This window comes from Sphingomonas sp. A2-49, assembly GCF_025548555.1.
Lineage (GTDB): Bacteria > Pseudomonadota > Alphaproteobacteria > Sphingomonadales > Sphingomonadaceae > Sphingomonas.
On record NZ_JAJLPA010000004.1, the window covers coordinates 1 to 55,489 of the forward strand.

General features: G+C 69.5%; 58 protein-coding genes and 1 pseudogene (1 of these 59 cut by a window edge). 15 read left to right on the top strand and 44 right to left on the bottom strand.

Translation table 11 applies throughout. From position 1 onward, the window contains the following. The 7 genes and pseudogenes from LPN01_RS06070 to parE all read right to left on the bottom strand — a co-directional run. Positions 1-173 (bottom strand): annotated as a pseudogene (locus LPN01_RS06070) (7-carboxy-7-deazaguanine synthase); the annotation flags it as partial. A 4-nt stretch (positions 174-177) separates the two neighbouring features. Further along, positions 178-888 (bottom strand): 7-cyano-7-deazaguanine synthase QueC, encoded by a 711-nt coding sequence (gene queC / locus LPN01_RS06075; protein WP_262827473.1) that lies wholly within the window; start codon positions 886-888, stop codon positions 178-180. Between the two features lie 195 nt (positions 889-1,083). Continuing rightward, on the bottom strand, positions 1,084-1,992 hold the full coding sequence (locus LPN01_RS06080; RefSeq protein ID WP_262827474.1) for an Hsp33 family molecular chaperone HslO: 909 nt from the start codon (positions 1,990-1,992) through the stop codon (positions 1,084-1,086). Positions 1,993-2,059: 67 nt separating this feature from the next. After that, the gene (gene argF, locus LPN01_RS06085; protein WP_262827475.1) at positions 2,060-2,977 is read right to left on the bottom strand and encodes an ornithine carbamoyltransferase; all 918 of its coding nucleotides are present in this window, start codon (positions 2,975-2,977) and stop codon (positions 2,060-2,062) included. A 143-nt stretch (positions 2,978-3,120) separates the two neighbouring features. Continuing rightward, positions 3,121-4,317, bottom strand: a complete 1,197-nt coding sequence (locus LPN01_RS06090) for an aspartate aminotransferase family protein (protein ID WP_262827476.1) — start codon at positions 4,315-4,317, stop codon at positions 3,121-3,123. Positions 4,318-4,422: 105 nt separating this feature from the next. Then, entirely contained in the window at positions 4,423-5,592 is a 1,170-nt protein-coding gene (locus LPN01_RS06095) for a hypothetical protein (RefSeq protein WP_262827477.1), read from the bottom strand. A gap of 48 nt (positions 5,593-5,640) precedes the next feature. Next, entirely contained in the window at positions 5,641-7,623 is a 1,983-nt protein-coding gene (gene parE / locus LPN01_RS06100; protein WP_262827478.1) for a DNA topoisomerase IV subunit B, read from the bottom strand. A 178-nt stretch (positions 7,624-7,801) separates the two neighbouring features. Between parE and LPN01_RS06105 the strand changes: the two genes are divergently transcribed. Beyond that, complete coding sequence (locus LPN01_RS06105) at positions 7,802-8,641, top strand: outer membrane protein (RefSeq protein ID WP_262827479.1); 840 nt, start codon at positions 7,802-7,804, stop codon at positions 8,639-8,641. A gap of 109 nt (positions 8,642-8,750) precedes the next feature. Here LPN01_RS06105 and LPN01_RS06110 read toward each other — a convergent pair whose 3' ends face one another. Beyond that, positions 8,751-9,461, bottom strand: coding sequence for a GcrA family cell cycle regulator (locus LPN01_RS06110; RefSeq protein WP_262827480.1), 711 nt, complete (start codon positions 9,459-9,461; stop codon positions 8,751-8,753). Positions 9,462-9,525: 64 nt separating this feature from the next. On the opposite strand from LPN01_RS06110, the gene LPN01_RS06115 reads away from it, so the two are divergent. Continuing rightward, positions 9,526-10,380 (top strand): ABC transporter permease, encoded by an 855-nt coding sequence (locus LPN01_RS06115; protein ID WP_262827481.1) that lies wholly within the window; start codon positions 9,526-9,528, stop codon positions 10,378-10,380. A 6-nt stretch (positions 10,381-10,386) separates the two neighbouring features. On the opposite strand, the gene LPN01_RS06120 is transcribed toward LPN01_RS06115, so the two are convergent. Genes LPN01_RS06120 through LPN01_RS06135 form a run of 4 tightly spaced genes read right to left on the bottom strand, consistent with a single transcriptional unit; the run spans position 10,387 to position 13,284 of the window. Next, entirely contained in the window at positions 10,387-10,887 is a 501-nt protein-coding gene (locus LPN01_RS06120) for a GNAT family N-acetyltransferase (protein ID WP_262827482.1), read from the bottom strand. Next, complete coding sequence (locus LPN01_RS06125) at positions 10,884-11,687, bottom strand: LysR family transcriptional regulator (protein ID WP_262827483.1); 804 nt, start codon at positions 11,685-11,687, stop codon at positions 10,884-10,886. Before LPN01_RS06125 ends, LPN01_RS06120 begins: the two co-directional genes overlap by 4 nt. After that, positions 11,684-12,082, bottom strand: coding sequence for a Co2+/Mg2+ efflux protein ApaG (gene apaG / locus LPN01_RS06130; protein ID WP_262827484.1), 399 nt, complete (start codon positions 12,080-12,082; stop codon positions 11,684-11,686). Before apaG ends, LPN01_RS06125 begins: the two co-directional genes overlap by 4 nt. After that, positions 12,079-13,284, bottom strand: coding sequence for a trans-sulfuration enzyme family protein (locus LPN01_RS06135; RefSeq protein WP_262827485.1), 1,206 nt, complete (start codon positions 13,282-13,284; stop codon positions 12,079-12,081). The genes apaG and LPN01_RS06135 overlap by 4 nt, the downstream gene beginning before the upstream one ends. Positions 13,285-13,376: 92 nt before the next feature. Here LPN01_RS06135 and LPN01_RS06140 point away from each other — a divergent pair, with 92 nt between their 5' ends. Further along, the gene (locus LPN01_RS06140) at positions 13,377-14,609 is read left to right on the top strand and encodes a phospholipid carrier-dependent glycosyltransferase (protein WP_262827486.1); all 1,233 of its coding nucleotides are present in this window, start codon (positions 13,377-13,379) and stop codon (positions 14,607-14,609) included. A gap of 3 nt (positions 14,610-14,612) precedes the next feature. Here the strand turns inward: LPN01_RS06140 and LPN01_RS06145 are convergent, their stop codons facing one another. The 17 genes from LPN01_RS06145 to LPN01_RS06225 form a co-directional block, all read right to left on the bottom strand. Then, positions 14,613-15,710: a glycosyltransferase family 2 protein gene (locus tag LPN01_RS06145; protein WP_262827487.1), complete on the bottom strand. Its 1,098-nt coding sequence runs from the start codon at positions 15,708-15,710 to the stop codon at positions 14,613-14,615. After that, entirely contained in the window at positions 15,707-16,750 is a 1,044-nt protein-coding gene (leuB, locus tag LPN01_RS06150; protein WP_262827488.1) for a 3-isopropylmalate dehydrogenase, read from the bottom strand. The genes LPN01_RS06145 and leuB overlap by 4 nt, the downstream gene beginning before the upstream one ends. 28 nt (positions 16,751-16,778) lie before the next feature. Beyond that, entirely contained in the window at positions 16,779-17,510 is a 732-nt protein-coding gene (recO, locus tag LPN01_RS06155) for a DNA repair protein RecO (protein ID WP_262827489.1), read from the bottom strand. 49 nt (positions 17,511-17,559) lie between these two features. After that, the gene (locus LPN01_RS06160) at positions 17,560-18,441 is read right to left on the bottom strand and encodes a GNAT family N-acetyltransferase (RefSeq protein WP_262827490.1); all 882 of its coding nucleotides are present in this window, start codon (positions 18,439-18,441) and stop codon (positions 17,560-17,562) included. Continuing rightward, complete coding sequence (locus LPN01_RS06165; RefSeq protein WP_262827491.1) at positions 18,438-19,385, bottom strand: polysaccharide deacetylase; 948 nt, start codon at positions 19,383-19,385, stop codon at positions 18,438-18,440. Before LPN01_RS06165 ends, LPN01_RS06160 begins: the two co-directional genes overlap by 4 nt. A 126-nt stretch (positions 19,386-19,511) precedes the next feature. After that, the gene (locus LPN01_RS06170; protein ID WP_262827492.1) at positions 19,512-22,304 is read right to left on the bottom strand and encodes a DUF3857 domain-containing protein; all 2,793 of its coding nucleotides are present in this window, start codon (positions 22,302-22,304) and stop codon (positions 19,512-19,514) included. Between the two features lie 80 nt (positions 22,305-22,384). Beyond that, positions 22,385-24,316 carry an excinuclease ABC subunit UvrC gene (gene uvrC / locus LPN01_RS06175; protein WP_262827493.1) on the bottom strand — a complete coding sequence of 644 codons (1,932 nt, stop codon included), beginning with the start codon at positions 24,314-24,316 and terminating at the stop codon, positions 22,385-22,387. Positions 24,317-24,546: 230 nt separating this feature from the next. Continuing rightward, the gene (locus LPN01_RS06180; protein ID WP_262827494.1) at positions 24,547-24,948 is read right to left on the bottom strand and encodes a hypothetical protein; all 402 of its coding nucleotides are present in this window, start codon (positions 24,946-24,948) and stop codon (positions 24,547-24,549) included. An 88-nt stretch (positions 24,949-25,036) separates the two neighbouring features. Beyond that, positions 25,037-25,357, bottom strand: a complete 321-nt coding sequence (locus LPN01_RS06185) for a DMT family transporter (RefSeq protein WP_262827495.1) — start codon at positions 25,355-25,357, stop codon at positions 25,037-25,039. A 192-nt stretch (positions 25,358-25,549) separates the two neighbouring features. Further along, on the bottom strand, positions 25,550-26,191 hold the full coding sequence (locus tag LPN01_RS06190; RefSeq protein ID WP_262827496.1) for a hypothetical protein: 642 nt from the start codon (positions 26,189-26,191) through the stop codon (positions 25,550-25,552). Continuing rightward, positions 26,184-26,678, bottom strand: a complete 495-nt coding sequence (locus LPN01_RS06195) for an ATPase (protein WP_262827497.1) — start codon at positions 26,676-26,678, stop codon at positions 26,184-26,186. The genes LPN01_RS06190 and LPN01_RS06195 overlap by 8 nt, the downstream gene beginning before the upstream one ends. Before the next feature lie 68 nt (positions 26,679-26,746). Beyond that, positions 26,747-26,974: a F0F1 ATP synthase subunit C gene (locus LPN01_RS06200; protein ID WP_038662560.1), complete on the bottom strand. Its 228-nt coding sequence runs from the start codon at positions 26,972-26,974 to the stop codon at positions 26,747-26,749. A gap of 41 nt (positions 26,975-27,015) precedes the next feature. Continuing rightward, entirely contained in the window at positions 27,016-27,807 is a 792-nt protein-coding gene (locus LPN01_RS06205) for a F0F1 ATP synthase subunit A (protein WP_262827498.1), read from the bottom strand. Between the two features lie 36 nt (positions 27,808-27,843). After that, the gene (locus LPN01_RS06210) at positions 27,844-28,164 is read right to left on the bottom strand and encodes an AtpZ/AtpI family protein (RefSeq protein ID WP_262827602.1); all 321 of its coding nucleotides are present in this window, start codon (positions 28,162-28,164) and stop codon (positions 27,844-27,846) included. Positions 28,165-28,321: 157 nt separating this feature from the next. Continuing rightward, complete coding sequence (locus tag LPN01_RS06215; protein WP_262827499.1) at positions 28,322-28,708, bottom strand: YdbL family protein; 387 nt, start codon at positions 28,706-28,708, stop codon at positions 28,322-28,324. A 1-nt stretch (position 28,709) separates the two neighbouring features. After that, a complete protein-coding gene (locus LPN01_RS06220) occupies positions 28,710-28,916 on the bottom strand; it encodes a YnbE family lipoprotein (protein ID WP_262827500.1) in 207 nt (68 codons plus the stop codon). A gap of 17 nt (positions 28,917-28,933) precedes the next feature. Then, positions 28,934-32,080, bottom strand: a complete 3,147-nt coding sequence (locus LPN01_RS06225; RefSeq protein WP_262827501.1) for a YdbH domain-containing protein — start codon at positions 32,078-32,080, stop codon at positions 28,934-28,936. 74 nt (positions 32,081-32,154) lie between these two features. On the opposite strand from LPN01_RS06225, the gene radC reads away from it, so the two are divergent. Next, complete coding sequence (gene radC, locus LPN01_RS06230) at positions 32,155-32,871, top strand: RadC family protein (RefSeq protein ID WP_262827502.1); 717 nt, start codon at positions 32,155-32,157, stop codon at positions 32,869-32,871. Between the two features lie 84 nt (positions 32,872-32,955). Here the strand turns inward: radC and LPN01_RS06235 are convergent, their stop codons facing one another. Beyond that, a complete protein-coding gene (locus tag LPN01_RS06235; protein WP_262827503.1) occupies positions 32,956-33,438 on the bottom strand; it encodes an EF-hand domain-containing protein in 483 nt (160 codons plus the stop codon). Between the two features lie 215 nt (positions 33,439-33,653). Between LPN01_RS06235 and purB the strand changes: the two genes are divergently transcribed. After that, complete coding sequence (gene purB / locus LPN01_RS06240; protein WP_262827504.1) at positions 33,654-34,967, top strand: adenylosuccinate lyase; 1,314 nt, start codon at positions 33,654-33,656, stop codon at positions 34,965-34,967. Positions 34,968-35,114: 147 nt separating this feature from the next. Here purB and LPN01_RS06245 read toward each other — a convergent pair whose 3' ends face one another. After that, positions 35,115-35,636, bottom strand: coding sequence for a thioredoxin family protein (locus LPN01_RS06245; protein ID WP_410482802.1), 522 nt, complete (start codon positions 35,634-35,636; stop codon positions 35,115-35,117). Positions 35,637-35,766: 130 nt separating this feature from the next. On the opposite strand from LPN01_RS06245, the gene LPN01_RS06250 reads away from it, so the two are divergent. Then, on the top strand, positions 35,767-36,060 hold the full coding sequence (locus tag LPN01_RS06250; RefSeq protein WP_262827505.1) for a hypothetical protein: 294 nt from the start codon (positions 35,767-35,769) through the stop codon (positions 36,058-36,060). Positions 36,061-36,113: 53 nt separating this feature from the next. Here the strand turns inward: LPN01_RS06250 and LPN01_RS06255 are convergent, their stop codons facing one another. The 5 genes from LPN01_RS06255 to dnaK form a co-directional block, all read right to left on the bottom strand. Then, the gene (locus LPN01_RS06255) at positions 36,114-36,572 is read right to left on the bottom strand and encodes a TM2 domain-containing protein (protein WP_262827506.1); all 459 of its coding nucleotides are present in this window, start codon (positions 36,570-36,572) and stop codon (positions 36,114-36,116) included. Positions 36,573-36,633: 61 nt separating this feature from the next. Then, a complete protein-coding gene (locus tag LPN01_RS06260; RefSeq protein WP_262827507.1) occupies positions 36,634-36,936 on the bottom strand; it encodes a transcriptional regulator in 303 nt (100 codons plus the stop codon). Further along, positions 36,933-37,394 (bottom strand): hypothetical protein, encoded by a 462-nt coding sequence (locus LPN01_RS06265; protein WP_262827508.1) that lies wholly within the window; start codon positions 37,392-37,394, stop codon positions 36,933-36,935. The genes LPN01_RS06260 and LPN01_RS06265 overlap by 4 nt, the downstream gene beginning before the upstream one ends. Before the next feature lie 79 nt (positions 37,395-37,473). Then, positions 37,474-38,601, bottom strand: coding sequence for a molecular chaperone DnaJ (gene dnaJ, locus LPN01_RS06270; RefSeq protein ID WP_262827509.1), 1,128 nt, complete (start codon positions 38,599-38,601; stop codon positions 37,474-37,476). A gap of 92 nt (positions 38,602-38,693) precedes the next feature. Continuing rightward, positions 38,694-40,601: a molecular chaperone DnaK gene (gene dnaK / locus LPN01_RS06275; protein WP_262827510.1), complete on the bottom strand. Its 1,908-nt coding sequence runs from the start codon at positions 40,599-40,601 to the stop codon at positions 38,694-38,696. A gap of 179 nt (positions 40,602-40,780) precedes the next feature. On the opposite strand from dnaK, the gene LPN01_RS06280 reads away from it, so the two are divergent. From LPN01_RS06280 to LPN01_RS19125, 3 genes are all read left to right on the top strand, one after another. Continuing rightward, positions 40,781-41,224 carry a copper chaperone PCu(A)C gene (locus tag LPN01_RS06280; RefSeq protein ID WP_316747021.1) on the top strand — a complete coding sequence of 148 codons (444 nt, stop codon included), beginning with the start codon at positions 40,781-40,783 and terminating at the stop codon, positions 41,222-41,224. Positions 41,225-41,243: 19 nt separating this feature from the next. Beyond that, positions 41,244-41,723 (top strand): vgr related protein, encoded by a 480-nt coding sequence (locus LPN01_RS06285; RefSeq protein WP_262827511.1) that lies wholly within the window; start codon positions 41,244-41,246, stop codon positions 41,721-41,723. Between the two features lie 160 nt (positions 41,724-41,883). Next, positions 41,884-42,588: a methyl-accepting chemotaxis protein gene (locus LPN01_RS19125; protein WP_410482803.1), complete on the top strand. Its 705-nt coding sequence runs from the start codon at positions 41,884-41,886 to the stop codon at positions 42,586-42,588. 9 nt (positions 42,589-42,597) lie between these two features. Here LPN01_RS19125 and LPN01_RS06295 read toward each other — a convergent pair whose 3' ends face one another. Further along, positions 42,598-43,824 carry a threonine synthase gene (locus tag LPN01_RS06295; RefSeq protein WP_262827512.1) on the bottom strand — a complete coding sequence of 409 codons (1,227 nt, stop codon included), beginning with the start codon at positions 43,822-43,824 and terminating at the stop codon, positions 42,598-42,600. 73 nt (positions 43,825-43,897) lie between these two features. Between LPN01_RS06295 and LPN01_RS19130 the strand changes: the two genes are divergently transcribed. Together LPN01_RS19130 and LPN01_RS06305 are read left to right on the top strand one after the other, a co-directional pair. Further along, positions 43,898-44,155: a BrnT family toxin gene (locus LPN01_RS19130; RefSeq protein ID WP_410482804.1), complete on the top strand. Its 258-nt coding sequence runs from the start codon at positions 43,898-43,900 to the stop codon at positions 44,153-44,155. After that, positions 44,148-44,393 (top strand): BrnA antitoxin family protein, encoded by a 246-nt coding sequence (locus tag LPN01_RS06305; protein ID WP_262827514.1) that lies wholly within the window; start codon positions 44,148-44,150, stop codon positions 44,391-44,393. Before LPN01_RS19130 ends, LPN01_RS06305 begins: the two co-directional genes overlap by 8 nt. Positions 44,394-44,415: 22 nt before the next feature. On the opposite strand, the gene grpE is transcribed toward LPN01_RS06305, so the two are convergent. From grpE to LPN01_RS06320, 3 genes are read right to left on the bottom strand one after another with little or no spacing between them, the layout of a single operon-like run. Continuing rightward, positions 44,416-44,958 carry a nucleotide exchange factor GrpE gene (gene grpE / locus LPN01_RS06310; protein ID WP_262827515.1) on the bottom strand — a complete coding sequence of 181 codons (543 nt, stop codon included), beginning with the start codon at positions 44,956-44,958 and terminating at the stop codon, positions 44,416-44,418. Between the two features lie 26 nt (positions 44,959-44,984). After that, entirely contained in the window at positions 44,985-46,025 is a 1,041-nt protein-coding gene (gene hrcA, locus LPN01_RS06315) for a heat-inducible transcriptional repressor HrcA (protein WP_262827516.1), read from the bottom strand. A gap of 6 nt (positions 46,026-46,031) precedes the next feature. Next, complete coding sequence (locus LPN01_RS06320) at positions 46,032-46,532, bottom strand: DUF6438 domain-containing protein (RefSeq protein ID WP_262827517.1); 501 nt, start codon at positions 46,530-46,532, stop codon at positions 46,032-46,034. 83 nt (positions 46,533-46,615) lie between these two features. Here LPN01_RS06320 and rph point away from each other — a divergent pair, with 83 nt between their 5' ends. Both rph and rdgB read left to right on the top strand, forming a co-directional pair. Then, positions 46,616-47,329, top strand: coding sequence for a ribonuclease PH (gene rph / locus LPN01_RS06325; protein ID WP_262827518.1), 714 nt, complete (start codon positions 46,616-46,618; stop codon positions 47,327-47,329). Then, positions 47,326-47,952, top strand: coding sequence for an RdgB/HAM1 family non-canonical purine NTP pyrophosphatase (gene rdgB / locus LPN01_RS06330; RefSeq protein WP_262827519.1), 627 nt, complete (start codon positions 47,326-47,328; stop codon positions 47,950-47,952). Before rph ends, rdgB begins: the two co-directional genes overlap by 4 nt. A gap of 20 nt (positions 47,953-47,972) precedes the next feature. Here the strand turns inward: rdgB and LPN01_RS06335 are convergent, their stop codons facing one another. The 4 genes from LPN01_RS06335 to LPN01_RS06350 form a co-directional block, all read right to left on the bottom strand. Further along, positions 47,973-49,595, bottom strand: coding sequence for an NAD-dependent malic enzyme (locus tag LPN01_RS06335; protein ID WP_262827520.1), 1,623 nt, complete (start codon positions 49,593-49,595; stop codon positions 47,973-47,975). 11 nt (positions 49,596-49,606) lie between these two features. Beyond that, on the bottom strand, positions 49,607-51,106 hold the full coding sequence (locus tag LPN01_RS06340; protein ID WP_262827521.1) for an alginate export family protein: 1,500 nt from the start codon (positions 51,104-51,106) through the stop codon (positions 49,607-49,609). Positions 51,107-51,186: 80 nt separating this feature from the next. Then, the gene (locus LPN01_RS06345; protein WP_262827522.1) at positions 51,187-52,524 is read right to left on the bottom strand and encodes a dicarboxylate/amino acid:cation symporter; all 1,338 of its coding nucleotides are present in this window, start codon (positions 52,522-52,524) and stop codon (positions 51,187-51,189) included. 222 nt (positions 52,525-52,746) lie between these two features. Further along, positions 52,747-53,250 (bottom strand): methylated-DNA--[protein]-cysteine S-methyltransferase, encoded by a 504-nt coding sequence (locus LPN01_RS06350; protein ID WP_262827523.1) that lies wholly within the window; start codon positions 53,248-53,250, stop codon positions 52,747-52,749. A 168-nt stretch (positions 53,251-53,418) separates the two neighbouring features. Here LPN01_RS06350 and LPN01_RS06355 point away from each other — a divergent pair, with 168 nt between their 5' ends. Together LPN01_RS06355 and LPN01_RS06360 are read left to right on the top strand one after the other, a co-directional pair. Beyond that, positions 53,419-55,077, top strand: coding sequence for a DUF5597 domain-containing protein (locus LPN01_RS06355; RefSeq protein ID WP_262827524.1), 1,659 nt, complete (start codon positions 53,419-53,421; stop codon positions 55,075-55,077). Positions 55,078-55,103: 26 nt separating this feature from the next. Further along, on the top strand, positions 55,104-55,489 hold the 5' end (the start) of the coding sequence (locus tag LPN01_RS06360; RefSeq protein ID WP_262827525.1) for a TIM-barrel domain-containing protein. It continues 2,470 nt past the right edge of the window; 386 of the gene's 2,856 nt are visible here — the first part of the coding sequence; it begins with the start codon at positions 55,104-55,106; the stop codon falls past the right edge of the window.

Below are 55,489 nucleotides of genomic sequence, written 5' to 3' on the forward strand. Positions count from 1 at the left end.
CCGTCGGTACCGACGAAATCGGTGTCGCAGAAGCGGCAGACCGCATTCGCGCGGTCCTGCTCGCGCCCGCTCCACAGGTTGCATCCGGCGAAGCGGACGAACACCGCGCGCCGCCCCGCGTTGACGCCCTCGCCCTGCAGGGTGAGGAACATCTCCTTGACCGCATAGCTCATCGCGTCATGCCCGGACGGCGTAGACCGTCGGATCGGGCACGCCGGCGTCGTCGAACCCCTTGGCGCGCAGCCGGCAACTGTCGCACAGGCCGCAATGAACGCTGCCCGGCGCGGGATCGTAGCACGACCAGCTGATCCCCATGTCCAGCCCCAGTCGCCGCCCCTCGAGCACGATGTCCGCCTTGGTCATGTGCTGCAAAGGGGCATGGATCCGGAAGGGCGCACCCTCGACTCCCGCCTTGGTCGCGATTTCCGCCAGCCCTTCGAAGGCGCTGATGAATTCCGGGCGGCAATCGGGATAGCCCGAATAATCGAGCGCATTGACGCCGATGAACAGGTCGCGCGCGCCCGCGGCCTCCGCCCAGCCGAGCGCGAGGCTGAGAAAGATGGTGTTGCGCGCGGGCACGTAGGTGACCGGGATGCCGCCACCGTCCCCGGTCCCGACGCCGTCCTTGGGCACCGCGATATCGTCGGTCAGCGCCGATCCGCCGAACGCGGACAGGTCGAGCGGCAGGACGATGTGACGCTCCGCCCCCAGCGCCGCGGCGACGCGACGTGCGGCGGCGAGTTCGACGCGGTGACGCTGGTTGTAGTCGATCGAGAGCGCGAGCAGGCGGTAACCGGCTTCGCGCGCGCTCGCGGCGGAGATCATCGAATCGAGCCCGCCGGAGACGAGCACGACGGCCAGCGGGGCGGCCTTGGCTTCATTGGTCATGATCTGCGCGGCGCTAGCGGCCCGCCGCGCAAAAGAAAAGGGCCGCGGATGAGGCGGCCCTCTTAGGGGAAGAGCGAACCCGCTCTTTAAGGGAGAAAAGCGTGACACATCCAGGGACATGCACAACGCCGATCTAAGGGGTGCCGGTTAAATTCCCGTTAACCCCTTTCGTTCCCGAGGATATCACCTAGCGGCTCAGACGACGGGATCGGCCTCGGCGGCCACCGGGAACTTGGTCGCGCAGAACGCGCAGTCGACCTGGATAAACCCGCTTTCGTCCGCCATCTCGCGCCGCTCCTCGAGCGAGAATTTGGCGAGCACGCTGGCGATATAATCGCCGGTACAGCGGCACCCGCGCGACAGCGGGGTAGAAGCGAGGACGCGGACGTCGGGCTCTTCGTTGAACAGGCGCCATACCAGGGTTTCCAGCGGCAGCGCCGGGTCCGCCAGCTCGTCCGCGCCGGTGGTGCTGCCGAGCGCCTCGACATGCTCCCATTCGGGGTGGTCGAGGCGGGTGTGCAGCCGCTCGCGCCCGACCTCGCCCTCGGGCAGGTGCTGGAGGAACAGTCCGCCCGCGACCGTTCGCCCGTCCGCGTCGCGACGGATGCCGACGCGCACCAGGCTGGGGATCTGTTCCGACTGGATGAAATAGGATTGCGCCGCCTGCGCCAGCGTATCCCCGTCGAGCGGCACGATGCCCTGATAGCGCTCGCCCGTCGCCGCGAGGTCGAAGGTGATCGCGAGATACCCCTGGCCGAAAAGCGCGAACAGCGTCGGCTGCTCAGGCGCCGCGGCGAGCCGGTCCGCGTCGAAATCGATATAGCCGCGCACCTCGCCGCCCCGATAGTCGCAGACGAGCAACTGCACGACCCCGTTCTCGGTCCGGGTCTGCATGGTGAGCTGACCACTCGGATCCTTCAGCGTCGAACCGATGAGCGCGGCGAGCGTCAGCGCCTCGGCGAGCAGCGTCTCGATCGCGGGCGGATAGGCGTGCGCCGCAAGGACGCGGTCGAGCGCGGGGCCGAGCCGCACGATCCGCCCACGGGCCGAGCGGGCGGGGATCGCGAAGCCGAGCGCGCGATCGAGGTCGGTGGTCTGTTGCATCGGTCGGAGATGGGATGTGCGGTGGTGGGGGTCAAGTTTCGGGCAGTGAGGGTGGCGGCCGGGCGTCCTACCCCACCTGACCGAACACCCAGCGCAGGACCGCCTTCTGCGCGTGCAGCCGGTTTTCCGCCTCCGGCCAGATCAGCGACTGCGGCCCGTCGATCACGGCGTCCACCACCTCTTCCCCGCGGTGTGCGGGCAGGCAGTGAAGGAAGCGCGCATCGGGCTTCGCCTGCGCCATCAGCGCCGCGTCGACCTGATAGGGCATCATCGCGGCAAGCTTGGTCTCGGCATGCGCCTGCCCCATCGAGATCCATGTGTCGGTGACGATCACGTCGGCCCCCGCCACCGCCTCCTGCGGCGAGGCGACGACCTGCGCCCGGCCGCGGCCGAGCGCGACGTCCGCCTCGGGCGGCGCGAACCCCTGCGGACAGGCGGCAACGACGTCGAACTGCATCAGCCCCGCCGCCTCCATCAGCGAGGCGAGCACGTTGTTGCCGTCGCCCAGCCACGCGATACGAAGCCCGGGCAGCGCCTTGCCGTCCTCCAGGATCGTCTGGAGATCCGCCATGATCTGGCAAGGATGGGAATAATCGGTCAGGCCGTTGATGACCGGAACGCTCGCGTGGCGCGCCATGTCCTCGACCTTGGCGTGCTCGTCGGTACGGATCATGATCGCATCGACATAGCCGGACAGGACGCGTGCGGTGTCGGCGACGCTCTCGCCGCGGCCGAGCTGCATCGAGCCCGCTTCCATCACGATCGACGTGCCGCCCAGCTGGCGGATCGCCATGTCGAAGCTGACCCGCGTGCGGGTCGAATTCTTTTCGAAGATCATCGCCAGCACGCGGCCTGCGAGCGGGGCATCCGCGTCGGCCCGCCCCTTCGGCCAGCCCGCGCGTGCCGCCTTGCGATCGATCGCATCGGCCAGCATCGCGGCGACGCCATCGGTGCCGGCATCGGACAGGTTCAGGAAATGGCGCATCTACAATCCTCCCCGGAACGGAGAGGGGGACCAGCCGCAGGCTGGTGGAGGGGCAGCCGCAAAGACCGGCCCTCGTGGCTGCCCCTCCACCATTCGCCATGCGAACGGTCCCCCTCCCCGTGCCGGGAAGGGGAATGGTTGAATCAATCGTCGCTCGCCGGCGCGAACACCCGCGCCGCCGCGCTGAGCTTGTCGAGGCATTCGGCGACATGCGCCTCCTCGATGACCAGCGGCGGCAGGATGCGGACGACGTTCTCGCCCGCCGCGACCAGCAGCAGGCCGTGGTTGTCGCGGGCGTGCGCGACGAATTCGCGCGGCTCGACCCCGGCCTTCAGCTTGAGCCCCAACATCAGCCCCCGGCCGCGCACCGCCTCGAAGACGTGGTCGTGGTTGGGGATCAGCTGTTCCAGCCCGCCGCGCAGCCGCTCGCCGATCGTCTCGACATGCGCCAGGAAGCCGTCCGCCAGCAGCACGTCGAGCACCGCCTCCCCCGCCGCCATCGCCAGCGGATTGCCGCCATAGGTCGAACCGTGCGTACCGATCACCATGCCCGACGCCGCACGCTCGGTGGCGAGGCACGCGCCCAGCGGGAAGCCCGCGCCGATCCCCTTCGCGACCGGCATGATGTCGGGCTCGATGCCGTAATGCTCGTACGCCCACATCTTGCCGGTGCGTCCGTAGCCGCACTGCACCTCGTCGAGGATCAGCAACAGGCCGTGCTCGTCGCACGCCTTGCGCAGCCCGGTGATGAACGCGTGGCTGCCGACCGACACGCCGCCCTCGCCCTGGATCGTCTCGACCATGAAGCCCGCGGTCTCGTCGTCGATCAGCGCCAGCGCCGCGTCGAGATCGTTGAACGGCGCATAGGCGAACCCGGGCAGCAACGGCTCGAATCCGTCGCGCATCTTGGGCTGGTTGGTCGCGGAGATCGCCCCCATCGTCCGCCCGTGGAAGGCATTGTTGAAAGTGATGATCTTGGTCCGCTGCGGATTGCCCGCGGCGAAATGGAAGCGGCGCGCGGTCTTGATCGCGCATTCGACCGCCTCGGTCCCCGAATTGGTGAAGAACACCGTATCGGCGAAGCTGTTGGCGCAGATGCGCGCGGCAAGCGCCTCGCCCTGCGGCGATCCGTACAGGTTGCTGACGTGCATCAGCGTCGCCGCCTGATCCGCGATCGCCTTCACCAGATGCGGGTGGCCATGGCCGAGCGCGTTGACCGCGATCCCCGCCGCCATGTCGAGATAGCGGCTGCCGTCCTCGGAAATCAGGTGACAGCCCTCGCCTCGGACCGGACGCACCCCGCACCGTGGATAGACGGGCATCAGGGCGGTAATGGTCACGGGACGTCTCCTTCTCCGAACGAGAAAGGGCGGCCCGTCGATGGCCGCCCGTGGTTCGCATTACCGGTGTGCCCGGGGTCCGGTCAACCGTGCAACGTCGCCCGCTCAGTCTGCATCGGGTGGCGGCGGGCGGCGGGCCGTCGTGATGTCCATCATGTCGAGAGTGCCCTGCGTCGAGCGACCGGGTATACGCGATTCCGTGGACGGGATGAGCGGGTAGACCATCGAATAACGCTCGACCCGGTAAAGGCCGCGCGGGTCTGCAACGCCCTTTAGCGGGGCGTAGCGACGGTCCGCGACCGCCTTGGTCTTGGCGGCAAGCCACGATCCCGGCCTGCTCTTCGACTGTTCGAGCACGTGCAGGTCGCCGACCGATCCGTCCGGCCTGACCCAGAATCCCACGTCGGCCCATTCGGGGTCCGTATTACCCCCGCTCTGCGGACCCCGGCCGCCGCTGATCGTCCCGAAATCGACGACCGGTTCGTGGACCAGAACGGCACCGGCCATGGCCGGCAGCGGCCTGACGTCGCGACCACCGTTCGCCGGTTTGGCCTTCAGTGCCGCAATTTCGGCCTCCAGCAGTATCAGGCCATCCCGATACTCGGCGAACTCGGGCTCTGCGCGCTGTTCGATGCGGGTCATCCATCGTCGTGCGGTGGGACGATAGTCGGGATTGACGCTCCCCAGCGCCGCATAGACCGACGCCGCACGGAAGAGTGCCTGCGCCTCGACGTCGTAACGGCCGCTCTTCCGCGCCTTCGCCGCAACGTCGTTGAAGATTTCGGCCGCGGCCACGATACGGCTCTCCCTGACGAGTTGCCGCGCGGTGTCCAGCCTCTGCAAAAGGATCTGGGGATCGTCCGCAGGCAGGCCGGACTTGAGCGCATCGGTCGCGTCGAATGCCGAGAGTCGCGCCGATTCGAGCCGTCCATCGAGAACCGAGAGCCGGTTGAGGGCGCGATGAAGATCGGACACTTGGAGCGGATAGTTCTTCGCGAATTTCGCGTTGCGACCACGCGACGCCAGCAGGGTGCGGCGAGCCTCGACATAATCCCCCGCGAGGAATTCGCGTGCTGCCAGGATGATCGCGGCTTTGATTTCCTGATCGGGCGGGCACGCGCGCGCGATACAGGCCGCCAGCGACGATCTGGCCCCGTCGATGCTGCGACCGACGATCACGATATCCTTGTTCTCGACCGCCGCCGGCCCCGTGGCGGACACCGCTGCCTGCAACAATACGGCCATCACAATCATCGGATACTCCAGCTGCTGCACGACCGGACGTCTTATCGATGATCGTCGTAAAGACTTGAGTGCGAAACGCTAGGCGTCGATCGCCTCTTCATCCAGCCGCGCGGCGTTTTCCTGGATGAACGCGAAGCGGTGGGCGGGGTTGTTGCCCATCAGCCGGTCGACCAGGTCCTTCACCCCCGCCCGCTCCTCATATTCCTGCGGCAGGGTGATGCGGATCATGCCGCGGGTCTTTGGATCCATCGTCGTTTCGCGCAGCTGGCCGGGGTTCATCTCGCCCAGTCCCTTGAAGCGCGACACCTCGACCTTCTTGCCCTTGAACGCCGTCCGTTCCAGCTCGGCGCGGTGCGCGTCGTCGCGCGCGTAGAGCGATTTCGCGCCCACCGTCAGGCGATAGAGCGGCGGCTGCGCGAGATAGAGGTGCCCGCGCCGCACCAGATCGGGCATCTCCTGAAAAAAGAACGTCATCAGCAGCGTCGCGATATGCGCGCCGTCGACGTCGGCGTCGGTCATGATGACGACGCGTTCGTAGCGGAGCTGGCCGGCGTCGCAATCCTTGCGGGTGCCGCAGCCCAGCGCCTGGATCAGGTCGGCGATCTCCTGATTCGCCACGATCTTGGCGCTCGTCGCGCTGGCGACGTTGAGGATCTTGCCGCGGATCGGCAGGATCGCCTGCGTCTTGCGGTCGCGCGCCTGCTTGGCCGAACCGCCCGCCGAATCGCCCTCGACGATGAACAGTTCGGTGCCCTCGTTGCCGTCGTTGGCGCAATCGGTCAGCTTGCCGGGCAGGCGCAGCTTGCGCGCGCTCGTCGCGGTCTTGCGCTTGACCTCGCGCTCCGCCTTGCGGCGCAGCCGCTCGTCCATCCGGTCGAGGACGTAGCCGAGCAGCACCTTGCCGCGCTCCATGTTGTGGCCGAGCCAGTGGTCGAAATGGTCGCGCACCGCCTTTTCGACGAGGCCCGCCGCCTCCGGACTGGTCAGCCGGTCCTTGGTCTGGCTCTGGAACTGTGGTTCGCGGATGAAGACGCTGAGCATCAGCTCGCTGCCGATCATCACGTCGTCGGCGGTGATGTCCTTCGCCTTCTTTTGATGGACGAGGTCGCCGAAGCCGCGCAGGCCGCGCACCAGCGCCTGGCGCAGTCCCTGTTCGTGCGTGCCGCCGTCGGGGGTCGGGATGGTGTTGCAATACCAGCTGTAGCTGCCGTCGCTCCACAACGGCCAGGCGACCGCCCATTCGACGCGGCCCTGCTGGCCGGGAAAATCCTGCGACCCGGAAAAGAAGTCGGCGGTGGCGCATTCGCGGGCCCCGACCTGTTCCCTGAGGTGGTCGGCGAGGCCGCCGGGGAACTGGAACACCGCCTCGGCCGGGGTGTCGCTGCCCTCGACCAGCTCGGGGCTGCAATGCCAGCGGATCTCGACCCCGGCGAACAGATACGCCTTGGACCGCGCGAGCTGGTAGAGCCGCTTGGGCTTGAACGCGAGTTCGGGGCCGAAAATCTCCGTATCGGGGATGAACGCCACCGACGTGCCGCGGCGGTTGGGCGCCGCGCCGACATGCTCCAGCGGCCCTTGCGTCAGGCCGCGGCTGAAGCGCTGGCGGTACAATTGCCGATCGCGCGCGACCTCGACCAGCGTGTCCGACGACAGCGCGTTGACCACCGACACGCCGACGCCGTGCAGGCCGCCGCTGGTCGCATAGGCCTTGCCGGCGAACTTGCCGCCCGAATGCAGCGTCGACAGGATCACCTCCAGCGCGCTCTTGTCCGGAAACTTGGGATGCGGATCGACCGGGATGCCGCGGCCGTTGTCGACGATGGTCAGCCGGTTGCCCGGCTCCAGCGTCACCTCGATCCGGGTCGCGTGACCGGCGACGGCCTCGTCCATCGCATTGTCGAGCACTTCGGCGGCGAGGTGGTGCAGCGCGCGTTCGTCCGTGCCGCCGACGTACATGCCCGGGCGACGGCGCACCGGCTCCAGCCCTTCCAGCACCTCGATCGACGAGGCATCGTAATCATTGGCGGGCGCCGCGGTGGACGCGAACAGGTCTTTGGCCATCGCCCGGAACCATAAGGGAACATCGCGGGGGATACCAGCGTCGTGCATCGCCCCGTGTTGCTGGGATGTGTCCCGGGTGATGCATCAAAGCCACAGGTCGGGCATTTTGCCGGATGGCATGCATATTGTCGCGGCGGCGGACGTTCCTTGGGCGACTGCAACATCCTCGGGAGTTACCATGCGCACCACATTGATCCTCGGCGCCCTCGCCGCCGCGAGCGTCGCCACCGCCGCCCAGGCGCAGGAGATGACCGACGACGCGCCGTTCAGCGGCATCTATATCGGTGCGTCGGGCGGCTACGACGTCCAGCCGAACGACGTCGGTTCGTCGATCCTGTTCGATCGCGGGTCGAACGGCAGCTTCGGCGACACGGTGTCGACCGCGGCCGGCGCCAATGCCTTCTCGCCCGGCTTCTGCAACGGTCGCGCCGTCGCCGCCACGCCGCTGCCCGCCGGCTGCCGCAACGACAAGGACGGCTGGTCCTATTACGGCCGCATCGGCATGGACGCCCAGCGCGGCAATATCGTGATCGGTGCGCTCGGCGAATTCGGCAAGACCGAGATCACCGACAGCGTCAGCGGCTTTTCGACGACCCCCGCCAATTACGTGATGACCCGCGACGTGAAGTGGGAAGCCAGCGTCCGCGGTCGCATCGGCTATGCGCCGGGCACGACGCTGTTCTACGGCACGTTCGGCCCCGGCTATGCGAACATCGATCGCAGCTTCAGCTCGACCAACACCGCGAACAGCTTCGCACAGTTCGGCAAGCGCAAGCAGTTCGGCATCGTCGGCGGTGGCGGCGTCGAACAGAAGCTGGGCCGCAACTTCTCGGTGGGCATGGAATATACCTATCACCAGTATCAGGACGACGATGCGCGCGTCCGCGTGACGCAGGGCACGGCGCCGGCGACCAACCCGTTCGTGCTCGCATCGGGTGGCACCTCGACCGACTTCCGCCGTTCGGACGAGAAGTTCCGCTGGCACTCGCTGCGCGCGACCGCGGCGTTCCGCTTCTGACCCGGCTGCGGGCGCCGTGCCACCGCGCGGCGCCCGCAGGACGGAATAGAAAAAAGGGGCCGGCACTGCGAAGTGCCGGCCCCTTTTGCATGGGATCCTCGCGGCCGGATCAGCGGACGCGGGGGCCGCCGAAGGGCAACGGCGGCGGCGGGCGGCGGTCGCGACGCGGCAGCTGCGCCTGATAGGCGTGCCCGCAATGCGCGACGCAATAGGGGAAACCGGGGTTCACCTTTTCGCCGCAGAAGTGGAAGTCGGGCTCGCCCGGGTGGCCGAGCGGCCATTTGCAGATACGGTCGTTGAGGTCGAGCAAGGTCGTCTTCCCCGCGATCTCGGCCGACGGCTTCGCCGGCACCAGGCGGCGCGGCGGTGCCGGGGTGGACGGCGGCTGCTGCTCGCCGGGCGACTGGCGGACGAACCCGCCCGGGCCGACCGACCGCAGGATCGGCTGCGGCTCGCGCACCGGCGCCGGTGCGGCGACGACCTCGTCCTCGTCCTCGTCCGCATCGTCCTCCTCGACCGCGGCGACCACCGGCTCGGGAGCGGGCGCGGGCGCGGGACGCGGCGGCGCAGGCGGCGGTGGCGGCGGCGCGGCGACCACGGGCTCGACCGGTGGCGGCGCCGGCACGGGCGCCGGAGCGGCGGCCACGACGGGCTCGTTCGGCTTCACCGGCGACGGACGCGACTGGAGACCCAGGCGATGCGCCTTGCCGATCACCGCATTGCGGCTGACGCCACCCAGCGCCTCGGCGATCTGGCTGGCGGTCTGCCCCGCCTCCCACATCGTCTTGAGCGTGTCGATCCGCTCTTCGGTCCAGGACATTCTTGCATTCCTCACTCTCGCGCCGGGTTGCAGGCGGCTGCCGCTGCGGTTACCCGCTTCGCGTATGAGCAGCCAGCCCCCAATCGGCGACATCCAATCGGCGATCCGGTCCGCACCCGGCGTGCCGGTGATCCGGAACGTGAACTGGGGCGGCCTGAAGACCCTCTATGTGAAGGAGGTGCGCCGGTTCTTCAAGGTCCACCTCCAGACGGTGTGGGCGCCGGCGATCACGACCCTGCTGTTCCTGATCGTCTTCACGATCGCGACGGGGGCGAAAAGCCCGGTGCACGTCGGGGGGATCGTCGTGCCCTTCGCCGATTTCATCGCCCCCGGCCTCATCATCAGCCAGGGCATGATGGGCCCCGCCTTCGCCAACGCGAGCTTCTCGCTGCTGGTCGGCAAGATCCAGGGCACGATCGTCGACTATCTCCAGCCGCCGCTGTCGACCGGCGAGCTGCTCGCCGCGCTGGTCGGTGGCGCGATGACGCGCGCATTCATCGTCGGCTTCATCTGCTGGTGCGCGATGGCGCTGTACCCGGGTGTCCACGTCACCCCGGTCCACCCGCTCGCGATCCTGTGGTTCGGGTTCCTCGGCGCCGCGTTCCTCGCCTTTCTCGGCGTGCTGACGTCGATCTGGGCGGAAAAGTTCGATCATGCCGCCGCGGTCACCAACTTCGTGATCGCGCCGCTGTCGCTGCTGTCGGGGACCTTCTATTCGGTCGACCGCCTGGCGCCCGCCTTCCGCGCGTTCAGCCACGCCAATCCGTTCTTCTACATCATTTCGGGGTTCCGATACGGCTTCCTCGGCGCCGCCGATTCGCCCGTCATGACCGGCAGCATCGCGATCCTGGGCGCCGACGTGGTATTGGGCGTCGTCTGCTACACGCTGCTGCGCAAGGGCTGGAAGCTCAAGAACTGACCCGCCTCACCGCGGGTCGTCGCTGAGCAGGCCGTAGAGCAACGTGTCGCGTACGCCGATATGCGTCCGCCATTCGCCACGCAGTCGCCCCTCGCAGGTAAAGCCCAGCGCCTCCAGCAGGCGGATCGACGCGGTATTGTCGGGATCGGTATCGGCGAAGATGCGCCGGTATCCCGCGGCGAACCGCTCCGCGATCGCCGCCGCCACCGCCTCGCGCGCGATGCCGTGGCCCCGTGCCGCGTGGACGAACAGATAGCCGATCTCGGTCACCTCCGGGCGACGATCATGGACCGAGACGAAGCCCGCCACGCGCCCGTCGTGCACGACCGACCAGGCGCTGCCGTCCGCCAGATACGCCCGCAACGCATCGATGTCCTCGAACGGCGCGCACGACCACCAGCGCATCGCCGCGGCGTCCGCCATGGTCGCAAACAGCGCATCGGCATCGTCGGCCACGGGCGGGCGCAGGGTCAGCCGCGCCGTCGTCAGAGTCGGCAGCGCGTTCACGCGGTCAGCGCATCCACCAGCGCGCGCACCTTGGCCTGTCGCCATTGCGGCAGCGGCGCGACCAGCCAATAGCCGCATCGCGACGGCTGCGGATCGCCGATCACCGCGACGGCGCCGGTCGCGATCGCCTGCGCGGCGAGCAGTTCGGGCACCGTCGTCCGGCCCAGCCCGGCGGCGGCGGCATCGATCGCCAGCCCGGCATCGGCGACCCGCACCAGCGCGCCGCCATCCCCGCCGGGACAGCCGGGCCAGCCGATGACCGTCTCGCCGGCACCCGACGCCGCGATCGTCACCATGCCCTCCGACTCGAGCGCCTCGCCCTCGTGCTCGCCCGGCCCCTCGCCCCAGCGGATCGCGAGGTCGAGGTTCGCTTCGGTGAAATCGACCGCACCGCCCAGCCCGTTCACGTCGGACGCGAGCAGCACGAACCGCAATTCGCCGTCGCGCCGCGCGATCTCGGCAAGGCGGGGCATCAGCCATTTCTCGGTCAGGTCGCGCGGCGCGGCGATCGTCAGCGACTTGGAGGATTGCCCGGCCTGCATCGCGCGGACCGCTTCCTCGAATTGCAGGAAGCCGTCGCGCAACGGGCCGAGCCCCGCCTCCGCCTCCGGCGTCAGTTCCAGTCCGCGGGTCGTCCGGCGGAACAGGACGACGCCCAGGGTATCCTCCAGCGCGCGGATCTGCTGCCCGACCGCGGCGGGGGTCACCGCCAGCTCGTCGGCGGCGCGCGTGAAGCTGAGGTGCCGCGCCGCGGCGTCGAGCACGCGCAGCCCGTTGAGCGGCAGGTGCGTCCGCTTCACGAGTCCACCGCGGGCGCGAACAGCGCGAATTTCGGAATGGCGGCATCGAACGCGACGCCGTCCTCGCCGATCAGGCGATAACTGCCCTGCATCGCCCCGGTCGGCGTCTGGAGCGGGCAGCCCGACACATAGTCGAAGCTCGCCCCCGGCGCGATCAGCGGCTGTTCGCCGACGACGCCCTCGCCCTCGACCGAATGGCGCGCGCCGCGGCCGTCGGTGATGATCCAGTGCCGGGTCAGCAATTGCACCGCGCGGTCGGATCCGTTCTCGATCCTGATGTGATAGGCCCAGAACCAGCGCCCGCGCCGCGGCTCCGACTGTTCGGGCAGGTAGCTGACCGCAACCCGCACGGTCACCCCGTCGGTGGTCGCCGCGTGCGGGAAGAATTCCTTCACAGCCCGACCTGCCGCAGCGCCTGGTCGAGATCGTCGATGACGTCCTGCGGATCCTCCAGGCCGACGTTCAGCCGCAGCATGCCTTCCGTAATGCCCATTTCGAGGCGCTTGTCCTCGGCGACGCCGGCGTGCGTGGTCGAGGCGGGATGCGTCATCAGCGAGCGCGAATCGCCGATGTTGTTCGAGATATCGACCAGCGCGAGCGCGTCGAGCAGGCCGTGCGCCTGCGCCCGGTCGGCGACCTCGAACGCGAAGATCGGGCCGGTCGCGACCATCTGGCTCATCGCCAGATCGTGTTGCGGGTGGCTGGCGAGGCCGGGATGCAGGATCCGCGGCACGCGCGATTCGAGGAAGCGGCCGACCTTCAGCGCGTTGTCGGACTGGCGCATGATGCGCAGGTCGAGCGTCTCCAGCCCCTTCAGCACCACCCAGGCGTTGAACGGCGACAGCGTCGGCCCGGTATTGCGGGTGAAGGGCAGCAGCGTGTTGCTGATGAAATCCTCGCTGCCGCAGACCGCGCCGGCGAGCACCCGCCCCTGCCCGTCCATCATCTTGGTCGCCGAATAGGCGGTGACATCCGCGCCGAGATCGAGCGGGCGCTGCAACGCCGGCGTCGCGAAGGCATTGTCGACCACGCTGACGATGCCGCGTTCGCGCGCGATGCTGCAGACGCTGCGCAGGTCGACCACGTCCATCGTCGGATTGGCCGGCGTTTCGAAGAAGAACACCTTCGTTTCCGGCCGGACGGCGTCGAGGAACTGCTGCGGATCGCGCGCATCGACGATCGTGGTCGCGATCCCGAATTTCGGCAGCAGTGTGTCGGTCAGCCAGCGGCACGACCCGAAGGCCGCGCGCCCGCCGACGAGGTGGTCGCCCGCCTGCAACTGGCACAGCAGCACCGCGGTCATCGCCGCCATGCCGCTCGCCATCGTCCGGCATGCCTCCGCGCCCTCGAGCAGCGCGATGCGCTTTTCCAGCATCTCGACGGTCGGATTCTGGAGCCGGGAATAGGTCATCCCCTCCTGCTCGCCGGCGAACCGCGCCGCCGCGTCCGACGCCTTGTCGTAGCTGTAGCCGGAGGTGAGGAACAGCGCCTCGCTCGTCTCGCCATATTCGCTGCGCGCGGTGCCGCCGCGAACCGCGAGCGTGGCGGGGCGCCAATGCGCCGTGATCGAGGGGTCCTGGCCTGCCTTGCGCTTCATGGCGAGCGCTTTGCCGGACCCGGGCGGGGGGTGCAAGGGCGGGGACACCGCGAAGGCTTGCCAATCCGCCGCCGCGCGGAGACAAGATCCCCGTGCGCCTCCCCACCCGCCCCCTGCCCGTCGCGCTCCTGTTCGGGCTGGCCGCGCAACTGCTGTTCTGCTGGCGACTGACGACGCCGCATATCCTGGTCTTCGACGAGGTGCATTACGTCCCCGCCGCGCGGATGCTGCGCGACCTCGCCGGGCCGGTGAACATCGAACATCCCCTGTTCGGCAAGACGCTGATCGCGTTGGGGATGACGATCTTCGGCGACGACCCGCTCGGCTGGCGGGCGATGTCGACCGTCGCGGCCAGCACCGTCGTGATGGGCGTGTTCGCGATCCTGTGGCTGACGTTCGGGCGGCTGCGCACCGCCAGCGTCGGGGCGGCGGTGACGATCCTCGACTTCACCGTGCTGGTGCAGGCGCGTACCGCGATGCTCGACGGCTTCATGGCCGCCTTCGTCGTGACCGGGCTTGCCGCGCTGCTATGGGCGATGCGCGGCAGTGGCGCGGCGGTCTGGCGGCGCTGGCTGCTGGGCGCGTGCCTGCTCGGCCTCGCGGTCGGCACGAAGTGGACCGCGCTGCCCTATGTGGGTTTCGCCGGCCTCGCCTTCCTCGTCATGGGCCACCGGCGGCCGGACCTGTGGCCGAAGCTGCCGCGAATCGCCGCGCTGGCGCTGCTCGGCCTGGTCGTCGCGGCGACCTATGCCGCAACCTTCGCGCCCGCCTTCTTCTACGCCAGCGAGCCGCTGACCTGGCGCACGCTGCTGCCGTTCCAGGTCGACATGTACCTGCGCCAGACGCAAGTGCTGCCGCCGCACACCTATCAGTCGGGCTGGTGGACGTGGCCGTTCGACTGGCGGCCGGTCTGGTACCTCTACGAACCGGTCGACGGGGCGCAGCGCGGCGTGCTGATGCTGGGCAATCCGGCGGTGATGTGGGGGGGACTGCTGGCGGTCGCGGGGTGCCTCGCCGCGTGGCTGCGCGGCGGCAACCGGGCGGCGGGCGGCATCGCGCTGCTCTGGATCGCCAGCGTCGCGATGTGGGCGTTGATCCCCAAGTCGCTGGGCTTCTATTATTATTATTATCTGTCGAGCATCTGGCTCGGCCTGGCGATCGCCGCGGCGTTCGATCACTGGCGCGTCCGCCTGCGCTATTGGGACGAGGCGTTCCTGGCGCTCTCCGCCGTCCTGTTCATCCACTTCCATCCGATCCTCAGCGCCGCCGCGCTGCGCGGGCCGGGGTCGTTCCACCGCTGGATGTGGCTGTCCAGCTGGGTCTAGCCGTCAGTAGCGGCCCCAGACGAATTTCGACGACAGCGCATAATTCCACACCGCGCCGACCAGGATCCCGATCAGCGCCGATGCCGCCGCGCCGCCGTCGCGGAAATCGTGGACGAAGGCGGCGATGCCGACGTTGGCGACCAGCCCGACCGAACAGACGACGCAGAACGACACCCAGCCGTCGAGCAGCTGCCGCAGGCCCTTCAACCGCCGGTCGCGATAGGTCAGCGCGTTGTTGAGCAGGAAATTGAACGTCATCGCCGCCGTCGCACCCATGATCTGTGCCGGCAGGAAACCGCTGCCGAGCAGCATCGCCAGCCCCAGCACCGCCATGTGGACGCCGACGCCGAGCACGCCGATGCCGGAGAACATCGCGAACCGCACCGGCACGAACCGCCCGAACATGCGGTCGTACAAGGCGATCAGATATTCCATCGCGACGACGTGATCGAGCTTCGATTCGCCCTCCGTCCGGACCCGGAAGGTATAGGGCAGCTCGGCAAAGCGCAGCGCGACCGGGCTCGCCGTCATCAGGTCGAGCAGGATCTTGAACCCGATCGCCGACAGCTCGGGCGCGAGCCGCCGCGCATGCGCGGTGCGGATCGCGAAGAAGCCGCTCATCGGATCGCTGAGGTCGCCCTTCAGCACCCGGCGCGACAACTTGGTCGCAAAGGCGGATTTGGCGACGCGGTCGCGATCCCATTCGCCGGTCCCGCCGCCGTCGACGAAGCGCGATCCGACGACGAGGTCGAGCTCGGGATCGTCGCGCAACAGGTCGAGCATCGCCGGCAGCAGCGTCTCGTCATGCTGGAGGTCGCCGTCGATCACCGCGACGACCGGCGCCGCGGTGGCGCACATCCCCTCGATACACGCCGACGACAGGCCGCGCCGGCCGATGCGATGGATCACGCGCACGCGCGGATCGATCCGCCCCAGCTCGCGCGCCGCCTCCGCGGTGCCATCGGGGCTGTCGTCGTCGACGAAGATCGCTTCCCATCGGCGCCCCGCCAGTGCCTGGTCGAGCTTCGCCACCAGCGTCGGCACGTTCGCGCGTTCGTTGAACGTCGGGATGACGACCGCGATCTCGAGCAGCGTGCTCACAGGGCGGCGAGCACCGCGTCCCCCATGCGGGAGGTCGTCATGCTGCCGCCTAGGTCGGGGGTGCGCGCGCCGTCGCGGATCGCAGCCGCCACCGCCGCGTCGATCCGGTCCGCCGCCGCGGCATCGCCCAGCGAATGGCGCAGCATCATCGCCGCGGACAGGATCGCGGCGCAGGGGTTGGCCTTGCCCTGCCCGGCGATGTCGGGCGCGGAGCCGTGGATCGGCTCGTACAGGCCCTTGCCCGCGTCATCGAGGCTGGCGGAGGGGAGCATGCCGATCGATCCGGCGCACATCGACGCCTGGTCCGACAGGATGTCGCCGAACAGATTGCCGGTGACGATCACGTCGAACTGCCCGGGATTGCGCACCAGCTGCATCGCGGCATTGTCGACATACATGTGCGTCAGCGCGACGTCGGGATAGTCCGCCGCCACCTCGATCACCACGTCGCGCCACAATTGCGAGGTTTCGAGCACGTTCGCCTTGTCGACCGAGCACAATTGGCCGCGCCGCCGCCGCGCGGTCTCGAACCCGACGCGGGCGATGCGGCGCACCTCCGCCTCGTCGTAGTGCATCGCGTCATAGCCCTCGCGCAGGCCCGCGGCATTGGTCCGCCGGCCCTTTTCGCCGAAATAGACGTCGCCGTTCAGTTCGCGGACGATGACGAGGTCGATCGCGCGCGCCACGTCCGGCTTCAGCGCCGACGCATCCTCCAGCCCCGCGAACAGCGTCGCCGGGCGCAGGTTGGAAAACAGGCCGAGGTGCTTGCGCAGGCCCAGGATCGCCTGTTCGGGTCGCAGCGCGCGTTCGAGCGTATCGCAGCGCGGATCGCCGACCGCGCCGAACAGCAGTGCATCGGCACGGCGCGCCACGTCGAGCGTCGCGTTGGGCAGCGGGTGGCCGACCGCATGATAGGCGACGCCGCCGACGGGCGCTTCCTCATAGTCCAGGTCCAGATCGAGGGCGTCGAGTATGCGCCGCGCCTGCTCGATCACTTCGGGGCCGATGCCGTCGCCCGGCAGGAGTGCGATCAATGCCATGGCGCTCGCCTTGCCGCGCCGTCGCGGCTCACGCAACCGCCCTTTTCAGCATCGCCACCAGCCGCTCGCGCGCGACCAGCGGATCGGCACGGCGATCGACCAGCAGGTCGCGGGCGATGAAATGGCCGGTGATCGCGAGCCCTGCAAAGATGTCGGGCCAGTCCGCCGCGCCGCCCGCCGCGAGGAACGCCGGCAACGGCAGCAGCCGCGCCTCATAGCCGTGCGCCGCGCCGCGGCACACCGCGCCGCCGCTGCGCGGGCTGACATAGTCGAGGTCGGCGACGCCGCCGGTGACGACGCAGGCGGTCAGGTCGAGCCCGAAGCCGAGTTCCGCGAGCAGCAGCAGCTCGTAGCGCGCCAGCACGCTCGCCCAGCCGCGCGCCGATGGCGCCGCCTCGATCGCGTCGAGCACGGCGCCGAGCGCGTCGTAGACGCGCGGATAGGGCTGCGCCTCCGGCAGGGCGGTGGCGGTCAGCGCGGTGACCCAGGCAAGCGCGGCGGCGGCGAGCGGTTCGCCGTGCAGCGCGGCGCGGCTGTGGACGGGCTCGATCGTCAGCGCCGCCAGCTGTTCGCCGGTCCGCGCCCGCCATTCGCCGGCGATACCGTTGGCGGGTTGCAGGACGGGACGCATCTGGCGCGAGCGGCCGCCACGGACATAGCCCGGCTGCACCCCGTCGCCGCGGGTCAGCGCGCGCACGACCGCGCCATGTTCGCCATGCGCGCGGACGGCGAGGACGATGGCTTCGGCGCGCAGGTGCATGGCGCCGATATAGGCGCTCGCGGCCGCCGCGTCGTCCCCCGCGATGCCGCTATCGGCGCAGCCGGCGCGTCAGGGGGGCGAGGCGCGGATGGCGGGTCGCGCGCTTCGCCGCCGCCACGCCGCCGTCGAACGCGGCCAGCGCCGCCAGCAGCACGCGATTGGACATCGTCGGGCGAAGCACCAGCAGGTCGGCGCACGCCACACTGGCGGTGGCGAACAGCCGCTTGTGCTGCCCCTCCCCCTCGGTGAAGTCGAGGCATGCGAAACGGTCTTTGAACAGCGCCCGCATCGCCGCCGCCTGCAACACGACACCGGGCGACAGCGCGCCGAATGCCGGATCGTGGCCGACATGCTCGTAGCGCAGCGTCGCCCCTTCCGCGGTGCAGCACAGATAGGCGGCGGGCGCACCGCGGACCAGCAGCGCCCACGCGCGCAGCCCGTCCGCCGCGGCAAGCGCATGCAGCCCGGCGAGCGACACCGCGTCGCACGGCCATCCCGCGTCGAGCAGGCGCGCCTGATAGGTCGTCGCCGACACCGCTTGCGCGATCGGGTGAAAGGCGCCCAGCTCCTGCGGCGTACGATAGGCGCGGATCTCGACCCCCGCCGCCGCCGCCCGGCGGCACTTGCGCGCCAGCGTCGCCCGCGCCGATCGGGACAGCCCCGCATGCCAGCGATCGTGCCCGATCGTCAGGTCGGCGTGGTAGCGCATGTAGCGCTGGCGCACCGCGATCAGCCGCCCCGCCGCATCGACCTCGCCGAGGCGGGATGCTGGCAGCGAGGTGACCAGATAGCCGTCGCCCCCCGCCGGCGGCAGCGGCGGCACATGCCCTGCCAGCGCGGCATCGAGCGACAAGGCGACGCGGACGAGATCGCGGCGGACCGACAGCAGTGTCCGGGCGCCGATGCGGAACGGCACCGCCGTACCGCTCAACCCGCGCGTTCCGACACCCAGTTCGACCAGAGCTGTTCGGCCTGGCGCAACCGGCGCCGCACCGCATGCGCGCCGAGCGGCACGTCGTCGCGGTCGAGCGGCAGCGGCGGCCGGTCCGCGAAATGCACCGTCGGCAGCGTGTCGCGCCGGTCCGCGAGCAGGCGGCAGAGCGCATCGAAGCGGCGGACGTGCACCGCATTGGCCCGCGTGCCACGGCGGTTGGCGAGTTCGAAGCCGTGGCTGACGATCGTGACCGCCGCGTGGCGCCGCGCCACCGCATGGTCGAGCGCCGCGGCGGCCTCGGCGCTCGACAGCGCGCACAGCTGAAACGTCCGCAGGCAGGCGGGGGCATCCTCGACCACCGTCACCGGCACCTCGACGACGTGCCGCACGACCGGCGCGATCCGCTCCGCGGGCAGGCCGAGGCGGCTCGCCATCTCGGCGCCGTTGTGGCTGCTGTCGTAGGTGAAGCCCAGCGATGCCAGCGCGCGCAGCGTGTCGTCGTTGGCGGCATAGCATCCCGCGCGGAACGCGATCGGATGCGGCGCGCCCGCGGCGACGAGCAGCTCGGTCGCGCGAGCGATCAGCGCGGCCTGCTCGTCGCGCGTGTAGCGATACAGCTGGACGGGCGCCTGCCGCGCGCCGCGGTCGCCCGCCTGCGCGCCGGCCCATTGGGGATGGAGATGCAATTGCACCTCCTGATCCGCCGAGCGGATCGCATCGATCATCCGCCGGATCGGTTCCAGCCCGAAGACCAGCGCGGGCATGGGGTCGACGAAGAAACAGGCCTTCAGCCCATGCCGCGCCAGCCGCTCGAGCTGATAGGCGAGGCCGACACCGGCGGGCTCGATCGAGCGCGCGTAGATCGCCGCGGCGTCGAGCCCGGCGGCATGGTGGCGCCAGGCGAATTCGGTATCGACGGTCAGGAAGACGCTGGTCGTCATCCTCCCGATCCTAACCGCTGCGCGTGAACAAATGCCTAGGAGCGGCCGCCATCACGGACCGGACCGGTCTTTTCGTCCCGTCGGCGTCCCGGAAGCGGCTCCCAAGGCCGACCGTGCAGCCACGCGTCACGGCACGATGCCATAGCGCCGGTAATCCTCGTCGATGCGCGGGCGCAGCGTGCGCGCGGCGATCAGGTCCGCCTTCGCCCCGGGCTTGCCCTGTTTGCCCAGGATCACGCCGCGCATGTACAGGCTGGCCGCCTCGTCGGGCGAGACGTCGAGCGAGGCCGCGAGATCGGCAAGCGCATCGTCCAGCCGGTTCATGCGAAAGAAGACCATCGCCCGGCTGTCGAGCGCCGCGCTGGTCGAATCGCTCAGCTCGATCGAGCGGGTGCAATCCTTGAGCGCAGTATCGAGCGCGACGTTCAGCGTGCCCTTGAGCCAGCAGCGGCTGTTGAGCAGCGCGGGATTGCCGGGGCTCGCGGCGACGGCCTGGTCGATCGCGACGATCGCGGCGTCGCGGTCGCCCGTCCGCGCCAGCACATCGGCCTTGAGCGCGATCATCGCCGCCTTGCTCTTGCCGCCGGCATCGATCCGCTCCTGCACCAGCCCCAATGCCGCGTCCTTCTCGCCGCGATCGGCGCGCAGCAACGCGAGCTGTTCGACCGTATCGTCGAGCGCCGGGTCGAGCGCCTGCGCCGCGATCAGGTCGGCGAGCGCCTTGTCCGTCTCGCCGCCCTGCCGATGGAGCCGCGCGCGCCAGGTGTAGCTGCCCACCGCCGGCGTGATCGCGATCGCGCGGTCCAGATCGGCGATCGCGAGCGACCGCTCGTAGATGCGTTCGCGGAACCAGGCGCGGTTGGTATAGGCGCTCGCCTCGTCGGGCGTGTCGGCGATGCCGCGGTCGTAGAGCGCCGCGATCCGCGCGAAGCCGCCGGCGCGCTTCACCGCCGCGATCCGGGCGTACTGGCTCGGCAGGTCGGCGGGCGCGACGATGCTGAGCAGGCGGTTCTTCGCCGCCGCGATCGCCCGGCGGTTGGCGGGGATCTCCGCCGCAGGCACCTCCGCGCCGGTGCTCGTGGTGCGATCGTCGAGCGTCACCGTACCACCCTCGTTGCGCACCGTGCGGGTGATCGTGATCCCGGCCATCGGCGCCGCGAAGCGCTCGTCGCCGTCCAGCACATAGCCCTTGCCGCCGTCGGGCAGCCGGATGCGCGTGACGGCACGATAGGTGGCGGCATCGCCGGTCGCGACCGGCATCGCCGCCCAGGCGGTGCGGGTCCGGTCGGGCTCGAACTTCATATCGGTCATCACCTTGTCGATGACGCTGCGGAAGCGCTGGTCGGTTCGGGTCCAGTCCGGATAGGCGATGCCGGTCACCGACACGGTGGCGGTGCCGGTCGCCGGGTCGAAGACGAGCTTGCGATCGACCAGCGTCGCGGATCCGACCAGCCCCTCGGTCATCCGGGTCGCCATCGTCCGGATATCGTCCTTGCTCGCCTGCGCCTGCGCCGCCTGGAGCATCTGCGCGATACGGCCGCGCAACGTGATCGACGCGGTCATCGGGGCGGGCAGCCCGATGCCCGCGCTCTCGTCCAGGTCGATCGCCGCCTCGATATCGGGACGGGCATGGGGTCGCAGCGGGATCGCGACCAGCGCCGCGCCCTGCGCCCGCACCGGCAGCACCCAGCGAAAGCCCGGCGTGTCGCGCAGGTCGGCGAGCCGCGCGCCCGCATCGGTGCCGTCGAGCCACAGCGTCTCGCCGCCGACGGTCGCCTTGACCAGGATGTGATCGAACGCCCCCGGCGTCGGCAGCCGTTCCGGCACGAGGTCGCCGAGCTTGCTGTTGGCGAGCACCGGTTCCGCCGCGATCTCCAGCCCGCGCAGCAGCGCGAGCAGCATCAGCGTCTTGGCCTTGCAGTCGCCATAACGCAGCTCCCACGTCTGCGCGGGGCTTTGCGGCCGGTAATTGCCCTGGTCCATGCCGTTGAACAGATAGCGGACCTGATCCTGCACCAGCTGCAGCGCGGCGGCGGTCCGTTGCATCGGATCGGTCGACGCTTCCTTGATGCGGGCGAGTTCGCCGGCGAGCGGGCTGCCCGGCGCGATCAGCCCGTCGGTGGCATAGAGCGGCGCCATCACCGCAGCGACGCTTCCCCAGTCGGGAAAGCTGGTCGCCTCCAGCACGTTGAGCTTCTGGTAGCGGGCGGGCACGTCGGCGGGCAGCTCGGGCTGTTTGGCGAGCGGCAGCGGGATGCTGATCTCGCGATAGCCGCCGGCGACGGTTTCCGCCGGCCGCGGCGCGTCCAGATACAGCTTCCATTTCACCGCATCGGCGGCGGGCCACAGCAGGCGCGCGCGGGCATAGCCGATCTTGAGCGGCGCGGCGGGCAGCGGCTGGAACCCCTGCACCTTGCCTGCCAGCACCGCATCCCGGCGCGTCACCGACGACGTCACGTGCAGCACGTCGCCGACGCGCAGCCCCTCCACCGCCATCGTCGCGGTCAGCATGCCGTCGAGCGTGCGCTGTTCGAGCTGCTGTTCGCGCCGCAGGACGTCGAACCCCTTGCCCGCGGCCAGCAGGTCGATGTGCTGGGCGCCGCGGATGATCTCCGCCCGGTGGACGATCAGGTCGCCCGCCGCGGGTTGCCATTGCAGGCTGACCGTGCCGGCCTGCCCGAGCATCTCCGGCGATGCGATGCGCGTCGCGGTGTCGCTATATTGCCAGACCTCGCCCGCCTCGAGCCGCTGCTGGTTGTCGAGCAGCAGCAGCACCGGCGCGTCGGCGGCGATCCCCGTCGCATCGATCGGCGGCGCCGGCTTCACCCATGCGGGCACGGGCCGATAGACGACCTTGTCCGCCGCCTGCGCGGCCCAACTCGCAGACCCGAACAGCGCCAGAAGCGCCAGCCGCCGCATCGTCATATCCGAAACACCCCCAACCGTCGCACGCAGTCTAGCGCCGGGCGGTGCAGCGGCAATGCAGAAACGGAGGCCGTTCAGCGCGCGTGATAGAAGTCGTAGACCTGTTGCGCGACACCGGCGGATACCCCCGGCGCCTTTTGCAGGTCTTCGAGGCTGGCGTTGCGCACCGCGCGGCCCGTCCCGAAATGCATCAGCAGCGCCTTCTTGCGCGCCGGGCCGATGCCCGGCACCTCGTCGAGCGGGCTCGCGCCGATCGCCTTCGAGCGCTTGTCGCGATGCGCGCCGATCGCGAAGCGGTGTACCTCGTCGCGCAGCCGCTGGAGGTAGAAGAGCACCGGCGCGTTGACCGGCAGCTGGAATTCGCGCCCGTCGAGCATGTGGAACACCTCGCGCCCGTCGCGGCCGTGATGCGGCCCCTTGGCGACGCCGACCATGCACACGTCCTCGATGCCGAGATCCTCCAGCACGGCCTTCGCCGCATGCAGCTGCGGCTTGCCGCCGTCGATCAGCACCAGATCCGGCCAGGTTCCGTCATCGCGATCGGGCGCCTCGTCCAGCTGGCGGGCGAAGCGGCGGCGGAACACCTCGCGCATCATGCCGACGTCGCTGTCGGTCGCCGCCTCGTTCCCCTTGATGTTGAACTTGCGATACTGGCCCTTGCGAAACCCTTCCGGCCCGGCGACGACCATCGCACCCAGCGCGTTGGTGCCCTGGATATGGCTGTTGTCGTAGACCTCGATCCGGTCGGGCGGCTCGGGCAGGTCGAACAGCTCGGCAACCTCGCGCAGCAGCCGCGCCTGCGTCGTGCTCTCCGCCAGCCGCCGCTCCAGCGCCTCGATCGCGTTGCGCTTGGCCTGTTCCATCAGCCGCCGCCGGTCGCCGCGCTGCGGCACCGACAGCGCGACCTTGTAGCCGGCGCGCTCCCCCAGCGCCTCGCCCAGCAACGCGCCTTCCGACAGCTCGCGATCGAGCAGGATCGTCTTGGGCGGGGGCAGCTCCTCGTAGAACTGGGTGAGGAAGCTCGCCAGCACCTCGTCCTCGGGCACCTCGTTGGTGTGCTGCGGAAAGAAGCTGCGATGCCCCCAGTTCTGGCCGCCGCGGATGAAGAACGCCTGGATGCCCATCGTCCCGTCCTTGCAGGCAAGCGCGAACACGTCGGCGTCGCCGACCCCTTCCGCGTTGATCGCCTGCGTTCCCTGGACGAAGGTCAACGCCTTCAGCCGGTCGCGCAGCAGCGCGGCCAGTTCGAAGTCCATGTTCTCCGCCGCGACCTGCATCTGCGCGCCGAGCTTGCCCTGCACCTTGGTCGACTTGCCCGCCAGGAAGTCGCGGCAATCGTCGACCAGTTCCTTGTAGCCCGCGACGTCGATCCGGCCGACGCACGGCGCCGAGCAGCGCTTGATCTGGTAGAGCAGGCACGGCCGGTCACGCGTCTTGAAAAACCCGTCGGTGCACGAGCGCAGCAGGAACAGCTTCTGCAAGGCGTTGAGCGTGTTGTTGACGCTGCCCGCGCTGGCGAACGGGCCATAATAATTGCCCGCCGCGCGGCGCGCGCCGCGATGCTTCTGCACGCGCGGGAAATCGTGGTCGCCGCGCAGCAGGATGAAGGGGAAGGATTTGTCGTCGCGCAACAGCACGTTGTAGGCGGGGCGGTAGCGCTTGATGAGCTGCGCCTCGAGCAGCAGCGCCTCCGCCTCGTTGTTGGTGGTGACGATCGTCATCGACCGGGTCTGCGCGATCATCCGCTGGAGCCGCTTGGTCAGGCCCTTCACCTGCGTGTAATTGGCCACCCGCTGCTTCAGCGACCGTGCCTTGCCGACGTACAGCACGTCGCCCTTGGCATCCTGCATCCGATAGACGCCGGACCGCGTCGGCAGCGTATTTAGGACGTTGCGGATCGCGGCGATCCCTGCGTCGAGATCCGGCGTATCGGACCCGCGGACGGTATAGGTGGCGCGTTCTTCGTTGAATCGATCGGGCGGACCGTAGGACGACATGCCCGCCATGTAGGAGTCGCAGCGGTGCGGGGCTAGGGGGATGGTGCGGGGCGAAGGGGCAGACTCTGCGCCCGGCCCGCCCCAATCGGCCCGTCATTCCCGCGAAGGCGGATGCCCACATGCGTGCGTTCCCGATGGAGTCGCGCAGCCAGCCGGTATGGATCCCCGCTTTGGGGGGGGATGACGTGTTCGAACGGGAAGGATGTCGCCCGCCCCCGTCGTCCCCACGGGAACCGGCCTCAGCGCCCGACCGGCAACGCCCGCCGGCTCTCGACCTTCTTGATTGGCGGCGGCGCACCTTCGATCGCGGCGAGGTCGCGCTCGACCTGCGCGAGCAGCGTCGCGGTCATCTGGCCGCCGCTCAGCGGCGCGAGCTTGCGCAGCGACAGGCCCTCGAACTTCGGGAGATTCTCGTCGCTGCTCAGGCCGGGCACATCGCGGTCGAGCACCGCCTTGGCGCGCGGATCGGCGATCAACGTGGCGATCGGCGTATCGAGCGAGAATCCCGTGGCCGCCGCAGGCGCTACCGGCACCGGCGCCTGCGCCGCGGGCAGGTCGAGCGCGAACCGGTCGGCCGCGGCCGCGGCGGCGGAGGGTTGCTGCTGGCCGGCGATCAGCAGCAGGGACAGCAGGATCGGCATCGGATCACCTCGTCGGGGCGCCGCCCGACCGGGGTGCGCGCAGCCTTGTACCACACCGGCTCCGCCGCGAAAGGTCCCGGTCGGCCGCTTATGCCTGCGCGAACATCTTGGTCCCGACGATGCCGATGACGGTCAGCGCCATGAAGCCCGCCTGCACGGCGCCGACCCGGTCGCCGAACAGGAAGATGCCGCCGATGATGACGCCGACGGCGCCACAGCCGGTCCACACCGCATAGGCGGTGCCGGCGGGCAGGCCGCGCATCGCCAGCGCGAGCAGGCCCATGTTCACGAACGACAGGACGATCGGCACGCTGGACGCGGTCCACGTCCCCAGCGTCGCCGCCCATTTCAGGCTGAGCGCCCAGCAGATTTCGGTAAAGACGGCGACGGCGAGGATTGCCCACGACATGGATGTGACTCCTTCGCGGGCTCGTGATGACAGGACCGCGCCGGAAACCCGGGAAGAGACGCGCGTCGGTAAGGCACTGTCACGCCCGTCGGGGGACATGCGCTGATCGGTGGAGAGGAGAGCCCTCGGGGAAGTCCCCCCTCCATCACCGCTTCGCGGTGCCATCTCCCCGTGCCGGGGAGGATCGTGAGCTCAGTTGGGGCGGCCGAGCCCCGTGATCGCGCGGTCGATCATCGACCGGTCGGCGCCGGCGTCGTGATGCTCGGCGATCAGCGTCGCCGCCGCCCGCGTCGCGGTTTCGGCGGCGAGCGCGCGCACTTCGGCGATCGCATTGCGTTCGGCGGCGGCGATCTTGTCCTCGGCGCGCTTGGTGCGGCGGGCCATCAGATCCTCCGCATCGCGCTTCGCCTTGGCGATGATCTGGTTCGCCTCCTGCTGCGCATGCTGGCGCATGGTCACGGCGTCGGCCTCGGCAGCCTTCGCCTTGGCCTCATACTCTGCACGCAGCCGCTCGGCATCGGCACGCAGCGCCTTGGCCTCGTCGAGCTGGGCGCGAACGCCCGCGATCTGCTTGTCGAGCGATGCCGCGATCTTCGCGGGTACCTTCACGATCAGCATCCCCACCAGCACGACGAGCGCGGCGATGCCGACCCAGCCGGTGGTGTTGAAGCCCAGCGCGGTCGCTTCCGCGACATGCTCCGCACCGGGTTCGGACACGTTCGCGGTCAGCTGGCTGCCGTCGCGCACGTCGCGCGTCTGCAGGCCCTGCGTCTCGGTCGCGTCGGCAAGGTTTGCGGCGACGGCGGCATCGCCGTTGACGACGGGATTAGCCATGAGCGCTGGTCCTCCGTACCGCATCCGCGGCGGCATCGATGCCGACGGTCAGGCCCGACACCTTGGTCACCAGTTCCTGCGCGACGTCCGCCGCGACCGACTGGAGGTTGAGCATCGCCGCCGCCTTGGCGTTGCCGACGGCGAGGTCGTGATGGGCCATCCGCTCGGCGAGTTCCGCATCGGCGGACCGCATCTGGCTTTCGGTGGTCTTGGCGGCCTGCGCCTTGGCGGCGCTGGTCTCGGCGAGCGCGGCGGCGCGCGCCTCGTCCATCTTCAGGCGCCATGCCGCCTCCACCGTGTCGGCGGACAGGCGCGCCTGTTCGGCCGCGGCGAGGTCGGCCGCGATCTGGCCTTCACGCGCGTCGACGGTCGCGATGACCCTGGGCACCATCATCTTGCCGATCCCGAAGTACAGGATGCCGAAGGTGATGAGCAGCCAGAAGATCTGCGAGGCGTAGGTGGCGGCGATCTGCGAAATCTGGGGCATGGTGACCTCGAGCTGTCCACCGGACCGCCCCCGCATGCACGGGGACGGTCCGGCCGGACGGCTTGTTGTTAGGCGACGAACAGCAGGATGATCATCGTCACGAAGGCGAGCAGACCGAGCAGCTCGGCGCCCGCGAAGCCGATGAACAGGCGGCCCTGCTGGCTGTCCGCGGCGCCCGGATTGCGCAGCGCGCCCTCGAGGAACTTGGCGAACACGTTGCCCACGCCCAGCGAGGCGAGGCCCATGCCGATCGCGGCCAGACCGGCACCGATCATCTTGGCGGCTTCTGCGTCCATTTCAAAACTCCCGTATCAATTCAGTGGTTAACGAAGAAAACTCAGTGCAGGTTGACGGCGTCGTTCAGATAGACGCTCGTCAGCAGCGCAAAGACATAGGCCTGGATCGCGGCGACCAGCAGTTCGAGCAGCGTGATCCCGATCATCAGCAGGAAACTGGGCAGCGACACCAGCAGGCCATAGCCGATGCCGAGGTTGAGGCCGCTGATGACGAATGCCGCGAGCACCTTGAGCAGGATATGCCCCGCGGTCATCGCCACGAACAGTCGCAGGCCGAGGCTGAACGGGCGGACCAGGAAGCTCATCAGCTCGACGACGAAGATCAGCGGGATCATCAGCGCCGGCGTGCCGTGCGGCACGAACAGGCTGAAGAAGTGGAAGCCGTGCTTGCCGAAGCCGACGATCAGGACGATCGAGAAGCTGATGATCGCCAGCACGCCGGTAACGGTCAGGTGGCTGGTGATGGTGAACGGATGCCAGCCCGGCACGACACCGACCGGGGTCAGGCCCCAGATGTTGGCGAACAGGATGAACATGAACAGCGAGAAGACGTAGGGGACGAAGCGCTTGCCCTGCGGCCCGATGTTCGACGTCAGCATGTTGGAGACGAAGCCGGTGAACCCCTCGACCGCGGCCTGCCAGCGGCCGGGGACGAGCTCGCGCTTCATCCCGCCCAGCATGAACAGCCACAGGCTGACGAGCGTGATGACCATCCACAACGCCGAGTTGGTGAACGAGATGTCGTAACCCGCGACGACCCAATGCCGACCGAACAGAGGTTCGATCAGGAACTGGTGCATCGGATCGATCTTGCTGCCCGATTCTGCCGCCACGTGGCTCGCTCGCTCCCTGATAAGCAAAACGCCCGGTTATTCCGGGCGTTCGCCTGCAATTCGAATGATCTGCCTGAACGCGACGGCGATTCCGAGGAACAGCATCACGATCAGCGCCCACGGCGTCGTGCCGAACCAGCGGTCTATACACCACCCGATCAGCGCGCTGCCGACGAGGCTTCCGATCAGGGCGGCGAGCACGCGATTGCCGAGCGAATATCCCGCATCGGCCGTCGGCGCCCCCTGCCCCGTCCGCAACGCTTCCTGATGCCGGGCTTCCTTCAACCGCTCGTCGAGCGCGGAAAGCCGCGGATCCTCCGCGCTGGTGAAGTCTCGTCCGGTATCGTCTTCCGCCACGCGCCAACCCTCGCCTGTTTCGTTCAGCCGGGGGAGAAAACGCGCAAGGACGAGCGATCCCGCCAAGGCGTGGCCCGTTTAGGTAAGGGGTGCCGGGGTGTCAACCGGGCAGAACATAGTACCTTGATACCGCCCCGGCACGGCGCGGATGGCGCGGTTACTTGCAGCGCGCGTCGAGTTCGGGCGTGCCCGTGTTCTCCTTCCACTGGCCCGCGGGGGTCCGGTACATCTCGCCCTGCCCGACCTTGGCGACCAGGTTGCAGCCACTGGTGAAGGCGAATTGCTCCACCGTCGCGCCGCTCGCCTGCGCGCTCGCGGTATAGGCCGCCTTGCGCTTGATGTTGATGTCGCGGACCAGTGCCTGCACCGCGGGACCGCCGCTGACCACGCCGAGATAGCCGTCGGGCTGTTCGCCGACCTGCTTCGCCTCGCGCGCGGCGGCATAGGCCGGGTCGCGCTGCGCGAAGGCGGCGGCGGACAGGCCGGCGAGCGCCAGCACGCCGGCGGCGATCGCGACGCGGCTGGTGGTGAGAAGCATGTTCATCTCAGAATATCCCCGGATTCTGCTGGATCAGCGTCTTCGCCTCGCCATCGAGCCGATAGACCACTTCCTGCGTGACGCTGATGTTGAGGTTGATCTCGATCGGCTTGTTCGGCGCGGACACGTTGATGCACCCGCCCAGCCCCGCCGTCGCCAGCCCGATCCCGATCGTCCCCGTCATACGCGCCGAGGTCGTGATTCGCTCCAACATCGTCAATCCTGTCTGGGTCATGGCATGGGTCCGGTTGCGGGAGGCTGAATGAGCGGCGTCGCCTTTTCGCGTTCGAGCAGCTCGGGCAGGTGCTGGCGAATGAGGCGGCGGGGATCGTAGAAGGCCTGCGCCGAATCGAGCAGGCCCCGGAACGGCGCCCTGATCCGGATATTGAACACGAACGGCAGCTTTTGCAGCCGCCGGACGATGACGTTGCTCTTCGCGCCCTGCCCCTGCGTCACGCCAGCGAAGCGCACGTCGGTCACCATCTCGCCGGCCAGCGGCCCGTTCATCGCGATCGTCAGGTTGCGGTAGCGCAGCGACTTCAGCGCCTGGAAGGCGATGTTGCCCCACAGCCCCAGGTCCTTCTGTGTCAGATCGCCGACATAGGCGAGGCTGCCGCCGCCGGCGCGCACCGCCAAGCGGCCGTTCTCGATCCGCCCCCCGGCGACGTCGAAGACCATCGGCAGCTCGCCGTCGAAGATGCCGGTCGCGTCGAGGTTCTTGAAGTCGAACTGCCCGAGGAACCGGTCCGCCTGCACGCCATCGAGCCGGAACGTCATCCGTCGCGCCCCCGCCTCGGTAAAGTCGAGCGTCGTCGGCAGCAGCGTCATCGTGCCCCCCGCGAACGGCCAGCGCCCGCTGTCGACCTGCACCCGCTGGCCGGCGAGCAACCGGTAGACGATCGTGCCGTCGGTGACCGCGATGCCCGGGTTGACCGTCGCGACCGTCGCGACCTGCGCCGGCGCGCTCTCCAGCGCGAGCAGGTCGGTGAAGTCGATCGTCGTGGTGATCCCCGACACCGGCCCGAACGCGGCGGCGAGCGCGGCGTCGCGCGTCGCGAACCGGCCCGACGAGGTCACGCCCCGCGCATCCCAGGCGATATGCCCGGCGCCGGTGACGGTGCCGCGCACCTCGGCGACGACGCCATAGGTCAGGCGCGTGAGCCGATCGGGCTGGAACGCCTCGGTGAAGGCGATGCCGGGCACCGTGATGTCGGCGGTGCCGCTGCCCGACGCCAGCCGGTGGCCGATCGCCACATCGGCGACCTTCACGCTGCGGGTCGGTTCGTACAGCGTGCCGCTCGCCGCGATCGCGCCATCGGCGAGGCGGAAGGCGACGTCGCGCACCGCCAGCGTCCGGAAGCGCGGGTCGGGCGCGGCATCGTCCACCGTCATCGCCGCGGTCAGCGCGACGGCGCCGCCGTCGAGCGACCAGTCCCCCGCCGCCGCGCCGAGCAGCAGCGGAACGTTGGCGATCTGTCCCGAGCCGCCGGTGAAGGTCCCCGAGACGCCGCCACCGGCGATCGAGCCGGTCAGCCGCTCAAGGTCGATGCGCGTCACCCGATCGGGACCGCCGAGCCGAGCCGACACCCCGTCGATCGCGAAACCGCGCGCGCCCAGCCGCAGCTGCGCGCCGCTCGCGGCGATCGCCAGCGGCGTTTGGCCGAGCCGCCCCGCGAGCCGGGTGGCGGCGATCCGGGCGCCGCCGTCGATCCGCCCGCGCGACAGCGTGACGATCGGCCCCGACAATGGACACAGGCTGGTCCGCAGCGGATCGAGCGACAGTCCCGCGACGCGCAGCCCGCGCAGGGCGAGCGGGGTGCAGGACGGATTGGCGACCAGCGTGCCGCGCGCGTCCCAGCGCAGGTCGAGCGGCAGCGTCAGCGCATCGACCCGCCCGTCGCCGAGCGGCCCCGACAGCGTCATCCGCGTCGCGATCCGCGTCGCGCCGCCCGGCATCGCGGTGAACGCGACCGGGGCGAGTGCCAGCCGCGCCGTGCCGGCGGCGAACGGCGCCATCGTCGCCCGCCCGCGCACCGGCGCACCGGGCCGCGCCTGCGCCAGCGACAGCGTGACGGCGGGCAGGCCACCACCGGACGTCGCAAGCCTGGTATCGAGGCGAACGCCCGCACCCGGCCAGCCGAGCGCGATCCCGCTGCCCCCCGCGATCCGCACCGTCGCGCCGCTGGCGGCGGTCACGTCCGCCGCCGATACCTGCACCCGGCCGTTCGTGCCCGCCTGGCGGATCGCCACCGTCGCGGTGGCGTCGAACCGCCGCGCCGCCAGCCGGGCGGCGCCGGTCGCCGCGTCGATCAGCGGCGCCACCGGCGTGCCGACTCCGACGTGGCCCGGGTCGAGCGCAGCGATCAGGGCGGGCCGGGCGCTCGCCCCGCCGAGCCGCACCGCCCCGGCGAACTGCCGGTCGTTCGCGATCCGGTATCGGCCGACGACCCCGACCGTATCGGCGCGGCCGATCGTCGCGGTGGCGCCGGTCGCGGCGAGATCCATCGTGCCGCCGGTGGCGCTGAGGCCGCCGTCGAACCCGATCGTGCCCCGCAATGCCGCGGCCCGCTGATCCGCATGGCCGATCGCCGCAGTCGCCAGCCGTGCCGATCCGCGCCAGCCGTCGAGCGCCGGGGTCAGCCGCGCATCCACGTCCGCACCAAGGCGCGCGACGGTCGCCCCGGCACAATCCCCGCGCACGATCCCGACCGGGCCGACGACGTGCGGCGCGCCATCGGTGACGGTGACGCGCAGCACCGCCGACACGCCCGCCGCGGCGCAAGTCTCGCGCGCGAGCCGGTCGGCGGCGATCGCGACGGTGCCGGCGAACCCGTCGTCGAGCCGCCCCCGCCCGGCCATGCTAATCCCGACGACGCCCACGGGCGTTTGCAACCGCATACGGGCGTCCGCCACGTCGACGTGCAGTGCGGGCAAGGCGAACCGCGCGCCCGACGGCGGTCCCATCAGCCGGTCGAGCTGGCCGAGCGACAGCCGCCCGTCGACCAGCCGGCCGCGCAGCCGGACGTGTCCCGCCCGGACCCCGATCACGCGCGCCCCGTCCAGCCCGATGCGCGTATCCGCCTCCAGCCAGTCGGCGACGAGGTCCGGCGCGGCGGGATCGCCGATCACGACGTCGGTCAGCCGCTGGCGGCCGGGCCCCAGATCGCCGATGCCGTAGCGGGCGGCGATGCCGCGCTTCGCCAGTTCGGCATCGATCACCCGCGTCGCGATCGGCCGCCGCGCCAACCACGCGCCGGCGACCAGTACCAGCACGACGATCGCAAGACCGATGACGATCCTCGCGGCCACGCCCGGACGGGTACGCGGCGCAGGGCGCGCAGGGGGCGTCTCGCTCGACTGGTCAACGCCCTCGGCCATCGCCGCCACCATAGCCACGACCGGCCCGCGCGCGCAATTGCGCCCGCATTGGACCGGCCCTAGGTTCGCGCGCGATGCCGTCGCTTCCCCTCCTGCCCGACGCACCCGCGACCCCGCCGCCCGACGATACCGCGGGTCACCGCGACCGGCTGCGCGGCCGGTTGCTGACCGGCGGCGGCGATGCGCTGCTCGACCACGAGCTGATCGAATATCTGCTGATGCTCGCGATCCCGCGGATCGACACCAAGCCGGTCGCCAAGGCGCTACTGCGCGAATTCGGCGGGATCGGCGGGGTACTGACCGCGGACGCGGCGGCACTCACCCGCGTCAGGGGAATCAGCGACCGCTCCGCCGCGGCGATCAAGATCGCCCACGCGATCGCGATCCGCCTGCTGAAGGCACGGGTCGCCGAGCGGCCGGTGCTCGCCAACTGGCAGGCGCTGCTCGACTATCTCCGCGCGGACATGGCGCATCACGCCATCGAACGCTTTCGCGTGCTCCACCTCAACACCCGCAACATGTTGATCCGCGACGAGGTGATGAGCGAAGGCTCGATCGATCAGGCCGCCGTGCACGTCCGCGAGGTGATCCGCCGCGCGATCGACCTGGGATCGGCCGCGATCATCCTCGTCCACAACCATCCTTCGGGCGACCCTTCGCCCAGCCGCGCCGACATCACCATCACGCGCGCCATCGCCGTCGCCGGCGAGCCTCTGGGAATCGTGCTGCATGACCATATCATCATGGGCATGCACGGCCATGTCAGCCTGAAGGCACAGGGACTGATCTGATCCCGCCGTCGCGACGGAACGCGAAAAGGGCCGCCGGATCGCTCCGGCGGCCCCGTCGTCACGCATATTGCGCGACGTGTCGGATCAGGACTGACCCTGGCTCAGGAAGCCCACGAGTTCGGGCTTGGTGATCGACTGGCTCTTGTCCTTGTCGGCCTGCGCAAAGGCGGCGCTGACCCAGGATTTGGTTGCCGCGCTCGTCGCGCTCGCCTTCGGGTCGCTTGCCTGCTTCAGCTTGACCATCCAGCTGGCGAATTCGGCCTTTTCGAGCTTGCCGTCCTTGTTGGCGTCGTAGGTCGGGAATTCGGTGTCGACCACGCTCGCCACCTGTCCCGCGCCGGCTGCCGGCTGCGCCGCGGCGGTATCCGTTGCCGGGGCGGTCGCCGAGTCCATCGGCGTCGGCGAGGCCGGCTGCGCATCGGCGACCGGTGCCCCCTGCGGGACAGATTGAGGAACCTGTGCCTGCGTCGGAGCAGTCGTCGACTGCGGAGCAGTATTCGTCTGGGTCTGCGCCATTACCGGTGCAGCAAACGTCATCACTCCGGCGAGAAGAGCATATTTCAGCATTGCTTGTCTCCCATCGTTCTACATGAACCAGGCAGCGACTGGATTATTCCCGTCGCCACGCTTGCTTCAAATGGGGAATGATCCATTCGATGCAATGGTTCCGGATCGGCAGGTTTGTGGCGGAGCCCCCGCACTGCTACGTGCGCCGCAGAAATCCGCGAGTCGTGCCGAAACGGACACGACGACCCGTGCGCCCCGCAGGACGAAGGAACATCATGGTCCCCCGCTATTCCCGCCCCGAGATGACCGCGATCTGGACGCCGGAGAACCGGTTCCGCATCTGGTTCGAGATCGAGGCGCATGCCACCGACGCGCTCGCCGCGCTGGGCGTCGTGCCGAAGGACGCCGCCGCCGCCCTCTGGGCGTGGTGGAACACCAATCCCGCGATCGACGTGGCCGCGATCGACGGGATCGAGGCGGTGACGAAGCACGATGTCATCGCCTTCCTCACCTGGGTGGCGGCCAATGTCGGCGATCAGGCGCGCTTCATGCATCAGGGCATGACCTCGTCCGACGTGCTCGACACCGCGCTCGCGGTGCAGCTGGCGCAGGCGTCCGACATCCTGCTCGCCGATCTCGACCGGCTGCTCGACGTGCTCAAGCGCCGCGCGATCGAGCACAAAATGACGCCGACGATCGGCCGCAGCCACGGCATCCATGCCGAGCCGGTGACCTTCGGACTCAAGCTGGCGCAGGCCTATGCCGAATTCGATCGCTGCCGGACCCGGCTGATCGCGGCGCGGGCGGACATCGCGACCTGCGCGATCTCGGGCGCGGTCGGCACCTTCGCCAACATCGATCCCTCGGTCGAGGCGCATGTCGCCGCGAAGCTCGGCCTGTCGGTCGAGCCCGTCTCGACGCAGGTCATCCCGCGCGACCGCCACGCGATGTTCTTCGCGACACTGGGTGTCATCGCCGGCTCGATCGAACGGCTCGCGACCGAGGTGCGTCACCTCCAGCGGACCGAAGTGCTGGAGGCGGAGGAATATTTCAGCCCCGGCCAGAAGGGCTCGTCGGCGATGCCGCACAAGCGCAATCCGGTGCTGACCGAGAACCTGACCGGCCTCGCCCGCATGGTGCGCGGCTACGTAACGCCCGCGCTGGAGAACGTGGCCCTGTGGCACGAGCGCGACATCTCGCACTCGTCGGTCGAGCGCTACATCGGCCCCGATGCGACGATCACGCTCGACTTCGCGCTCGCCCGCCTGACCGGCGTCATCGACAAGCTGCTCGTCTATCCGGAGCGGATGGAAAAGAACCTCAACAAGATGGGCGGGCTCGTCCATTCGCAGCGCGTGTTGCTGGCGCTGACCCAGGCGGGGGTCAGCCGCGAGGATTCGTACCGGCTGGTCCAGCGCAACGCGATGAAGGTGTGGGAATCGGACGGTCGGCTGTCGCTGCTCGAGCTGCTCAAGGCCGATGCGGAGGTCACCGCGGCGCTGTCGCCTGCGCAGCTCGAGGAGAAGTTCGACCTCGGCTATCACCTGAAGCACGTCGACACGATCTTCGCCCGCGTCTTCGGCGCGTAACCAGTCCTCCCCGGCACGGGGAGGTGGCACGCCGCACGCCGCAGGCGTGACGGAGGGGCAGCCCAGCAGCGCCAAACACCTGTGGGCTACCCCTCCACCAGCTTCGCTGGTCCCCCTCCCCGTGCCGGGGAGGAATTTAGCGGTAGGTCACACCCATTGCGCCAGCCAGTCGGCCAGCCCCTGCGGCGACAGCGAGCGCGCGTCGGCCAGCGCGGTTTCGCGCCGGCGGTTGACCACGCGGTCGGTCTTCGGATCGACGATCAGCAGCGCGGGCACGCCGGCGAGCCGCCCCTTGATCCCGTAGCGCGCCGGGATGTCGAGGTTCCGGTCGAACCGGCCGATATCCACCGTGACCACCTCATAATGTCGCGCGATGAAGCCGCGCATCGCCGGCAGGTCCATGACGCCGGCGAGCAGGCGGCAATCGAGGCACCAATTGCCGCCGAGGTCGATCAGCAGCTTGCGATGCCCCTTCAGCGCGCGCGCCTTCGCCGCGGCGACCGCCGCCTTGGCATCGGCGTCCGGCGCGTAGGGCAGCGGCAGGGGCTGCGGCAGCGCGTCGAAGCTCGCCACCGCAACGCGGGGCGCGGTCACCCCGGCGGCGGCGAGCGGCACGGACGGCGACGCGAGCGCCAGGGCAAGCATGGCAAAGGACAGGGCACGGATCATCAGCGTCTCCGGTGAAGGTGCCGGATCAGAGCGGTTCCGCCCCCCGAACGCAAGATACGAACGCTCGCCCGCCCAGCAGCCAGGCTTTGCGGCGTGCCGCAGTCCGAAGCCCGCGCGGTCGGGACGATCCTTGCGCTTCGTGGTCAGGACCTTCCCCGCGGGACCCCGGCCCTCGCCGGAGACGCGATACGGGCTATTTCGGCCTGCTCGGATCACCCCCAATCCCGCGACGATTGCGTCGGACGCACGCGCGCGTGCAAGCAATAATATTGCGCGCAACAGCAATAAAAGAGATAGCGCGCTTGCCGGATATTCCTCCGGCATCGGAGACCCTTCCATGCGCATGTTCGAAACCGCAGCCAGCAGCATGCTGGCGATCGCGGCCCAGGCGCTGGTGGTCGGGGTGATTATTTCCACCCTCTGACCCATCGGCCCGCCCGCCCATTCCGCCAACCGGCCGAACGGGCGCGGCTTGGGTCAGCGCTCGCGCGGATAGCGCGCGGCGAAGTCGCGATCCGACATGACGAGATAGCGGATCGTATCGACCAGCGCCCAGGGCGCCGAGATCAGCAGGCCGATCACGGTGATGCTCATCACCAGCATCACGATCCCCGAACCGGTCCTCCTCAGATAGAAGCGGTGGACCCCCAGCGTCCCGATGAAGAAGGCGAGCAGCGCGGCGACATATTTGTTGCGGTCGGTCACCGGCGCGCGCGGCGGTGGCGGCGCTAGGACGTGACACCCGCCGCCGGCGCCAGGCATCGGGAAGACGCTCAGCGCCCGATCGCCGTCCGATTCGAAATCGACCTGAAGACCGATCGCGGGTTCGCCGCGCTGCGCCCAATCCTCGGGCGTGAAGCGATAGCGCTTGCCGTCGTCGCCCGCGACCAGCCCCTCGCCGGTCCGCGTATCCACCCCCAGCACCTGTCCGCGCATGCAATTCCCCCGTTCGTCGCGGTGTATTGTGCCGATCGGACGCGTCGGCGCAAGACCGGCCCTATTCCGCGGCGATCCGACCGGTGAGATTGGCGAGTGCGGTGAGTGCGGCGACATGCGCGACGAACGCCTTGCGTCCGGCGCGCGTGGCCGACGCCCATGTCCGGCTGCGCCCTTCGCTTGCCGCCTTGCGCAACGCGACATAGCCCGCCTCGCCCAGCGCGGCGAGATGCTTGGACAGCACCGAATCGCTGACCTGCGTGGTGGTGCGGAGCAGCGCGAACTCGGCATCCTGCACCTCGGTCAGCACCGCCATGATCTGCAACCGCGCCGGGGGATGGATGACCGGATCAAAGCCGCTCATGCCAGCGTGCCCAGCATCTCGCGCCGGAACACGCGGCACCACCACAGGCTGCCGGCATAGGCGATGGCGGCGGCGAGCACGCCCAGCGCCAGTGGTGCCCAGCCGATCCCGCGCTCGGTCGCCAGCCAGACGCCGGCGACGTGGATCGGCAGGATGACGGCGAGCAGGGTCAACGCGACCCACCGCGTCCGCCCGGCGCGATAGCCATTGACGAACATCCCCGTCCGCCGCCGGTCCCAGCGCACCACCCAGGCGATACCGGCGAACAGGCCGACCATCAGCGCGATCCGCAAGGGGAAGGGCGCGGCGGAACTGGCCACCAGCGTCCCCATCATCGCCGCGAAGACCGCATGACGGAGCGGCGGCACGTCGGACGCGGCGGCAAGCCGGGTCCGCGATTGTTCGATAAAGGCCAGCGCCTCGGCGGCGCTCTCGCTGTTATGGTGCACGACGGTCATCCCCTTTCCACTATGGAAAGACGATGACCGTCATTTTCCGATTCGGCAAGTCATAACTTTCCGTGATGGAAAGTGGGGTTCACTCCGCCGCGAACACGCCCTTCAGCTTGGCGAAGAAGCCCTGGCTCGCCGGGCATTCGTCGCCCGTCTCGGTTTCGCGGAACAGTTCGAGCAGTTCGCGCTGACGCACCGACAGCTTGGTCGGCGTCTCGACGTCAATCTGGATGACGAGATCGCCCTGCCCGCGTCCCTGCAACACCGGCATGCCGGCCCCACGCTGGCGCAGCTGCTTGCCCGACTGGATGCCCGCCGGGATCTTGATCTCGTGCGTGCGGCCATCGAGGCCGGGGATCGACAGCGCGCCGCCGAGCGCGGCGGTCGTGAAGCTGATCGGCGCGCGCGCGAACAGCGTCGTGCCCTCCCGCTCGAACAGCGCATGCCGCTTGACGTGCAGGAAGATGTACAGGTCGCCCGCCGGCGATCCCCGCGGCCCCGCCTCGCCCTCGCCGGACAGGCGGATGCGCGTGCCCTCGTCGACACCGGGGGGCACGTTGACCTCCAGCGTCTTGGTCTTTTCGATCCGGCCGTCGCCGCGGCATTCGGCGCACGGGTCGGCGATGATCTCGCCCGCGCCCTGGCACACCGGACAGGCGCGCTCGACGACGAAGAAGCCCTGCTGCGCCCGGACCTTGCCATGGCCGTTGCACTGGCGGCAGGTCGACGCATGCGTGCCGGGCTTGGCGCCCGATCCGTGACAGGTGTCGCATTGCGCCGATACGTCGACGGTGATCTCGGTCGACTTGCCGTGGAACGCCTCTTCGAGCGTCACGTCCATGTCGTAGCGCAGGTCGGCGCCGCGGCGCTGCTGCGAACGCCCGCCACCGCCACCGCGGCCGCCCATGAACTCGCCGAACACCGATTCGAAGATATCGGAAAAGCCGCCGAAATCCTGCGCGCCGCCGCCACCGCCGCCACCGTTCTGGAACGCGGCATGGCCATAGCGGTCGTAGGCGGCGCGCTTCTGCGGATCCTTCAGGACCTCATAGGCTTCGCTGACCGCCTTGAAGCGCGCCTCGCTGTCCTTGCACCCGGCATTCTTGTCGGGATGGTACTTCATCGCGAGCTTGCGATACGACGACTTCAGCGTCGCGCCATCCGCGTTGCGCTCGCATTCGAGCAGTTCGTAATAGTCGACTGTGGTGCTCATGCCGGCCCTCTAAACCCCGATCGTCCCCCTGCCGGAAAGTCACATGAGTCGCAGCGAGGCGACCCCTGTCGGCAGGGGGACGGGAGCCGTTCCTACGCCTTGTGGTCGTCGACTTCCGAGAATTCGGCGTCGACCACGTCGTCCTTGGGCGCCTCGCCGCCGGCGGCATCGCCCTGCGGACCGGCTTCGGTCTGCGCCTGCTTCTCGTAGATCGCCTGGCCGAGCTTCATCGCGACCTGCGCGAGCGCCTGCGCCTTCTCGGTCATCTGATCGACATCGCCGCTCTCGACCGCCGCCTTGGCGGCGTCGATCGCCGACTGGATCTCGCCCTTCAGGCTATCGTCGACCTTGTCGCCATTGTCGGCGAGCTGGCGCTCGGTCGTGTGGATCAGCGATTCGGCGTTGTTCTTCGCCTCGGCACCGGCACGACGCTTCTTGTCCTCCTCGGCGAACTTCTCCGCGTCGCGGACCATCTGGTCGATGTCGCTGTCCGACAGGCCACCCGATGCCTGGATGCGGATCTGCTGCTCCTTGCCGGTGCCCTTGTCCTTGGCGGACACGTTGACGATGCCGTTGGCGTCGATGTCGAACGTGACCTCGATCTGCGGCACGCCGCGCGGCGCCGGCGGAATGCCGACCAGGTCGAACTGGCCCAGCATCTTGTTGTCCGCCGCCATCTCGCGCTCGCCCTGGAACACGCGGATCGTCACCGCGCCCTGGTTGTCGTCCGCGGTCGAATAGGTCTGCGACTTCTTGGTCGGGATCGTCGTGTTGCGGTCGATCATCCGGGTGAACACGCCACCCAGCGTCTCGATGCCGAGCGACAGCGGCGTCACGTCGAGCAGCAGCACGTCCTTGACGTCGCCCTGCAGCACGCCCGCCTGGATCGCGGCGCCCATCGCGACGACCTCGTCAGGATTGACACCGGTGTGCGGCTCCTTGCCGAAGAACGCCTTCACCGCCTCGCGCACCTTGGGCATGCGGGTCATGCCGCCGACGAGCACGACCTCGCTGATGTCGGCGGTCTTGACGCCGGCGTCGGCGAGCGCCTTCTTCATCGGCTCGATCGTGCGCTGGATCAGGCCGTCGACCAGCTTCTCGAGGTCGGTGCGGGTGATCGTCTTGACGAGGTGCTTCGGACCGTTCTGGTCGGCCGTGATGAACGGCAGGTTGACCTCGGTCGAGGCCGCCGACGACAGCTCGATCTTCGCCTTTTCCGCGGCTTCCTTCAGACGCTGAAGCGCCAGCTTGTCCTTGGCGAGGTCGATGCCCTCGTCCTTCTTGAAGCCCTCGGCGAGATATTCGACGAGCTTGTTGTCGAAATCCTCACCGCCCAGGAAGGTGTCGCCGTTGGTCGCCTTCACCTCGAACACGCCGTCGCCGATCTCGAGGATCGAGACGTCGAACGTGCCGCCGCCGAGGTCGTAGACCGCGATCGTCTTGCCGTCCTGCTTCTCGAGGCCATAGGCCAGCGCCGCCGCGGTCGGCTCGTTGATGATGCGCAGCACTTCCAGCCCTGCGATCTGGCCGGCGTCCTTGGTCGCCTGGCGCTGGGCGTCGTTGAAATAGGCCGGCACGGTGATGACCGCCTGCGTGACCGTCTCACCCAGATAGGATTCGGCGGTTTCCTTCATCTTCTGAAGCGTGAAGGCGCTGATCTGCGAGGGCGAATAATCCTTGCCGCCCGCCGACACCCACGCATCGCCGTTCGACCCGCGCGCGATCTTGTAGGGCACCAGTTCGGTGTCCTTCTTGGTGATGGGATCGTCGAAGCGACGGCCGATCAGGCGCTTGACCGCGAAGATCGTGTTGTCGCCATTCGTCACCGCCTGGCGCTTGGCCGGCTGGCCGACCAGCCGCTCGCCGTCCTTGGCGAAGGCGACGATCGACGGCGTGGTGCGCGCGCCTTCCGCATTCTCGATCACCTTGGGCTTGCCGCCCTCCATCACAGCGACGCAGCTGTTGGTCGTGCCGAGATCGATACCGATTACTTTAGCCATGTGTGCCTGCTTAGCCCCTCACGTACAAAAACATTAGCAACACGAAGGAACCTTTGCCCCGTTACGGCAGCAACGGTTCCTCTGTATGGCCGCGATATAGGTGGGGTTCCGCTTGCCGCAAGACGGGGCCGGCCATAGGACCGCACGTCGAAACGATGGCATCGTCGGGAAGGTCAAGGATGATGAAACGCTGGTGGGTACTCGCCGCGGCGACGGCGGCGGCGGGATGCGGCGGGCCCGAGCGGGTGACGGTGGACGATGCCTGGGTCCGCCTGCCCGCGGTGGCCGGCCGCCCCGGCGTCGCCTATTTCACGCTGCGCGGCGGCCCCTCGCCCGCGACGCTGATCGACGTCAGCGCCGACATCGCGGTCCGAGCCGAGATGCACGAGAGCATGACGGGCGCGGGCGGCATGGCGGGGATGAAGCCGCTCGCCAGCGTCGCCGTGCCCGCCAGGACCGACACCGTGTTCGCACCCGGTGGCCGCCACGTCATGCTGTTCGACATCAATCCCAAGGCGAAGGCCGGACGCATCTATACGCTGACGCTCAATTTCGCGAACGGCGGGCGCATCTACGCGCCGGCGATGGTGGTGCGCGCCGCCGACCCGCCGCCGAGCTTCTGACCGTCGGTCGGGCCGCGCCATGCGCCTCTTCGCCCCCGCCGTGCCGCCTGCCGCGCGCCCGCTGACGACGGGCGAGCGGGCGCTCGCGGCCAGCGTGTTCCACGACACGATCGACTACGACGCGGTGCATCTGTCGCGCACCAAATGGGCGTTCTTCCAGCCGCGCGACACGGTGATGGCCCCGCGCGGCTGCATCCACTTCCACCCGCACGGCCAGGGCTGGCGCGACGATTTCGCCGACGCCGCGCTGTCCGACCAGGGATTGTTCATCCACGAGATGGTGCACGTCTGGCAGCACCAGCGCGGCATCTGCCTGCCGCTCGCGCGCCACCCCTGGTGCCGCTACGATTACGCGCTCAGGCCCGGGCAGCCGCTGGCCCGCTACGGCATCGAGCAGCAGGGGGAGATCGTCCGCCATGCCTTCCTGCTGCGACATGGCGGCCATGTCGCCGGTGCGCCGCCGCTCTCGCAATATGAAACGCTGCTGCCCTTTGGTTAAAGCGCGCGCGGTTCCAGCGACTTGGCGTCGGACAGTGCGATGATGTGACGTTACGGAACGCATCGATCCGCCGACGCCGGCGCGCACTGGGCATCTTTCGGACCTATTAACCTTTGTCCTCATAGGGGGCCAGCGTTCCGAACGTTTCCCAAGGTTTTCGATGCACGCCGAATCGCTGTCCTGTCAGGCCCATCTTCCCGGCGAACCGACGCTCGCGATGGCGCTCGCCGACATCTGGTCGCTGCTCGGGACGCGCATCGAGCGGGAGACGCGGGCATTCTGTCGTCATCCGCTCGCCCGGACGTTGTATGCCGACCAGGCGCTGACGGCGATGCAGATCGATGCGCAGGAACTCGCCTATACGCGCGGCAAGTTCGTCGGCCCGTTCGATGCGGCGCTGGATGCGCAGATGGCCGAACGGGGCTCGACCTTTGTCGCCAACGGCGGCGACGACGACGATTATCTGAACGGCCTGTCCGCCAATTACCGCGCGCAGGACGCGATGCTGCGGCAGGCGCTCCAGCACGATCCGGTGCGCTATGCGACGCTGACCAACGCGCTGCACCGGCTGGCGGCGATCGACATCCGCGCCTTCGCCGCGGGCGCCGCCGCGCATCGCCACGCGCGCGAGACCGCGGTGCGCCAGCACCTTGCCGACACGATGACGCAGGTGACGCGGATCGTGGCCTCGATCGGCACGATCAGCAACCAGACCAACCTGCTCGCGCTCAACGCGACGATCGAGGCCGCTCGTGCGGCGGAACACGGCCGCGGCTTCGCGGTGGTGGCGCAGGAGGTGAAGCGCCTCGCCCAGGCGAGCCGTGCCGCGACCGAACAGGCGGCGGCGCTGCTCGCCGCCGCCTGACCCGCGTGGCTACAGCGCGCCGAAATCGATCGGTGCGTGCCGGTCCAGCGCCTGCGGCGCCGCGGGCATCGGGTATTTGAGGCCGGTCGCGCAGTTGAACAGGACGACGCGCTCCTCCTCGTCCACCTCGCCGCTGCGCAGCGCCTCGCGATAGGCGGCGAGCGTAGCCCCGCCCTCGGGACACAGCAGCAGCCCGTCGCGCCGCGCGCAATCGTCCACCGCCTGCAGGATCGCGGGATCGCCGACGCCCAGCGCCTTGCCGCCGCTCTGGCGTACCGCGCGCAGGATCAGGAAATCGCCGACCGCGCGCGGCACGCGGATCCCCGCGGCGACGGTATGCGCATCCTCCCACCGGGCCGCATGCTCGACCCCCTCCTCGAAGGCGCGGACGATCGGCGCGCAGCCCGACGCCTGCACCGCATACATGCGCGGCCGCTTCGACCCGATCCAGCCGAGCGCCTCCAGCTCGTCGAATGCCTTCCACATCCCGATCAACCCGGTGCCGCCACCGGTCGGATAGAAGATCGCGTCGGGCAGCTCCCATCCGCATTGCGCGGCGAGCTCCAGCCCCATCGTCTTCTTGCCCTCGATCCGGTACGGCTCCTTCAGCGTCGAAAAGTCGAACCAGCGCCCCTCGGCGGCGCCCTGCCCGACGATCGCGCCGCAATCGTCGATCAGCCCGTTGACCCGCCATACCCGCGCGCCCTGCATCGCGATCTCGCGCACGTTCACCTCGGGCGTGTCCTCGGGACAGAAGACGATCGTCTCGATCCCGACGCGCGTGGCATAGGCGGCGAGCGCCGCGCCGGCATTGCCGTTGGTCGGCATCGCGATGCGGGTGACGCCCAGTTCCTTCGCCATCGCCACCGCCATGACGAGCCCGCGCGCCTTGAAGCTGCCGGTGGGCAGCCGGCCCTCGTCCTTGACGAGCACGTTGGCGCTGCCCGCGCTGCGCGGGATCGGGATCAGCGGCGTCTCGATCTCGCCCAGGCTGACGACGTTGCCGGTGTGCCGCACAGGCAGCAGCTCGCGCCACCGCCACATGTCGGTCGCACGCGCCGCCAGCGCCTCGCGCGACAGCGCCGCCTTCACCCCCGCAAGGTCATAGCGGACCAGCAGCGGCCGGCCGGCCCGCGACAGGCCGTGCAGCCTGTCGGCCTCGTACCGCTCGCCGGTGATCGAGCATTCGAGATGCGTGACGAACGTCGGGCGATCGGTGGTGAGATTGGGGTTCATGCTGTTATCTCGCTTTTACAACACCGTCCGCGATCGTCGTTGATCGATCGGAAACGGCCGTTACGCTTCACCTGTGCCGGTAACGTTCGACCCTGCGAAAGACGCGATCAATCGGCACAAACACGGGCTGTCGCTCGCCGACATTCGGCCCTTCGATACCGAACCGACGGTCCGTGTCGACGACCGGATCGAGTACGGCGAAACGCGCTACCAGGCATTCGGCCGGATCCACGGCAAGGGCCATTGCCTCGTCTTCACCTTCACCGATGACGGCATCCGCGCTATAAGTTTCCGGCGAGCCCACGAAAAGGAACTTCGCCGCCATGGATAAGCCCGGCCCCGCAGCGCGCTTCGAGGACGATCCCGACTTCGACGACAATCCCGAATGGACCGCCGAGGATTTCGCGAAGGCCCGCCCCGCCAGCGAGGTGCTGCCCCCGCACATCGCCGCGCAATTGACGCGCGGCGACGACGTCGCCCTCGACCCCGACGTCATCGCGAAGTTCCGCGCCACCGGTCCGGGATGGCAGGCGCGGATCAACGCGGCGCTGCGGGCGGCGCAGGTCTAGCGCCCGCGCCACCCGCCGTCGCTCAGTCGGGCTTCTTCGCCACGCCGACCAGCGCGGGGCGGAGCAGGCGGTCCTTTATCATGTAGCCCGCCTGCATCTCCTGCACGATCGTGCCCGGTTCGGCATCGCTCGCCAGTTCCATCATCGCCTGGTGCTTGTTGGGATCGAGCGGCGCGCCCATCGCCTCGATGCGGGTGATGCCGTTGCGGGCAAAGACGCTTTCCAGCTCGCGGCCCGTCGCCTCGAGACCGGTGACCAGCCCCTTCAGCTTCTCGTCCTCGCGCAGCTCGGCGGGGATCGCCGACAGCCCGCGCGACAGATTGTCCGCGACCGACAGGATGTCGCGCGCGAACGACGTCGTCGCATAATTGCGCGCGTCGGCGACGTCCTTTTCGGTGCGGCGGCGCACGTTCTGGATCTCCGCCTGCGCATACAATGTCTGCTGCTTCGCCTCGGCCAGCTGGTTCTCCAGCTCGGCCACCCGGTCGTGTTCGGCGACTTCGGGCGCGGCCTCCGCCGTTTCCTGGCGCAATGCTTCGGCGTCCGTCTTCGTCTCTTCGGTCATTCGAATCCCTGTATGTTCAGCTGGGGTCAGCCCATCAAGCGGGCGAGCGTTGCCGCCGTAAAATCCACCATGGGCACGACGCGGGCATAGTTCAACCGCGTCGGGCCGATCACGCCGACCACGCCGACCACCCTGCCGCCGGCGCCGCGGAACGGCCGCGCGATCACCGACGAGCCCGACAGCGCGAACAGCTTGTTCTCCGCGCCGATGAAGATCCGGGTCGCATCGCCCGCGCTCGCGCTGTCGAGCAATTGCGCCACTTCCTGCTTGCCCTCGAGGTCGTCGAGCAGGTCGCGGACGCGATCGAGGTCGGCGGCGGCGGCGGCATCGATCAGCCGGCTCTGGCCGCGCACGATGAACACCGGCCGGCGCGCGCCGTCCTCGCTCCACACCGCGAGCCCGCGCTCGACGAGGGCGCGCGCGGCCCCGTCCAGCGCCGCCCGCCCCTCAACCAGTTCGCGTTCGACCCGTGCCCGCGCCTCCGCAAGGGTCAGGCCGCCGAGCGTCGCGGTCATGTAATTGCCCGCCTCGACCAGCGTCGACGACGCCATGCCGGCGGGCAGCTGGATGACGCGGTTCTCGACGCTGCCGTCGTCGCTCACCAGCACCGCCATCGCCTGGGTCGTGGACAGGGCGACGAAGCCGATCGAGCGCAACGCGAGTTCGCGCTTGGGCACCATCACCAGCCCCGCGCAGGACGACAGGCCCGACAGCGCCGCGGTGGTCGCCGCCAGCGCCTCCTCGACGGGTCCGTGATAGCCGACGCGCGATTCGATTGCCGCGCGTTCCTCCGGCGAGGGTTCGAGCGCCTGCATCATGCCGTCGACGAACAAGCGCAGCCCCCGGTCGGTCGGGATGCGCCCGGCGCTGGTATGCGGGCTGGCGAGCAGCCCCAGCTCCTCCAATTCCTGCATCACCCCGCGGATCGAGGCGGGCGACAGGTTGAGGCCGGATGCGACCGCGATCGTCTTCGATCCCACCGGCATCCCGCTCTCGACATAGCCGTCCACCACCGCGCGAAAGATGTCGCGCGCCCGGTCGGTCAGTTCGGTGACGGGAGCAGCCATGGCCGTTTACTTAGGTGTCTGGCCGTCGCGGATAAAGGCCGCGATCGGCAGCGCGTCGGGCGCGGCGCGCAAGGCGGCGCGCATCGCCTGCGGCCCGCAGCCGTAATAGGCGTTGAGATGCTGGCGCCCGCCGCTCGCCTCGCTCCAGACGATATCGACGCTCGGCATGTCGGTGGGTGCGTTCGCGCAGCCGGGGCTGCCGGGCTGCAACAGCGTTTCCGCCGCCTTCGGCCGGTAGGGCGCGAGCGCGGCGGCGAAGGCGCGATAGGCCGCGGGCGTCGCCCGGAATTGCCGCACGCCGGTGACCGCGGTGAAGCGCATCCCCTCGAACGTGCCGCTGCCGTCGGGCGCGATCGTCACCGCATAGACGGGACAGGTGCCGTAGCATGGCGCGGTTTCGTAGCGGATCGTCTCGCGCTCGATCGCCACCGGAAGGCCCGCATCCGTCGTCGTCGCACAGCCCGTCAGCACCATGGCGGCCAGCGCCGCGATCGTCGTCCTGTGCATGCCTGTGTCCCCTTTGCTCACCACTGGCGCCGTCGCGCGCCGCCGTCTAGGGCGTTGCCGCATTGGACCTTGAGGAGAGTTGAATGCGCCCCAGCGGACGCGCCCCCGATCAGATGCGCAGCATCGCGATCGAGCCGAACTTCACCCGCCACGCCGAAGGATCGGTGCTGGTCGGCTTCGGCGACACCAAGGTGCTGGTGACCGCCAGCCTGGAAGAACGCGTGCCGCCGTTCCTGCGCGGCAAGGGCGAAGGCTGGGTGACGGCCGAATACGGCATGCTGCCGCGCGCCACCCACACCCGCGGCAGCCGCGAGGCGGCAAAGGGCAAGCAGTCGGGCCGCACGCAGGAAATCCAGCGCCTGATCGGCCGCTCGCTGCGCTCGGTGGTCGACATGAAGCTGCTCGGCGAACGCCAGATCACGCTCGATTGCGACGTGATCCAGGCCGACGGCGGCACCCGCACCGCGTCGATCTCCGGTGCGTGGGTCGCGCTGCGCCTCGCCGTCGACACGCTGCTGCAAAGCGGCAAGCTGACCACCGATCCGATCCTGCAAAAGGTCGCCGCGGTCAGCTGCGGCATCTATCAGGGCACGCCGGTGCTCGACCTCGACTATGTCGAGGATTCGGGCGCGGACGCGGACGGCAATTTCGTCCTCCTCGAAAACGGCAACATCGCCGAGGCGCAGGCGACCGCCGAGCATGCGACCTATGACGAGGAAGCGCTGCTGCGCCTGCTCCGCCTCGCGCGGATCGGCTGCGCGGACATCTTCGCCGCGCAGGAGCGCGCGGTCCGATGAGCGGCGAGGGCAACGGCCGCCAGGCGATCCGCAAGCTCGCCCCCGGCCGGCTGGTGATCGCCAGCCACAATGCGGGCAAGGTGCGCGAGATCGCCGAACTGCTCGGCCCCTATGGCATCGAGCCGGTGTCGGCGGGCGAGCTCGACCTGCCCGAGCCCGAGGAAACGGGGACGACCTTCGTCGCCAACGCCGAGCTGAAGGCGTTGCAGGCCGCCGACCTGTCCGGCCTGCCCGCGCTCGCCGACGACAGCGGGCTGTGCGTCGACGCGCTGGGCGGGGATCCCGGCATCTTCTCGGCGCGCTGGGCGGGAGAATCCAAGGACTTCGGCCATGCGATGCGGCTGGTCGAGGACCGGCTGACCGAGGAACCCGACCTCGCGCGGACCGCGCATTTCGTCTGCGCGCTGGCGCTGGCGTGGCCCGACGGCCATGTCGAATGGTTCGAGGGCCGCGTCGACGGCACGCTCGTCTGGCCGCCACGCGGCGGCAACGGCTTCGGCTATGACGCGATGTTCCTGCCGGTCGGCACCGACGCGACGTTCGGCGAGATGGATCCCGCCGCCAAGCATGCGGTCAGCCATCGCGCCGATGCCTTCCGACAGCTGGTCGCCGCCGTCCTGTAGCACCCGGATCGCGGCGGACGTCAGGCGTAGGCGGCGGTCCACATCAGCGTCGCGATCCGATCGGCGGTCAGTTCGTCGGCCGCGACGGTTGCGACGCCCTCCGCCACCGCGGCGGCGGCCACCACGACCGCGATCCGCAATGCGACCGCGCGCAGCTGCGCGATCGGCGGCAGCAGCGTCTCCCCCGCGCCGCCCATGGCGCCGAGCGCCCGCGCGGCGGCCATGAACATGCCGTCGGTCACCGTCCGCGCGCCCGCGGCGATGGCGCCCAGCCCGACGCCGGGAAAGATGTAGACGTTGTTGACCTGCGTGACGCCGGCGACGCCGAACGGGCTGCCGGTGCCGACGATCGCGCGGCCGCCGGTCCAGGCGAGCAGGTCTGCGGGGTGCGCCTCGGCCCGCGACACCGGGTTGGAGAGCGGAAAGACGACCGGCCGCGCGCAGCCCGCCGCCATCGTGCGGATCACCGCCTCGGTAAAGGTGCCCGGCTGGCCCGAAGCGCCGATCAGCACCGTCGGCTTCACCGCGGCGACGGTTTCCGCCAGGCCGATCGCGCCGTCGGCGTCGCGTGCCCAGCCGGTCACGCCGGCCGGATCGTGCGCCAGCCGCGCCTGCGACGGCGTCAGCTTCGCCGTGTCGGACAGGATCAGCCCGTCGCGATCGACCGCCCAGATGCGCGCGCGCGCCGCGGCCTCGTCGAGCCCCTCCGCCCGCAGCGCGCGCACCAGCAGTTCGGCGACGCCGCTGCCCGCCGCGCCCGCGCCGAACAGGACGATCCGCTGGTCCGCCAGCGACGCGCCGGTCCGCGCGATCGCCGATAACAGCGTGCCGACCGCGGTCGCCGCCGTTCCCTGGATATCGTCGTTGAAGCTGAGCAGGCGGTCGCGATAGCGGCCGAGCAGGTCATGGGCGTTGTGGCCGGCGAAATCCTCCCATTGCAGCAGGACGTTGGGCCAGCGCGCCGCGACCGCGGCGACGAACCGTTCGACGAAATCGGCATAGTCCTGCCCCCGCACCCGCGGGTTGCGCCAGCCGACGTAGAGCGGGTCGTCGCGCAGCCCCGCATTGTCGGTGCCGACGTCGAGCAGGATCGGCAGCACCTCCGCCGGGTGGATCCCGGCACAGGCGGTATAGAGCGCCAGCTTGCCGATCGGGATGCCCATCCCGCCCGCCCCCTGATCGCCGAGGCCGAGGATCCGCTCGCCGTCGCTGACCACGATCACCTTGACCCGGTCGAGCGCCGGATCCGACAGGATGTCGTCGATCCGCTCGCGGTTGGGATAGCTGAGGAACAGCCCGCGCGGCTTGCGCCAGATCTCGCTGAACCGCTCGCAGCCCGCCCCCACCGTCGGCGTGTAGACCAGCGGCAGCATGCGCGGCAGGTCCGCATGCACGAGCGCGTGGAACAGCACCTCGTTGGAATCCTGCAATTCGCGCAGGAAGGCGTAGCGGTGGAAGTCGTCTGCCATGCCGTCGAGCACGCGGCGGCGGCGCGCGATCTGGCTGTCGAGCGTGCCGACGTGCGGCGGCAGCGGCCCGTGCAGGTTCAGACGGTCGCGCTCCCCCTCGGTGAAGGCGGTGCCCTTGTTGGTCAGCGGATCGGACAGCAGCGCACGGGCGGCGGCATGGACGGCGGGGGGCATGCGGGATCCTTCTAGAAGCGGAAGCTGAGCCAGCCGGCGAGGAAGTCGGAGCTCCTGAACCCCGCCCGGGTCAGCGACGGGCCGGCGGCGAGATGTTCGTAGCGGCCGGTGAAGGACAGCCGCGGGCCGATCGACCACACCGCCTGCAACCGGGCGACGTCGCCGATCTTGGCATCGCCGATCCGCTGCGTGCCCGCGAACGGCTGGCCGTTGGCGCGGTAGACCGCGTCGGTGACGCTGTCGCGCCAGGTCAGCTGATATTCGGCGGTCAGCCGCACCGACGTCAGCGGGGAAAAGGTGACGTTGGGCGCCACCGCGATCAGATTCGACGGGGTCAGGAACAGGCCATAGCTGTAATAGATGTTGTTGCCGAACGGCGCATAGGCATCGCGCAGCTTGCCGTCGCCATAGCCGCCGCCGCCGCTCGCATAGTCGAGGTGCACGCCGATCCGCGGCGCCGTCTTCGACGCGCCGATGCGATAGGTCTGCGCCAGGAACACCTGCCAGGCGTCGATATCCTGATCGATATAGTGACCGGACTGGTGGTTGACCGTCCAGTCGATCGTCAGCGGCCCGGCATCGCCCCAGATACGCGTGCCGACGTAATAGCGTGTCGCCGGCCCGATCCGGCCGCCCCAGGCGCCGACCGTGTTGCGCCGCCGCCAGAGGAACGGATCGACGTACAGCTTCGATCCGCCGAACCATGTCGTCGGCATCGCGAAGCCCAGCGTCACCCCCGAAAAGCGCCGGGCGGGATCGCTGATGTCGTCATCGGTGCCCAGGTCGCCATATTGCGTCGGCTTGAGGTCGAACAGGTCGACGCGTGCGCGCGCCCCCCGCGCCCAGGCGCGCACGCCGTTCAGCGTATAGCGGATCGTGTTGTTGTCGCGCTGCGACACGAGCAGATTGGGGCCGTCGGTGAATTCCTGCCGGCCGTAGCGCGCGCCGATCGCGACGCCGTCGATCTCCGCATTGCCTTCGACGAACGCCTGTTGCAGCACCAGGTCGTTGCGCAGCGTCGCCGCCGGTGCGCCGAGCTCGACGCCCGAGATGCCGCCGTGCGCGACCTCGGCGAAAGCGCGGACATGCGGCCCGACGTGAAGGTCGGCGCCGCCGACGATGCGGTTGATATCCTGGCGCTGCGCGCGCGCGTCGCGCAGGTTCGGGTTGGTCGTATGGTTGACGCGCAACCGCAGCTCCCCCGACAGCGTCAGATAGACCTCGCCATCCGCGGCGATCGGCAGGAACTTGAGCCGGTCGAATATGTCGCGGCGCCTGGCGGGATCGCGCATCACCCGCCAATCCTCCGCCCAACGCGACAGGTTGAAACCGTTGGTGGTGGCGCCGTCCCCCGCCGCCGCCGCGGGGAAGGAGGTGACGGTCGGGGTGGCGGGATTGCGCGTCTGGCCGCTTTCGCTGGGCGCGACGCTGGTCTGCGCCCGTGCCCCGGCGGCGGTGGCGAGGGTGAGCAGGACGGTGGCGCCGCAAAGCGCACTGGCTCGATGGAACATCGTGTGGATCCTTTCAGGTCGGCGGCCCCGCGTCCGTCCGCTCCGGTACCGGCCCGGACGGACGCGGGGCGCCGCGGGCGTCAGGCCGCCGGGACGGCGTCGGCGGGCAGCTGGTCGACGCGGAGCGCCTCGCCCCGCAGCGCCGCGTTCAGCCGGTCGATGTCGAGCGCGCCTTCCCAGCGCGACACGACCACCGTCGCGACCGCGTTGCCGATGAAGTTCGTCAGGCTGCGGCATTCGCTCATGAAGCGGTCGACGCCGAGGATCAGCGCCATCCCCGCCACGGGCACGCTCGGCACGATCGACAGCGTCGCCGCCAGCGTGATGAAGCCCGCACCGGTCACCCCCGCCGCGCCCTTCGACGACAGCATCGCGACCGACAGCAGCAGCAACTGCTGCCCCAGCGTCAGGTCGACGTTGCACGCCTGCGCGATGAACAGCGCCGCCAGCGTCATGTAGATATTGGTGCCGTCGAGGTTGAACGAATAGCCCGTCGGCACGACCAGCCCGACGATCGACTTGGGACAGCCGGCGCGCTCCATCTTCTCGATCAGCGCGGGCAGCGCGCTTTCCGACGACGACGTGCCGAGCACCAGCAACAGCTCCGCCTTGAGATAGGCGATCAGCCGCAGGATCGAAAAGCCGCACAGCCAGCCCACCGTGCCCAGCACCAGCAGCACGAACAGCAGCGAGGTGAAATAGAAGGTCCCGACCAGCACCGCGAGATTGGCGAGCGTGCCGACGCCATATTTGCCGATGGTGAACGCCATCGCGCCGAACGCGCCGACGGGCGCCGCCTTCATGACGATGCTGACGACCTTGAAGAAAGCGAGCGACACGTCCTCGAGCATGTGCAGCACCTTGTCGCCGCGGTCGCCGATCAGCGCCAGCGCGATGCCGAACAGGATCGAGACGAACAGCACCTGGAGGATGTTGCCTTCGGTCAGCGACGACAGGAACGTGTCCGGGATGATGCCGGTCAGGAAGCCGGTGATCGTGCTTTCGTGCGCCTTGGCGGCGAATTCGCTCACCTTGCTGGTATCCAGCGTGGCGGGATCGATGTTCAGCCCCGCGCCGGGCCGCACCACGTTGGCGACGATCAGCCCGACGATCAGCGCCAGCGTCGAGAAGAACAGGAAATAGACGAACGCCTTGCCGGCGACGCGGCCGACGGCGGCAAGGTCGCGCATGCCGGCGATGCCGGTGACGATCGTCAGGAAGATGACCGGGGCGATGACCATCTTCACCAGCTTGATGAAGGCATCGCCGATCGGCTTCAGCGCCTCTCCGGTGGCGGGCGCGAAATGGCCGACCAGCACGCCCGCGACGATCGCGACGAGCACCTGGAGGTAGAGTTGCGCGTACCACGGCCTTGCCGCGGGCGGCGTAGCGGGCGCTTGGGCGATGCTGATGGTCATGGGCAGCCTTTCATCCTCTATGGCGACGCGGGTCCGGCTCTTGCTGGCCGTGTGCGTCGCCGGACGATGCCGTGTGCGACCGGGGGGCGGCAATGCTGCGGGAGAGAAATTATATCTGTTGTTTTACAGCTGCTTATCTGTTCGTTGCATCGCCGGTCGTCCGTTGCCGGACCGCGCCGCGGCGCGAAGTGTGCCGAAAGTTGCACACTTCCGCCCGGCGATTTACAGCGGCAGTTCGCCGCTGCGCCGCTCCAGCGCGAGCAATAGCGCCTTCGCCGCCAGCCCGCCCGCGAAGCCGGTGAGCTGGCCGTCGCCGCCCACCACGCGATGGCAGGGCGCGACGATCGAGAGCGGGTTGCGGCCGTTCGCCGCACCCACCGCGCGCGCCGCGCCCGGGCGGCCGATCGCGCGCGCGATAGCGCCGTAGCTGCGCGTCTCGCCATAGGGGATGGTGAGCAGGGCCGCCCAGACGCGCTTCTGGAATTCGGTGCCGCGCCAGTCGAGCGGCAGGTCGAACGTGGTGCGTTCGCCCGCGAAATAGCCGCGCAGCTGCGCCGTAGCGGCGACCAGCACCGGGTGCGCGGCGTCGACGACGAGCGGGCCTAACCGCACCCGCAACGGATCGTCATCGGCCCACAGGATCGCGACCAGACCTGCATCGCTCGCCACCAGCGTCAGCGGGCCGACGGGCGAATCGATCGTGGCGGAGCGGAGCGAGCGGACCATCGGACGGGCATATCGCCACGCGATGGCCGCGGCCACAGGCCCCAGATCGGACGCCACAGGCGCCCCCCGGCGCATATGCAAATTTGTCTTACTTAATCGACGATCCGATGATAGCGTCACCATCGAGAGCGCAGCGCGAGGCTGCCGCAGGGAGGGGACCGACGGCCGATGGGCTGGACATCACGCTATTTCGCGGCGTCGCTGGCGGCGCTCGCGCTGCCGCTCACGATCCCGGCCATGGCCGCCGCCCCGCAGGCGACGGCGCAGGCGTCCGCGCCCCTGCCCCGGATCGTGTCGCGCGACGGCCGGCACGCGCTGATGGTCGACGGCGCGCCGTTCCTGATGCTCGGGATCCAGGCGAACAACAGCAGCAACTATCCCGCCATGCTGGACAAGGTGTGGCCGATGGTCGCGCGCATCCATGCCAACACGCTGGAAATCCCGGTCGCGTGGGAACAGGTCGAGCCGGTCGAGGGCCGGTTCGACTTCGGCTATGTCGACGCGCTGCTCGCCGGCGCGCGCGCGCACGACACGCGGCTGGTGCTTCTGTGGTTCGGGACGTGGAAGAACACCGGCGCCGCCTATGTCCCCGCGTGGGTGAAGACCGACGGCAAGCGCTTCCCGCGGATGCGCAAGGCCGACGGCACCGCGCATTACGCGCTGTCCCCGCACGCGCGCACCACGCTGGAGGCGGACAAGCGCGCGTTCGTCGCGCTGATGCGGCACCTGAAGGACGCCGATCCCGATCACCGCGTCATCATGATGCAGGTGGAGAACGAGACCGGCGTCTACGGCCAGGGCCGCGACCTGTCGCCGGCGGCGCAGGCGCTGTTCCGCCAGCCGATCCCCGCCGCACTGGCGAAGGCGAGTGGTCGCCGCGGCGACTGGACCGCGGCCTATGGTAAGCTTGCCGATGCGGCGTTCAACAGCTGGCATGTCGGCCGCTACGTCGACGAGATCGCCGCCGCCGGGCGCGCGATGCTCGATCTGCCCACCTATGCCAATGCGGCGCTGGGCGATCCGTTCGCGACGCCGGGCGAGGGCGGCGGCGCAAGCGGTGGTCCCGACTGGTCGACGATCGACGTGTGGAAGGTCGCGGCGCCCCACATCGACGTGGTCGCGCCCGACATCTACAATCGTGACCCCAGGGCCTATGCGGCGTATCTGAGGCTGTACGCCCGGCCGGACAACGCCCTGATGGTCCCCGAAACGGGCAACGCGGCGGACTATGCGCGCTTCCTGTGGAGCGTGCTCGGCCGGGGCGGCATCGGCTTCGCGCCGTTCGGCTTCGACGACACCGGCTACGTCAACTATCCGCTCGGCGCCAAGGTGGTCGATGCCGCGACGATGGCGGCGTTCGCGGACAAGTTCGCGCTGATGACACCGAACGCGCGCGGCTGGGCACGCGCCGCCTTCGACCATCCGACCTGGGGCAGCGCCAAGCCCGCCGATGGCAGCGACGAGAGCGGCACGCTCGGCCGGTGGAGGGTGACCGCGCAATACGGCCTGTGGGCGTTCGGCGAAAAGGATGCGCCGTGGCTGAAGGCCGATCCCCATCCCAGCCGCACCCAGCCGGTGGGCGGTGCGGCGGTGGTGCAGCTGGCGCCCGATGAATTCCTCGTCGCCGGATCCGACGTCCGCATCCGCTTCGACGCGGCCCGTCCCGCCGCCGGCGAAAGCACGCAATGGCTGCGCGTCGAGGAAGGCGGCTTCGATGCGGCCGGTCGCTGGACGATGATGCGCCTCTGGAACGGCGACCAGACCGATTATGGCCTCAACCTCGCCGGCCCGACGCTGTTGCGCGTGACCATGGGCACCTATCGCTGATGCCGCCCTGCCCTCAAGGACCCTCGATGATGCGTCTGTTCGCCCGTCTTGCCGCCGCGCTGGCGCTCTCCACCTCCGGCATCGCGCTCGCCGCCGACGTGCAGCGGATCGACCAGGGCGTCATCGTCACGCCCGATGCCGGCCCGGCGAAGCGGGTGCGCGTCGTCGCGTATGGCGACGGCGGCTTCCGCGTCACCGCGGTGCCCGGCACCGACCTGGCGCTGCCCGACAGCCTGATGGTGATCGCGCGGCCGCACGGCGCCCCGCGGATCGCGCAGCGGGACGGCATCGTCACGCTGACGCTGGCGAAGGCGAGCGCGCAGGTGCGCCTGTCCGACGGCCACGTCCGCTTCCTCGACGCGGCGGGCAAGGTGGTGCTGGACGAGGCGGCACGCGGCGCGTTCGCCCCCAG

Bases quoted from the DNA above. Each gene is read 5' to 3' on its own strand.
- LPN01_RS06135 (WP_262827485.1), bottom strand. From the start codon at position 13,284: ATGAAGCGCAAGGCAGGCCAGGACCCCTCGATCACGGCGCATTGGCGC.
- LPN01_RS06110 (WP_262827480.1), bottom strand. From the start codon at position 9,461: ATGTCCTGGACCGAAGAGCGGATCGACACGCTCAAGACGATGTGGGAG.
- LPN01_RS06190 (WP_262827496.1), bottom strand. From the start codon at position 26,191: ATGGCTAATCCCGTCGTCAACGGCGATGCCGCCGTCGCCGCAAACCTT.
- LPN01_RS19125 (WP_410482803.1), top strand. From the start codon at position 41,884: ATGCACGCCGAATCGCTGTCCTGTCAGGCCCATCTTCCCGGCGAACCG.
- LPN01_RS06345 (WP_262827522.1), bottom strand. From the start codon at position 52,524: ATGACCATCAGCATCGCCCAAGCGCCCGCTACGCCGCCCGCGGCAAGG.
- LPN01_RS06295 (WP_262827512.1), bottom strand. From the start codon at position 43,824: ATGAACCCCAATCTCACCACCGATCGCCCGACGTTCGTCACGCATCTC.
- LPN01_RS06285 (WP_262827511.1), top strand. From the start codon at position 41,244: ATGCGCCTCTTCGCCCCCGCCGTGCCGCCTGCCGCGCGCCCGCTGACG.
- LPN01_RS06280 (WP_316747021.1), top strand. From the start codon at position 40,781: ATGATGAAACGCTGGTGGGTACTCGCCGCGGCGACGGCGGCGGCGGGA.
- parE (WP_262827478.1), bottom strand. From the start codon at position 7,623: ATGGCCAAAGACCTGTTCGCGTCCACCGCGGCGCCCGCCAATGATTAC.
- LPN01_RS06255 (WP_262827506.1), bottom strand. From the start codon at position 36,572: ATGCGCGGACAGGTGCTGGGGGTGGATACGCGGACCGGCGAGGGGCTG.
- LPN01_RS06225 (WP_262827501.1), bottom strand. From the start codon at position 32,080: ATGGCCGAGGGCGTTGACCAGTCGAGCGAGACGCCCCCTGCGCGCCCT.
- LPN01_RS06335 (WP_262827520.1), bottom strand. From the start codon at position 49,595: ATGCCCCCCGCCGTCCATGCCGCCGCCCGTGCGCTGCTGTCCGATCCG.
- LPN01_RS06180 (WP_262827494.1), bottom strand. From the start codon at position 24,948: ATGCCGATCCTGCTGTCCCTGCTGCTGATCGCCGGCCAGCAGCAACCC.
- queC (WP_262827473.1), bottom strand. From the start codon at position 888: ATGACCAATGAAGCCAAGGCCGCCCCGCTGGCCGTCGTGCTCGTCTCC.
- radC (WP_262827502.1), top strand. From the start codon at position 32,155: ATGCCGTCGCTTCCCCTCCTGCCCGACGCACCCGCGACCCCGCCGCCC.
- recO (WP_262827489.1), bottom strand. From the start codon at position 17,510: ATGCACCTGCGCGCCGAAGCCATCGTCCTCGCCGTCCGCGCGCATGGC.
- leuB (WP_262827488.1), bottom strand. From the start codon at position 16,750: ATGGCATTGATCGCACTCCTGCCGGGCGACGGCATCGGCCCCGAAGTG.
- LPN01_RS06235 (WP_262827503.1), bottom strand. From the start codon at position 33,438: ATGCTGAAATATGCTCTTCTCGCCGGAGTGATGACGTTTGCTGCACCG.
- LPN01_RS06115 (WP_262827481.1), top strand. From the start codon at position 9,526: ATGAGCAGCCAGCCCCCAATCGGCGACATCCAATCGGCGATCCGGTCC.
- dnaK (WP_262827510.1), bottom strand. From the start codon at position 40,601: ATGGCTAAAGTAATCGGTATCGATCTCGGCACGACCAACAGCTGCGTC.
- uvrC (WP_262827493.1), bottom strand. From the start codon at position 24,316: ATGGCGGGCATGTCGTCCTACGGTCCGCCCGATCGATTCAACGAAGAA.
- LPN01_RS06340 (WP_262827521.1), bottom strand. From the start codon at position 51,106: ATGTTCCATCGAGCCAGTGCGCTTTGCGGCGCCACCGTCCTGCTCACC.
- LPN01_RS06185 (WP_262827495.1), bottom strand. From the start codon at position 25,357: ATGTCGTGGGCAATCCTCGCCGTCGCCGTCTTTACCGAAATCTGCTGG.
- LPN01_RS06260 (WP_262827507.1), bottom strand. From the start codon at position 36,936: ATGAGCGGCTTTGATCCGGTCATCCATCCCCCGGCGCGGTTGCAGATC.
- LPN01_RS06165 (WP_262827491.1), bottom strand. From the start codon at position 19,385: ATGACGACCAGCGTCTTCCTGACCGTCGATACCGAATTCGCCTGGCGC.
- LPN01_RS06320 (WP_262827517.1), bottom strand. From the start codon at position 46,532: ATGCACAGGACGACGATCGCGGCGCTGGCCGCCATGGTGCTGACGGGC.
- dnaJ (WP_262827509.1), bottom strand. From the start codon at position 38,601: ATGAGCACCACAGTCGACTATTACGAACTGCTCGAATGCGAGCGCAAC.
- hrcA (WP_262827516.1), bottom strand. From the start codon at position 46,025: ATGGCTGCTCCCGTCACCGAACTGACCGACCGGGCGCGCGACATCTTT.
- LPN01_RS06200 (WP_038662560.1), bottom strand. From the start codon at position 26,974: ATGGACGCAGAAGCCGCCAAGATGATCGGTGCCGGTCTGGCCGCGATC.
- LPN01_RS06220 (WP_262827500.1), bottom strand. From the start codon at position 28,916: ATGTTGGAGCGAATCACGACCTCGGCGCGTATGACGGGGACGATCGGG.
- LPN01_RS06265 (WP_262827508.1), bottom strand. From the start codon at position 37,394: ATGACCGTCGTGCACCATAACAGCGAGAGCGCCGCCGAGGCGCTGGCC.
- LPN01_RS06215 (WP_262827499.1), bottom strand. From the start codon at position 28,708: ATGAACATGCTTCTCACCACCAGCCGCGTCGCGATCGCCGCCGGCGTG.
- LPN01_RS06355 (WP_262827524.1), top strand. From the start codon at position 53,419: ATGGGCTGGACATCACGCTATTTCGCGGCGTCGCTGGCGGCGCTCGCG.
- rdgB (WP_262827519.1), top strand. From the start codon at position 47,326: ATGAGCGGCGAGGGCAACGGCCGCCAGGCGATCCGCAAGCTCGCCCCC.
- rph (WP_262827518.1), top strand. From the start codon at position 46,616: ATGCGCCCCAGCGGACGCGCCCCCGATCAGATGCGCAGCATCGCGATC.
- LPN01_RS06080 (WP_262827474.1), bottom strand. From the start codon at position 1,992: ATGCAACAGACCACCGACCTCGATCGCGCGCTCGGCTTCGCGATCCCC.
- LPN01_RS06170 (WP_262827492.1), bottom strand. From the start codon at position 22,304: ATGCGGCGGCTGGCGCTTCTGGCGCTGTTCGGGTCTGCGAGTTGGGCC.
- LPN01_RS06105 (WP_262827479.1), top strand. From the start codon at position 7,802: ATGCGCACCACATTGATCCTCGGCGCCCTCGCCGCCGCGAGCGTCGCC.
- LPN01_RS06195 (WP_262827497.1), bottom strand. From the start codon at position 26,678: ATGCCCCAGATTTCGCAGATCGCCGCCACCTACGCCTCGCAGATCTTC.
- grpE (WP_262827515.1), bottom strand. From the start codon at position 44,958: ATGACCGAAGAGACGAAGACGGACGCCGAAGCATTGCGCCAGGAAACG.
- purB (WP_262827504.1), top strand. From the start codon at position 33,654: ATGGTCCCCCGCTATTCCCGCCCCGAGATGACCGCGATCTGGACGCCG.
- argF (WP_262827475.1), bottom strand. From the start codon at position 2,977: ATGCGCCATTTCCTGAACCTGTCCGATGCCGGCACCGATGGCGTCGCC.
- LPN01_RS06305 (WP_262827514.1), top strand. From the start codon at position 44,148: ATGGATAAGCCCGGCCCCGCAGCGCGCTTCGAGGACGATCCCGACTTC.
- LPN01_RS06350 (WP_262827523.1), bottom strand. From the start codon at position 53,250: ATGGTCCGCTCGCTCCGCTCCGCCACGATCGATTCGCCCGTCGGCCCG.
- LPN01_RS06245 (WP_410482802.1), bottom strand. From the start codon at position 35,636: ATGATCCGTGCCCTGTCCTTTGCCATGCTTGCCCTGGCGCTCGCGTCG.